This is a genomic window from Mesorhizobium sp. RCC_202 (assembly GCF_041355295.1).
Taxonomy (GTDB): Bacteria; Pseudomonadota; Alphaproteobacteria; order Rhizobiales; family Rhizobiaceae; genus Mesorhizobium.
Genome location: NZ_JBFUPO010000010.1, coordinates 55383 through 112095, shown reverse-complemented (window position 1 = coordinate 112095; position 56713 = coordinate 55383). Strand labels below are relative to the sequence as shown.

Annotated in this window: 53 protein-coding genes (2 of these 53 only partly in view); 18 read left to right on the top strand and 35 right to left on the bottom strand. The window is 63.8% G+C overall.

Translation table 11 applies throughout. From position 1 onward, the window contains the following. The 3 genes from AB6802_RS22550 to AB6802_RS22540 form a co-directional block, all read right to left on the bottom strand. Nucleotides 1–192, bottom strand: the 5' portion of a protein-coding gene (locus tag AB6802_RS22550; RefSeq protein ID WP_371012388.1) for an EVE domain-containing protein. Its footprint begins 249 nt before the window's first position; 192 of the gene's 441 nt are visible here — the first part of the coding sequence; its start codon is at nt 190–192; its stop codon lies off the left edge, out of view. 11 nt (nt 193–203) lie between these two features. Then, nucleotides 204–575: a VOC family protein gene (locus AB6802_RS22545; RefSeq protein ID WP_371012387.1), complete on the bottom strand. Its 372-nt coding sequence runs from the start codon at nt 573–575 to the stop codon at nt 204–206. A 70-nt stretch (nt 576–645) separates the two neighbouring features. Next, nucleotides 646–1356 carry a helix-turn-helix transcriptional regulator gene (locus AB6802_RS22540; protein WP_371012386.1) on the bottom strand — a complete coding sequence of 237 codons (711 nt, stop codon included), beginning with the start codon at nt 1354–1356 and terminating at the stop codon, nt 646–648. A 328-nt stretch (nt 1357–1684) separates the two neighbouring features. Here AB6802_RS22540 and AB6802_RS22535 point away from each other — a divergent pair, with 328 nt between their 5' ends. From AB6802_RS22535 to AB6802_RS22505, 7 genes are all read left to right on the top strand, one after another. Further along, nucleotides 1685–2170: a DUF1772 domain-containing protein gene (locus AB6802_RS22535; RefSeq protein WP_371012385.1), complete on the top strand. Its 486-nt coding sequence runs from the start codon at nt 1685–1687 to the stop codon at nt 2168–2170. A 72-nt stretch (nt 2171–2242) separates the two neighbouring features. After that, nucleotides 2243–3334 (top strand): RsmD family RNA methyltransferase, encoded by a 1092-nt coding sequence (locus AB6802_RS22530; RefSeq protein WP_371012384.1) that lies wholly within the window; start codon nt 2243–2245, stop codon nt 3332–3334. Then, nucleotides 3321–4178, top strand: a complete 858-nt coding sequence (locus AB6802_RS22525) for a TrmH family RNA methyltransferase (protein ID WP_371012383.1) — start codon at nt 3321–3323, stop codon at nt 4176–4178. Before AB6802_RS22530 ends, AB6802_RS22525 begins: the two co-directional genes overlap by 14 nt. A 10-nt stretch (nt 4179–4188) precedes the next feature. Further along, nucleotides 4189–4671 (top strand): signal peptidase II, encoded by a 483-nt coding sequence (gene lspA / locus AB6802_RS22520; protein ID WP_371012382.1) that lies wholly within the window; start codon nt 4189–4191, stop codon nt 4669–4671. A gap of 56 nt (nt 4672–4727) precedes the next feature. After that, a complete protein-coding gene (locus tag AB6802_RS22515) occupies nt 4728–5717 on the top strand; it encodes an MDR family oxidoreductase (protein ID WP_371012381.1) in 990 nt (329 codons plus the stop codon). A gap of 89 nt (nt 5718–5806) precedes the next feature. Continuing rightward, nucleotides 5807–8086: an ATP-binding protein gene (locus tag AB6802_RS22510; RefSeq protein WP_371012380.1), complete on the top strand. Its 2280-nt coding sequence runs from the start codon at nt 5807–5809 to the stop codon at nt 8084–8086. A gap of 286 nt (nt 8087–8372) precedes the next feature. Beyond that, nucleotides 8373–9248 (top strand): GNAT family N-acetyltransferase, encoded by an 876-nt coding sequence (locus AB6802_RS22505; RefSeq protein WP_371012556.1) that lies wholly within the window; start codon nt 8373–8375, stop codon nt 9246–9248. A gap of 113 nt (nt 9249–9361) precedes the next feature. Here AB6802_RS22505 and AB6802_RS22500 read toward each other — a convergent pair whose 3' ends face one another. Then, on the bottom strand, nt 9362–9994 hold the full coding sequence (locus tag AB6802_RS22500) for a trimeric intracellular cation channel family protein (protein ID WP_371012379.1): 633 nt from the start codon (nt 9992–9994) through the stop codon (nt 9362–9364). A 235-nt stretch (nt 9995–10229) separates the two neighbouring features. Beyond that, entirely contained in the window at nt 10230–10862 is a 633-nt protein-coding gene (grpE, locus tag AB6802_RS22495; protein ID WP_371012378.1) for a nucleotide exchange factor GrpE, read from the bottom strand. 219 nt (nt 10863–11081) lie between these two features. Between grpE and AB6802_RS22490 the strand changes: the two genes are divergently transcribed. Then, nucleotides 11082–11273, top strand: coding sequence for a hypothetical protein (locus AB6802_RS22490; protein WP_371012377.1), 192 nt, complete (start codon nt 11082–11084; stop codon nt 11271–11273). 60 nt (nt 11274–11333) lie between these two features. Here AB6802_RS22490 and AB6802_RS22485 read toward each other — a convergent pair whose 3' ends face one another. From AB6802_RS22485 to cysG, 7 genes are all read right to left on the bottom strand, one after another. Then, nucleotides 11334–11954: a DJ-1/PfpI family protein gene (locus tag AB6802_RS22485; RefSeq protein WP_371012376.1), complete on the bottom strand. Its 621-nt coding sequence runs from the start codon at nt 11952–11954 to the stop codon at nt 11334–11336. Between the two features lie 192 nt (nt 11955–12146). Further along, complete coding sequence (locus AB6802_RS22480) at nt 12147–13760, bottom strand: GMC family oxidoreductase (RefSeq protein ID WP_371012375.1); 1614 nt, start codon at nt 13758–13760, stop codon at nt 12147–12149. 173 nt (nt 13761–13933) lie between these two features. Then, on the bottom strand, nt 13934–14473 hold the full coding sequence (locus tag AB6802_RS22475; RefSeq protein WP_371012374.1) for a DUF934 domain-containing protein: 540 nt from the start codon (nt 14471–14473) through the stop codon (nt 13934–13936). 168 nt (nt 14474–14641) lie between these two features. Further along, nucleotides 14642–15406 carry a phosphoadenylyl-sulfate reductase gene (locus tag AB6802_RS22470; RefSeq protein ID WP_371012373.1) on the bottom strand — a complete coding sequence of 255 codons (765 nt, stop codon included), beginning with the start codon at nt 15404–15406 and terminating at the stop codon, nt 14642–14644. Beyond that, a complete protein-coding gene (locus AB6802_RS22465; protein ID WP_371012372.1) occupies nt 15381–17051 on the bottom strand; it encodes a nitrite/sulfite reductase in 1671 nt (556 codons plus the stop codon). Before AB6802_RS22465 ends, AB6802_RS22470 begins: the two co-directional genes overlap by 26 nt. A 42-nt stretch (nt 17052–17093) precedes the next feature. Continuing rightward, nucleotides 17094–17399: a DUF2849 domain-containing protein gene (locus AB6802_RS22460; RefSeq protein ID WP_371012371.1), complete on the bottom strand. Its 306-nt coding sequence runs from the start codon at nt 17397–17399 to the stop codon at nt 17094–17096. Next, on the bottom strand, nt 17396–18844 hold the full coding sequence (gene cysG / locus AB6802_RS22455) for a siroheme synthase CysG (RefSeq protein WP_371012370.1): 1449 nt from the start codon (nt 18842–18844) through the stop codon (nt 17396–17398). The genes AB6802_RS22460 and cysG overlap by 4 nt, the downstream gene beginning before the upstream one ends. Nucleotides 18845–19201: 357 nt before the next feature. Between cysG and AB6802_RS22450 the strand changes: the two genes are divergently transcribed. Further along, on the top strand, nt 19202–19642 hold the full coding sequence (locus AB6802_RS22450) for a host attachment protein (RefSeq protein WP_371012369.1): 441 nt from the start codon (nt 19202–19204) through the stop codon (nt 19640–19642). Between the two features lie 221 nt (nt 19643–19863). Beyond that, complete coding sequence (locus AB6802_RS22445) at nt 19864–21663, top strand: cation:proton antiporter (RefSeq protein WP_371012368.1); 1800 nt, start codon at nt 19864–19866, stop codon at nt 21661–21663. A 6-nt stretch (nt 21664–21669) separates the two neighbouring features. On the opposite strand, the gene AB6802_RS22440 is transcribed toward AB6802_RS22445, so the two are convergent. Then, complete coding sequence (locus AB6802_RS22440; protein WP_371012367.1) at nt 21670–22476, bottom strand: helix-turn-helix domain-containing protein; 807 nt, start codon at nt 22474–22476, stop codon at nt 21670–21672. A 115-nt stretch (nt 22477–22591) separates the two neighbouring features. Here AB6802_RS22440 and AB6802_RS22435 point away from each other — a divergent pair, with 115 nt between their 5' ends. Beyond that, complete coding sequence (locus AB6802_RS22435) at nt 22592–23512, top strand: zinc-binding dehydrogenase (RefSeq protein WP_371012366.1); 921 nt, start codon at nt 22592–22594, stop codon at nt 23510–23512. Between the two features lie 9 nt (nt 23513–23521). Here the strand turns inward: AB6802_RS22435 and AB6802_RS22430 are convergent, their stop codons facing one another. The 7 genes from AB6802_RS22430 to AB6802_RS22400 form a co-directional block, all read right to left on the bottom strand. Then, nucleotides 23522–24271, bottom strand: coding sequence for an SDR family NAD(P)-dependent oxidoreductase (locus AB6802_RS22430; protein WP_371012365.1), 750 nt, complete (start codon nt 24269–24271; stop codon nt 23522–23524). 85 nt (nt 24272–24356) lie between these two features. After that, nucleotides 24357–26663 (bottom strand): transglycosylase domain-containing protein, encoded by a 2307-nt coding sequence (locus AB6802_RS22425; protein ID WP_371012364.1) that lies wholly within the window; start codon nt 26661–26663, stop codon nt 24357–24359. 281 nt (nt 26664–26944) lie between these two features. Further along, nucleotides 26945–27091: a hypothetical protein gene (locus AB6802_RS22420; RefSeq protein WP_371012363.1), complete on the bottom strand. Its 147-nt coding sequence runs from the start codon at nt 27089–27091 to the stop codon at nt 26945–26947. 61 nt (nt 27092–27152) lie between these two features. Beyond that, entirely contained in the window at nt 27153–27407 is a 255-nt protein-coding gene (locus AB6802_RS22415; RefSeq protein ID WP_371012362.1) for a GlsB/YeaQ/YmgE family stress response membrane protein, read from the bottom strand. Nucleotides 27408–27502: 95 nt separating this feature from the next. After that, nucleotides 27503–27706: a hypothetical protein gene (locus AB6802_RS22410; RefSeq protein WP_371012361.1), complete on the bottom strand. Its 204-nt coding sequence runs from the start codon at nt 27704–27706 to the stop codon at nt 27503–27505. 57 nt (nt 27707–27763) lie between these two features. After that, nucleotides 27764–28387 carry a ribonuclease D gene (locus AB6802_RS22405; protein WP_371012360.1) on the bottom strand — a complete coding sequence of 208 codons (624 nt, stop codon included), beginning with the start codon at nt 28385–28387 and terminating at the stop codon, nt 27764–27766. 93 nt (nt 28388–28480) lie between these two features. Then, nucleotides 28481–29866 carry a M20/M25/M40 family metallo-hydrolase gene (locus tag AB6802_RS22400; protein ID WP_371012359.1) on the bottom strand — a complete coding sequence of 462 codons (1386 nt, stop codon included), beginning with the start codon at nt 29864–29866 and terminating at the stop codon, nt 28481–28483. 413 nt (nt 29867–30279) lie between these two features. Between AB6802_RS22400 and polA the strand changes: the two genes are divergently transcribed. Then, on the top strand, nt 30280–33240 hold the full coding sequence (polA, locus tag AB6802_RS22395) for a DNA polymerase I (protein WP_371012358.1): 2961 nt from the start codon (nt 30280–30282) through the stop codon (nt 33238–33240). A gap of 222 nt (nt 33241–33462) precedes the next feature. Here the strand turns inward: polA and AB6802_RS22390 are convergent, their stop codons facing one another. From AB6802_RS22390 to AB6802_RS22355, 8 genes are all read right to left on the bottom strand, one after another. Next, nucleotides 33463–33867 (bottom strand): Fur family transcriptional regulator, encoded by a 405-nt coding sequence (locus AB6802_RS22390; protein WP_371012357.1) that lies wholly within the window; start codon nt 33865–33867, stop codon nt 33463–33465. 154 nt (nt 33868–34021) lie between these two features. After that, nucleotides 34022–35068, bottom strand: a complete 1047-nt coding sequence (gene mgrA / locus AB6802_RS22385; RefSeq protein WP_371012356.1) for an L-glyceraldehyde 3-phosphate reductase — start codon at nt 35066–35068, stop codon at nt 34022–34024. A gap of 142 nt (nt 35069–35210) precedes the next feature. Further along, on the bottom strand, nt 35211–36353 hold the full coding sequence (locus AB6802_RS22380; RefSeq protein WP_371012355.1) for a Gfo/Idh/MocA family protein: 1143 nt from the start codon (nt 36351–36353) through the stop codon (nt 35211–35213). Nucleotides 36354–36358: 5 nt separating this feature from the next. Then, entirely contained in the window at nt 36359–37111 is a 753-nt protein-coding gene (locus AB6802_RS22375) for a sugar phosphate isomerase/epimerase family protein (RefSeq protein WP_371012354.1), read from the bottom strand. A 35-nt stretch (nt 37112–37146) separates the two neighbouring features. Then, complete coding sequence (locus tag AB6802_RS22370; protein WP_371012353.1) at nt 37147–38256, bottom strand: ABC transporter ATP-binding protein; 1110 nt, start codon at nt 38254–38256, stop codon at nt 37147–37149. After that, nucleotides 38256–39188 (bottom strand): carbohydrate ABC transporter permease, encoded by a 933-nt coding sequence (locus AB6802_RS22365; protein WP_371012352.1) that lies wholly within the window; start codon nt 39186–39188, stop codon nt 38256–38258. Before AB6802_RS22365 ends, AB6802_RS22370 begins: the two co-directional genes overlap by 1 nt. Beyond that, on the bottom strand, nt 39181–40074 hold the full coding sequence (locus AB6802_RS22360) for a carbohydrate ABC transporter permease (protein ID WP_371012351.1): 894 nt from the start codon (nt 40072–40074) through the stop codon (nt 39181–39183). Before AB6802_RS22360 ends, AB6802_RS22365 begins: the two co-directional genes overlap by 8 nt. Before the next feature lie 79 nt (nt 40075–40153). Then, a complete protein-coding gene (locus AB6802_RS22355) occupies nt 40154–41392 on the bottom strand; it encodes an ABC transporter substrate-binding protein (protein ID WP_371012350.1) in 1239 nt (412 codons plus the stop codon). A gap of 383 nt (nt 41393–41775) precedes the next feature. Here AB6802_RS22355 and AB6802_RS22350 point away from each other — a divergent pair, with 383 nt between their 5' ends. After that, nucleotides 41776–42819 carry a LacI family transcriptional regulator gene (locus AB6802_RS22350; RefSeq protein ID WP_371012349.1) on the top strand — a complete coding sequence of 348 codons (1044 nt, stop codon included), beginning with the start codon at nt 41776–41778 and terminating at the stop codon, nt 42817–42819. Between the two features lie 94 nt (nt 42820–42913). Here AB6802_RS22350 and gndA read toward each other — a convergent pair whose 3' ends face one another. The 6 genes from gndA to AB6802_RS22320 form a co-directional block, all read right to left on the bottom strand. After that, the gene (gndA, locus tag AB6802_RS22345) at nt 42914–44341 is read right to left on the bottom strand and encodes an NADP-dependent phosphogluconate dehydrogenase (protein ID WP_371012348.1); all 1428 of its coding nucleotides are present in this window, start codon (nt 44339–44341) and stop codon (nt 42914–42916) included. Between the two features lie 124 nt (nt 44342–44465). After that, a complete protein-coding gene (locus AB6802_RS22340; protein WP_371012347.1) occupies nt 44466–46100 on the bottom strand; it encodes a copper resistance CopC/CopD family protein in 1635 nt (544 codons plus the stop codon). Between the two features lie 51 nt (nt 46101–46151). Further along, entirely contained in the window at nt 46152–46673 is a 522-nt protein-coding gene (locus AB6802_RS22335; protein ID WP_371012346.1) for a YcnI family protein, read from the bottom strand. A 33-nt stretch (nt 46674–46706) separates the two neighbouring features. Next, nucleotides 46707–47252 carry a copper chaperone PCu(A)C gene (locus tag AB6802_RS22330; RefSeq protein WP_371012345.1) on the bottom strand — a complete coding sequence of 182 codons (546 nt, stop codon included), beginning with the start codon at nt 47250–47252 and terminating at the stop codon, nt 46707–46709. 88 nt (nt 47253–47340) lie between these two features. Continuing rightward, nucleotides 47341–47688, bottom strand: a complete 348-nt coding sequence (locus AB6802_RS22325) for a DUF2946 family protein (protein WP_371012344.1) — start codon at nt 47686–47688, stop codon at nt 47341–47343. A 282-nt stretch (nt 47689–47970) separates the two neighbouring features. After that, nucleotides 47971–48873 carry an FCD domain-containing protein gene (locus tag AB6802_RS22320; protein WP_371012343.1) on the bottom strand — a complete coding sequence of 301 codons (903 nt, stop codon included), beginning with the start codon at nt 48871–48873 and terminating at the stop codon, nt 47971–47973. 262 nt (nt 48874–49135) lie between these two features. On the opposite strand from AB6802_RS22320, the gene AB6802_RS22315 reads away from it, so the two are divergent. The 5 genes from AB6802_RS22315 (at nt 49136) to AB6802_RS22295 (ending at nt 55831) form a co-directional block, all read left to right on the top strand. After that, nucleotides 49136–50641 carry a UxaA family hydrolase gene (locus tag AB6802_RS22315; protein ID WP_371012342.1) on the top strand — a complete coding sequence of 502 codons (1506 nt, stop codon included), beginning with the start codon at nt 49136–49138 and terminating at the stop codon, nt 50639–50641. 330 nt (nt 50642–50971) lie between these two features. Beyond that, entirely contained in the window at nt 50972–51967 is a 996-nt protein-coding gene (locus AB6802_RS22310; RefSeq protein WP_371012341.1) for an ABC transporter substrate-binding protein, read from the top strand. A gap of 259 nt (nt 51968–52226) precedes the next feature. Next, entirely contained in the window at nt 52227–53780 is a 1554-nt protein-coding gene (locus AB6802_RS22305) for a sugar ABC transporter ATP-binding protein (protein ID WP_371012339.1), read from the top strand. After that, nucleotides 53777–54742: an ABC transporter permease gene (locus AB6802_RS22300; RefSeq protein ID WP_371012338.1), complete on the top strand. Its 966-nt coding sequence runs from the start codon at nt 53777–53779 to the stop codon at nt 54740–54742. Before AB6802_RS22305 ends, AB6802_RS22300 begins: the two co-directional genes overlap by 4 nt. Before the next feature lie 72 nt (nt 54743–54814). Continuing rightward, nucleotides 54815–55831 (top strand): zinc-binding alcohol dehydrogenase family protein, encoded by a 1017-nt coding sequence (locus AB6802_RS22295; protein ID WP_371012337.1) that lies wholly within the window; start codon nt 54815–54817, stop codon nt 55829–55831. 14 nt (nt 55832–55845) lie between these two features. On the opposite strand, the gene AB6802_RS22290 is transcribed toward AB6802_RS22295, so the two are convergent. Beyond that, nucleotides 55846–56713: the 3' portion of a hypothetical protein gene (locus tag AB6802_RS22290; RefSeq protein ID WP_371012336.1), read on the bottom strand. The gene runs 113 nt beyond the window's last position; the window shows 868 of its 981 coding nt (coding positions 114–981); its start codon lies beyond the right edge, outside the window — the gene reads right to left on this strand; it ends in the stop codon at nt 55846–55848.

Here is a 56713-nt window from a genome sequence, read left to right as displayed (position 1 = left end):
GCCGATTGCGGTAAATGACTGCAGCCCGTCCTTCTCGCCGAGCACGGTGCTCGGCGAATAATAGATGATGCCGTCGCCCGGCTTGATGCGGCGCAAGGGTGCTGCCTTGCCGTGATTGACCTGCATGAAGCCGGCTGCGCGACCGCGGCGGACATGCTCGGCCGACGCAACCGCAATCCAGTGCTTAGCCATGACCGCTCTCCTCAATTGTCGTTCGGCCAATATACCCGCAGCCGATGATTGTCGGGATCGAGCGCGACGAAGGTGCGGCCGAAATCCAGATCGGTCGGTGTTTGGAGGATCTTAAGGCCGCGCCGCTGCCAATCCACATGCGTGGCGTCGACCGCGGCCGCGTTCTCGACCGCGAGCACCAGTTCGCCCCCGCCGCCGGCCGCCGCTGCCGCCGGCTCCACCGTATGGCGCGACCAGAGTCCGAGTTTGAAGCCTTTGTCGAGCACGAACAGGACGAAGGTCGGTGCGGATTCGACTGGATCACGTCCCAGCAGCGCGGCATAGAAAGCGCCGCTCTTTTGCGGGCTGTCGACATAGAGGATGACGAAATTGGGCGTGGTCATATCCGATCTCCTTGGTGTTTGAACCTTGGCGACCATATGCGGGCCTGCTGTCAGATTCTGGCAGCAGCGATCAGCCCGGAGCGCCTTTCGCGATAGTCCGGCCAGGCGCGTCGAATGTCGCCCGCCATTCTTTCAGCATCGCCTGGCGTCGGCGCGGGTAGCGGATGTCGGTGGCCGTGAGCTCGGACATGCGATCGGCGCGGAAATGCCGGAAATCCTGGCGCATCTCGCACCACGCCACCATCACCCGCGCCTTGTCGAAAAAGCTGAGCGCGAACGGCCAGACCAGGCGCTCGGAGGCCGCGCCCTCGGCATCACGATAGAGAAAGCCAAGCTTGCGCTCGTCGCGGATGGCCTGCCTGACGACGCCGAGATCGACAGCTTCGACGCTCTCCGAGCGCGGTCCGACGAGCAATGTCGTGGCGTCGAGATCCTCACGCAGATCGTCCGGCAGCACCGCCGCGATCTTGGCCAATGCATCCGTCGCGGCGGCAGCCAGCCGTCTATCCGGCTGCTTGGCCACCCAGCGCGAGCCGAGCACGATCGCCTCGATCTCCTCGTCGGTGAACATAAGTGGCGGCAGCATGAAGCCGGGCTTCAGCACATAGCCCAGCCCCGCCTCGCCCTCGATCGGCGCACCTTGCCCCTGCAGCGTCGCGATGTCGCGATAGAGCGTGCGGATCGAGACGCCCATCTCGTCGGCAAGCGTGCGTCCGCTCACCGGCCGGCGATGGCGGCGCAGGATCTGGATCAGGTCGAGCAGGCGTTCAGAGCGGGACATGTGCGGCCACGATAGAACCGCAAGAGCGCGGCCGGAAGCTGCGCCCGAGCGTTTTATCCCCATGCATTTCGCAGCAGGGCTTCGCGTTCCGACCGGTTACGCGAGCCGGCGATCGGGGCGATACCTCCTGCCTCGACCGCCGCGGAGCCCTTGTGGGGGACAAAGCCGCCGCCCTTCCGGCGCACCCGATTGTGCGACACATCCACGACGAGCTGCGCCTCGCAACGCAATGCGCTCAAGAATGGCGCTGCCGTAAAGCAACCGGCCCGAAGAAACAAGACCAGCCGCCTCACCGGGAACGTCCAGCGACCGTCCCCGTTGTCTCGCAATGGAGATGCGCGGATTCCTGTTGTTGTGGTCGGTGCTGGCCGCCACGGTCGCGGCGCTTAGCCTTGGACCATCATTCGCCCATGTTTTGGAATCGCTGCCCAGGCTGACGAAATGGTCACCCGCGCTGTGGCGCGAGGTTACGGTCTTTAACGCGCAGTTCCAACTCTTTGCCGTAATCGGAGCACCGCTCGATATCGCGGCGATCCTCTGTCCGGCGCTGCTGGCCTGGATGCTGCGTGGAGAATCCTCCGCTTTCTGGTTGGTGCTCGCCGCCACCTTGCTCTACGCGGTTTCGCCGGCGCTCTGGTTGGGGCTCGTCAAACCGGCCAACGACATTCTTGCAACCTGGGCGCCCGGACCGATCCCGGATAATTTCGATGCGATCCGGCTGCGTTGGGAAACCGGCCATATGGCGGTGACGGCGGCGAAGGCGCTTGGCTTCATCTCGCTTTGTCTGGGCCTGCTTACGGTTCGACATAGCTAAGATAGCGCTGTTTGTTGCGCCGACGCCTTGAGGTGTGGCAGAAGCGGGCCGAACCGCCGGAGATGATCCTTCTTGAAATCATTTCGCGACAAACGCCGCGACAATCGTCCCGCCAGGACGGAGCAGTCACGCCCGCACGAGGCGTTGGCGACGGCTCGGCCGCAGGCAAAGCCTGCCGAACGGCATGAACCGAAATCTGCCGACCGGCACGAGGCAAAGCCCACCGCGCGCGTGCTTGCGCGCCGCGAGGGCCTGCTGCCGGCGGAGCGGCTGCCGGTGATCCTCGAAGTGGCGCCCAACGCCGACTATGCGCTGCTCGACAGCGGCGCCGGCGAGAAGCTCGAGCAATACGGCCCCTATCGCATCGTGCGGCCCGAGGGCCAGGCGATCTGGCAGCGGGCGCTTTCCGCCAAGGAGTGGGAACGCGCCGACGCCATCTTCACCGGAGATACCGACGAGGAAGGCATCGGCCGCTGGCGCTTCCCCAGGACGCCGCTCGGCGAGACCTGGCCGATGAAGCATGACGGCATCGACTATCTCGGACGCTTCACCTCGTTTCGCCATGTCGGCGTCTTTCCCGAGCAGGCTTCGCATTGGGACCATATGGCGGCCCTGATCGCGGCGGCGAAACGCCCGATCAAGGTGCTCAACCTCTTCGGTTACACCGGCGTTGCCTCGCTGGTGGCAGCGCGCGCGGGCGCGGAGGTTACCCATGTCGATGCCTCGAAGAAAGCCATCGGCTGGGCGCGCGAGAACCAGGAGATGGCCGGTCTTGCCGACAAGCCGATCCGCTGGATCGTCGACGACGCGGTGAAATTCGCCGAGCGCGAGGAGCGCCGCGGCAGCCGCTACGACATCGTGCTGTTCGACCCGCCCGCCTATGGCCGCGGCCCCAAGGGCGAAGTCTGGCAGTTGTTCGAGGACCTGCCCGGTCTGACCGATCTCTGCCGTTCGATCCTGACGCCGAAGCCGCTGGCCGTCGTTCTCACCGCCTATTCGATCCGCGCTTCCTTCTTCGCCATCCATGCCTTGATGCGCGATACCTTCGCCGGCATGGGCGGCACGATTGAATCCGGCGAACTGATCATTCGCGAGAAGTCGGCCGGCCGCGCGCTGTCGACCTCGCTGTTCTCGCGCTGGGTGGCTTCTAATGAACGCATATGACGGCGCCCGCCCGGTCGGGCAGGTCAAGGAAGTCACCAGCCTTGCCAATCCGCTGGTCAAGGACATCAAGGCGCTGGCGCTGAAGAAATTCCGCGACCAGCAGAACGCCTTCATGGCCGAGGGCCTGAAGCTGGTCATCGACGCGCTCGACCTCGGCTGGGCGATCAGGACCCTCGTCTTCGCCAAGGCCGGGCGCGGCAATGCGGCTGTCGAAAAGGTCGCCGCGCGAACTGTCGCTGCCGGCGGCATGGTTCTGGAAGTCTCGGAAAAGGTGCTGGCGGCCATCACGCGCCGCGAGAACCCGCAAATGGTGGTTGGCGTCTTTGCCCAGCAGACCCTCGCGATGAAGGATATCCGCGCCAGGGATGGCGATGTCTGGGTAGCTCTCGACCGCGTGCGCGACCCCGGCAATCTCGGCACGGTCATCCGCACCATCGATGCCGTCGGCGCCAAGGGCGTCATCCTGGTCGGCGACACCACCGATCCGTTCTCGCTGGAAACCGTACGCGCAACCATGGGCTCGATCTTTGCCGTGCCGGTCGCCAAGGCGACCGAGCAGGCCTTCCTTGCCTGGCGCCGCGATTTCTCCGGCCTTGTCGCCGGAACCCATCTCAAAGGCGCGGTCGACTACAGGTCGGTCGATTTCTCCCGTGGTCCGGTGCTGCTCCTGATGGGCAACGAGCAGCAAGGCCTGCCGGAAACCCTCGCCGAAAGCTGCGACCGGCTGCTGAGGATCCCGCAGGCAGGCCGCGCCGACTCGCTCAACCTGGCGGTCGCCACCGGCGTGATGCTGTTCGAGATCCGGCGCGGCGCCCTGAAGCTCGACCCCGCCGATTTGCGATAGGACTGCTTAAGTGAAATCCTGGTCTCCCTATGTCCTGCTGATCGTCGTCGCCATCGCGCTCGACCAGTGGATCAAGCAGCTGGTCGAGAACGGTCTCGCCTTTCAGGAAAAGGTCGACGTGCTGCCGTTCCTGGCACTGTTTCGCACCTACAACACCGGCATCGCCTTCTCGATGTTCGCCTCTCTCGGCGACACCGGGCTGGTGGTGATCGCCGTGCTGGTCGTCGCCTTCGTGCTCTATCTCGCCACACGCACGCCGGTCGGCCATTTCGTTGCCCGCACCGGCTTTGCGCTGATCATCGGCGGCGCGCTCGGCAACCTGATCGACCGCGCTGTCTACGGCCACGTCATCGATTACGTCCTGTTCCACACGCCCGTCTGGTCCTTCGCCGTGTTCAACCTCGCCGACGCCTTCATTTCGGTAGGGGCGGCGCTGATTGTCTTCGACGAACTGATCGGCTGGCGGCGCGAGCCGAAACCTTCGCAAGATTGACCGCGCGGGCCTGTCGCCGCACAGTCCAACGACCCACGGAAGCCGAGGAGAAGAAAGTGTCCGATACGTTCAAGGCCATCCTCGTTTCGCGCGACGCCGACAAGAAGCAATCCGTCGATGTCGTCGACCTCACCGAAGCCGATCTGATGGAAGGCGACGTCACCGTCGCCGTCGAGGCGACGACCGTGAACTACAAGGACGGGCTCGCCATCACCGGCAAGGCGCCGGTGGTGCGCCGCTGGCCGCTGGTGCCCGGGGTCGATTTCGCCGGCACCGTGATCTCTTCCTCACACGCCGATTGGCGCAAGGGTGACAAGGTGATCCTCAATGGCTGGGGCGTGGGTGAAACACATTACGGCGCCTATGCCGGGCGCGCCCGGGTCAGGGGCGACTGGCTGGTGCCGCTGCCAGACGGCATGAGCGCGCATGACGCGATGGCAATCGGCACCGCGGGCTACACCGCAATGCTCTCGGTCATGGCGCTGGAGCGCCACGGCATCGTGCCTGAACGTGGCCCGGTGGTGGTGACGGGCGCCGCCGGCGGCGTCGGTTCGGTCGCCGTCTCGATCCTCTCCAGCCTTGGCTATCATGTCATCGCTTCGACCGGCCGCAACGCCGAAAGCCCCTACCTGATCGACCTCGGCGCCGCCGAGGTGATCTCGCGCGAAGAGCTCAGCCAGCCGGCCAAGCCACTCGCCAAGGAGCGCTGGGCGGGCGGCGTCGATTCCGTCGGCAGCCACACGCTCGCCAACATAGTGTCGATGACCTCCTATGGCGGCGCGATCGCCGCCTGCGGCCTGGCCGGCGGCATGGACCTGCCGTCGAGCGTTGCCCCCTTCATCCTGCGCGGTGTCTCGCTGCTCGGCATCGATTCCGTCAACGCGCCGAAGCCGGTTCGCCTGGAAGCATGGCGTCGCATCGGCACCGATCTCGACCTCAAGAAGCTGTCCACCCTGTCGCGCACGATCGGTTTCGACGGCATCGTCGATGCCGCGCGCGACATCGTCGAAGGCAGGATCAGGGGCCGTGTCGTGGTCGATATGTAGCGCGGCGTTCCAGCCGGAATCCGCCCGATCGCTAAAATTCGAACGTTCCGCCCCAGTCTTCCATAATCTCTGTCTGACATGGTCCGCGCATGGTCGCGGATTCCGGCATCACAAAGGACAGCAAGGCCGCAGGCGCTGACGGGCCGAGCCCCGATGCGCCGAAGCGGCGGCGGCTTGTGGCGCCGCCGCTGGCCCCCGAATTGCCGATTGCCAGCCACGAAGGCCTGCCGTTCCTGACGATTGTCGCCATTGCCGTGCTGGCGGGGCTGGCTCATCTCACCGGCGCGCCGCTCATCGTCACCGTCGGTCTTGCCGCGACGAGCCTTGCCGGTCTTGCCATGTATCTGCGCGACCGCCGCGACGAGCGCCGCACCACGGCGTTGCTCGCGCAGACGGCCGCCCGCAGCCGCGCCGAGATCGAGACGCTCGCCGACCGCATGTGGGAGATGCAGGAGAGCGAGGAGCGCTTTCGCGGCCTGATCGACGCGCTCGGCGACCTCGTCGTCCATCGCGACCGGGACGGCCATATCGTCTACGCCAACAGGGTCTTTGCCTCGCTTGTCGACATCGACCCAGGCGATCTGGCCGGCAAGACGCTCTCCGAGCTTGGCATCGATGTCGGCATCGTTCCCGACGCCGCCTTTTCCGATCATGAATGCCTCAGTTCCACCGATGTCGCCATCCGCACGCCGAACGGCCCGCGCTGGTTTTCCTGGATCGAATTGTCGGTGCGCGACAAGGACACGGGCGCCGTCTCGCACCGGGCGATCGCCCGCGACATCACCGCGCGCAAGCGCGCCGAATCCTCGCTGATCACCGCGCGCGAACGGGCAGAATATGCAAGCCAGGCCAAATCGCGCTTCCTTGCCACCGTCAGCCACGAGATCCGCACGCCGATGAACGGCATCATGGGCATGGCCAAGCTGCTTGCCGACACCGACCTGTCGCCGGAGCAGCGCACCTATGTCGGCGCGGTCTCCACCTCGGCCAGCGCATTGCTCGCCCTCATCGAGGATCTGCTCGATTATTCCAAGATCGAGGCCGGCCGCTTCGAACCCGAGCCGCAGCCGACTTCGCTGCGCGAGATCGCCGACAACATCATCGAGCTCCTGGCTTCAAAGGCCTACGCCAAGAACATCGGCCTCGGCTGCCATGTCGAACCCGACGTGCCGCAGATGATCACCGCCGACCCCGGCCGCGTGCGCCAGGTGCTGCTCAACCTGATCGGCAATGCGGTCAAATTCACCGACGCCGGCGGTGTGCTGCTCACTGTGGCGCGCGCCCGCACCGAGACCACCGACCACATCTGCTTCACCGTCGCCGACAGCGGACCGGGGCTGCGCGAAGCGGACATGGAGCGTATCTTCGAGGAATTCGAGCAGTCCGACGGCACCTCGACCAGGGCGCATGGCGGCGCGGGTCTGGGTCTTGCCATTTCGAAGCGTCTGGTGACCGCCATGGGCGGCACGATCTCGGTTTCGAGCCGCCTCGGCCAAGGCTCGGAGTTCGTCCTCGAGATCCCGGCGACCCAGGCAACCGAACCGCCGCAGCACCGCCATAACATCCTTGCCGACCGGCGCGCCGTGATCGTCTCGAAAAACGCGATCGAGGCCGACGCCATCGCGCGCACGATCCGTGCCCATGGCGGCAGCGTCGAGATCGCCGCGACGCCCAGCCAGGCGGCGCCGTTCGCGGCAGGCTGCAACGTGCTCTTGATCGACGCCACGCTGGAGAACGCCGACGGGCGCATGCTCGGGCGTTTGCGCGAGGGCGGCTTTGCCGATTGTGAGGCCATCACGCTGATCGCTCCGACCGACCGTGGCATGCTCGGTGAATTCCGCGCCAATGGCTACGCCACCTTCCTGGCCAGGCCGGTGCGCGGCGAAACGCTGCTGCGCGTGTTGTTGACCAGCCATGCCCCGGCACTTGCCAAGCCGCAGCCGCAGCCGCGCGGCGGTTCCTCCGTGCGTCGGCGCGACCACGGCCTGTCGGTGCTGATCGCCGAGGACAATGACATCAATGCCATGCTCGCGCGCGCCACCCTTCTCAAGGCGGGCCATCGCGTCAGGATCGTCGGCAACGGCAAGGCGGCCGTCGACGCCGTTACCGAAGCAGGGGTCAAGCACCGCTTTGACGTAGTGCTGATGGACCTGCATATGCCGGTCATGGATGGGCTCGACGCGATCGCCGCCATCCGTCGCCACGAGGAAGCGATGGCCGTGTCGCCGGTCCCGATCATGGTGCTCTCGGCCGACAGTCAGGAAAAAACCCGCCACGCGGTGCTCGCCCACGGCGCCAGCGGCTTCGTCACCAAGCCGCTCGATCCGGATGCGCTCGTCCAGGCCGTCGAGGGCCAGGTCGCGGCCTAGTTTACAGTCGCGAAACTGGAATCGATTTTCGGATACATCCTGCCCGACCAAACGGAGCGGCCGTCCGGGTTTCAGCCGGACGCGGCGGTAACGAAATTTTTAACCGCCGAATGCCTTGGATTGCCTGGGTTTTCCAACCGTAAGGTAGCCGGTTGAGGGTAATTGCCAGCCGGCGAAGTATTGCCCGTCCTCTCGTATCACGGTACTGTCACAATCCTGTTGCACCTACACCGTATCCCCGTGCCAAGAGGGATGGCTCGAAGGAGAATCACTCGTGCATACAGTCATGCCGGAATGTGACACTCGGCCAAATGCTGGCGGCGCCCTGCTCGCCGCCCGTACCGCCGATGCTGTCGCAAGCGGTGCACCGCTGGGGCGTATCGGCAACCTCGAAGTGCGGCTTGCCCGTAACGAGGCCGAAATCGCCGCCGCCCAGGAAGTGCGCTACCGGGTATTTTATGACGAGCTCGGCGCGAGGAAAGACCTGTTCCAGGCCCAGGACCGGCGCGATGCCGACCGTTTCGATCCGCTTTGCGATCATCTTCTGGTGTTGGATACCACCCTGCCCGGCCCCGAGCATCGCCGCATCGTCGGCACTTATCGGCTGCTGCGGCAGGAGATCGCCACGGCGGCCGGCGGCTTCTATTCCGAGGGCGAGTTCGAACTGACCAAGCTGATCGCGCGCCACCCTGGCCAGCGTTTCCTTGAGCTCGGCCGCTCCTGCGTTCTCAAGGAATACCGCTCCAAGCGCACCATCGAGGCGCTCTGGCAAGGCATCTGGGCCTACATCAACCATTACAGCATCGGCGTCATGACCGGCTGCGCGTCCTTCCACGGCATCGTGCCGGCCGCCCATGCCGAGGCTTTGACCTATCTCGCGCATCACTGCCGCACCGATTCCGCCTGGGATGTCCGGGCCGTTGCCAGCCGCTATTGCTCGATGGACCTGATGCCGATCGAGGCGGTGAACGCCAAGGCGGCGATCGCCGCGATGCCGCCGCTGGTCAAGGGTTATCTGCGCGTCGGCGCCCGCATCGGCGATGGCTGCGTCATCGATCATGAATTCTCGACCGTCGACGTCTTTGTCGTCATGCCGGTCAAGGAGATCGGCGCCCGCTACGTCAACTATTATGGCGGCGAAGGGCAGCGCTTCGCGGCTTAGCGAATAGCGAATAGCGAATAGCGAATAGCGAATAGCGAATAGCGAATAGAAGAAAGTGGCGGGATTTGTTCCCTGCAATCCTATTCGCTACTCGCTATTCGCTATTCGCTCCTTCACGGAATATCCTCCGGCCGTCGCCCCGGCCGACTCCGATACGCCGGAAACGACCAGCCGAATTTGAGCGCGCCGCCGCGCACCAGGAAGGCGGCCGCGAAGCCTAGCAAGCTCGAAAGCAGCGCCGGCAGGCCGGTTAGATCGCCAAGCGTAAAGATGGTGGCGCCGGCGAGCGCCGCCGTGACGTAGATTTCGGGCCGCAGCAGCACGGACGGCTCGCCCGCGAGCAGGTCGCGCAAGATGCCGCCGAAGGTCGCCGTCAGCACGCCCATGACGACCGACACGACGGGTGAGCCGGTGATCGCCAACCCCTTGGCCGCGCCCATCACCGAGAAGGCGGCAAGCCCGACGGCATCGAGCCACAGCAGCAGCTTGTAGCGGGACTCGAAGCGGTGCGCGCTGAAGAAGACCAGCACCGCCACCACGGCGCAGATCAGCACATAGCCGCTGTTGGCGACCCAGAATACCGGCAGGTTGAGGATGACGTCGCGCAACGTTCCGCCGCCGATGCCGGTGACGCTGGCCAGGAACAGGAAGCCGATAATGTCGAGCTCTTTGCGCGAAGCGGCAAGCGCGCCCGTCGCCGCGAAGACGGCGACGCCGGCATAGTCGAGGAGGTCGATGGGGTTCATGAGTGAGCGAGTAGTGAGTGAGTGAGTAGTGAGTGAGTGAGTAGCGAATAGAGAGTAGGGAGTAGGGAGTAGGGAGTAGGGAGTAGGGAGTAGGGAGTAGGGAGTAGGGAGTAGGAACTAGCACGAAGCCGCGGATAAGTATCTGTCACTACTCCCTATTCGCTATTCGCTATTCGCTATTCGCTGTTCCCTATTCCCTACTCGCTATTCGCTACTCCCTATTCGCTACTCACTCTCACGCATCCTTCTCGGCCTGCTCGTTCACAGGTCCCGGCTCGACAGGCGCCTCGGCGGCCGCCTTCGGCCCGCCCTTGGCGACGCCGACCATGGCCGGACGCAGCACCCGCTCGCCGATCGAATAACCGGGCTGCACCACCTGGACGACGGTGCCGGCCGGAACGTCCGGGTTGGGCACTTCGTACATCGCCTGGTGGAAGTTCGGATCGAACTTCTCGCCTTCCGGCGCCAGCTTCTTGACGCCGTGGCGCTCCAGTGCCGAAAGCATGGCGCGCTCGGTGAGATCGACGCCCTCGATCAGCGCCTTGAAGCCGGCATCGCCCGCGGCCTTCGCCTCGGCCGGTATGGCATCCAGCGCGCGGCGCAGATTGTCCGACACCGACAGCATGTCGCGGGCGAAATTCGCCACCGCGTAGCTGCGCGCGTCATGCACGTCGCGCGCGGTGCGACGGCGCAGATTTTCCATTTCCGCGGCAGTGCGCAGCGCGCGGTCCTTCAGTTCCTCGTTTTCCTTCAGCAGCCGCACAAGCGCTTCATAGTCGCCGTCGACGCCGCCTTCCGCACGTTCGCCGGAAGCCTGGGTGGCTTCGATTTCCTCGGGCGCGCGTTCGTCTTTTGTCTGGTCGCTCATCGCCGTTTCCCATCATTCGCATTGGTCTGGATTTGCGCCCGATATCGAGGTTTGGGGGCCAAAAATCAAGAGCTAAGCGCCGACTGGCCAATATCGCCGATCGTTCCAAATTAATTCAAATTTTACCGTATCGGCCAGCTTTGCTTGCTCTTGAGGCAAGATGCGGGAACCATTGCCATGCTGCAAGAGTTTCGAAGTCGACATAGGATTTTTGGGACGATGAACGGCAACAACGATAACAGGCGCGCTGATCTTGCCGCCGATATCAGGCGGCAAATGGGCACCGAGGCGACGAAGCGCTTCTTGCGCACGATACCCGAATTCCGTCTGCAGAAAGAAACACCCAGGCAACTCAAGGATTTGCTCGACCGCCTCGACAAGGTCCAGGCGGGCGGCGGACGGCGTCAATAGCAGTCCGGCCGCTTTTTACTTGCAGTCAGGCGGTTGACCTGAAGCTGCCGGCTGAACCAATTATGCGGCTTGCCGCTCGTCACGCATCAACGTTTCACCGTGACGGATTTCCGTGCCGAGCACTTTCAGGCATTCCCGCATGAAAGCGGCAAGGCCGGGCCAACCCTTGGCTGAAACCAGATTGCCGTCGACATGCGCGCCGGTTGGCGAAACGTCGATATAGATGCCGCCGGCAAGCGTCACTTCCGGTTCGCAATAGTGCAACGCCGCGACCTCGCGGCCGCGCACCACGCCGTCGACGGCGATCAGGATCTGCACGCCATGGCAGATGGTGAAGATCGGCTTTCCTGCCTCATGGAAATGCCTGACCAGCGCCTGCACGCGCTTGTCGATGCGAATGTATTCCGGACCGCGCCCGCCGGCCGCGTAGACCGCGTCGTAATCGGCCGGGTTCACCTCGGCAAAGGTCTTGTTGAGGATGTAGTCGTGGCCGAGCTTTTCCGTATAGGTCTGGTGGCCCTCGAAATCGTGCAGCGAGGTCTTCAGCACATCGCCGGCTTTCTTGTCCGGGCAAACCACGTGAACGGTGTGGCCAACCGCGTGCATGGCCTGTTCAAAGACGAAAATCTCGTATTCTTCACTGAACTCGCCAACGAGCATCAATATTTTCTTGCCTGCCATGCCTTCCTCCCTTGCCGGTTATTTATTTCGAGACGTGAAATAATAGGCCTATCCTAAGGGCAAGCCGCAGAAAGAGGAAGAGGAAATCGGCAAGGTGGTCTGACCAGAAAAATTCTAATTGGCGAGATAACCCGCCACGCCGGTGAGATAGTCCCAGAATGAAATTTTCTGGTCCGACCACAAGGGCGAAAATCAACCCGCGGCTCGGATCATGTCCGCCGCCTTTTCGGCGATCATGATCGTCGGTGCGTTGGTGTTGCCGCCGATCAATTTCGGCATGACCGAGGCATCGACGACGCGCAGCCTTTCGAGCCCCCGTACCTTGAGCTGTGGATCGACGACGGCCATGTTGTCGACGCCCATCTTGCAGGTGCCAACGGGGTGATAGATCGTGTCGGCGCGCGCCTTGATATGCGCCATCAATTCGGCATCGCTGGAAGCCCCCGCCGTGTAGATTTCCTTCTGGCGGTATTTTGCCAGCGCCGGCGCCTCCAATATGGCGCGCATCATCCTGACGCCCTTGAGCAGGAGGTCGCCGTCGCGCTCGTCGGAGAGGAAGCGCGGGTCGATGCGCGGCGGCGCCAGTGGGTCGGCGCTCGACAGCCCGACCTCGCCGCGCGAATGCGGCCTCAGCACGCAGACATGGCATGAAAAGCCGTAGCCCATATGCAGCTTGCGGCCGTGATCGTCGACGATGGCGATGCAGAAGTGGAGCTGCAAATCGGGCCGCTCGGTCGCCGGATCGGATTTGAGGAAGGCGCCGCCTTCGGCATAGGGCGTGGCGATCATGCCGGAGCCGTCCTTGCGCCAGCGCAGCATATGCCGGATCAGCGCCGGCAGGCCGCGCAGGCCGATGCCAACCAGGTCGGTCTCCCTCGACTTCCAGGCCAGGATGAAATCGAGATGGTCCTGCAGGTTCTTGCCGACGCCGGGCAGTTCGTGGATGACCGGTATGCCATGCGCCGCAAGCTCGGAAGCCGGGCCGATGCCGGACAGCAGCAGCAGCTGCGGCGAGCCAAAAGCGCCGCCGCACAAGATCACCTCGCGCCCGGCCTCCGCCACGGCTTCGCCTTTGCCCTTGCCCTTGCGGTAGCGCAGACCGGTGGCGCGCTTGCCGTCGAACACCAGCCCGGTGGCATGCGCGCCGGTGATGACGGTCAGGTTCGGTCGGTCGATCGCCGGATGCAAATAGGCGGCGGCCGCGGAGCAGCGTTCGCCATTGCGGCGCTCGCCCCAGAACTGTGTCACCTGATAGAGCCCCGCCCCTTCCTGCTCCGGCCCGTTGAAATCGTCGTTGCGCCTGATCTGATTTTCGCCGCAGGCCTCGACGAAAGCCCGGGAGATGGCGCGCGGCTCCTGCTGCTCGCCGACCCTCAGCGGTCCCTCGCCGCCATGCAGCGCATCGGTGCCGCGCTGGTTGCCTTCGGCGCGTCGGAAATAGGGCAGCACCTCGTCCCACGACCAGCCATCGCAGCCGAGCTCGGCCCATTCGTCATAGTCGCGGCGGTGGCCGCGCGTGTAGAGCATGGCATTGATGACGCTCGAGCCGCCGAGAGCCTTGCCGCGTGGCTGGTAGCCTTTGCGGCCGTTAAGCCCTGCTTGCGGCACGGTCTCGAAAGCCCAATTGTTGATCTTCGGCCGACCGGGCAGGAGCGCGATGATGCCCGCCGGCGCGCGGATCAGGAGATCCCGGCCGTTGCCGCCGGCTTCGATCAGGCAGACCGTCTTCGATGGGTCCTCGGACAGCCTTGCGGCAAGCGTCGAGCCGGCGGAGCCGCCGCCGGCGATCACGTAGTCGTAGCGCATGCTCTCCTCCCGGCGGATGTTTCCGTCCGTTCCGCCGAGAGAATGCCCGCTGATGAGGCTTGTAAAGATGCCGCTGCGTCAGTCAGAGCATGATGCCGAAAAGTGGGGATCGGTTTTCGGAGAAGATCATGCTCCGACAAAGGACTGGATAAGGATGACGGTTCAACCGAACGTCATTCTGGTCCAGCGCGCTTACGCCGCCAGGAATATTTCGGTCCCTTCGGTTCTGCTTCGACCGCAGGCTGGTAGTATACCGGCAGACCGCCTGTGTGGCCCTCTTCCAGCCGCTTCAACAGCACTGGATGGGAAACCTCGAACTCGTCGAAGCCGAGCCGCAGCATATGCGGCAGCTGGTCGACCAGCACCTGGCCGGTGGCGCGCACCGGGCCCTTGAAATGATGGCGGGCGCGCAGCAATTCGCCCTTGGAGAAGGAGCGGCCATCATTGAATGCCGGAAAGGCCAGCGCGACCAGCGACAGCTGGTCGAGCAGGCCGACGATCTTGTCGAGCTCGTCGCCCGGCTGCAGCAGCACGCCGAGACGCTCGCGCGCCGACTTGCGGACCTCCTCATCGAGCCCGAGAAAAGCCTGCAGCGGCAGGATGAAACGGCCGTTGCCGGCCAGCGCCTCGGCGCCTTCGGCATGGGTCCACTCGTCCTCGCGAAAACCGTTCGGGGTCCAGAGGCGGGTTCCCGCTGTCGTCGATCCAGTCATCAAAATTCCTAAGGTCTAAAATCCAAGGGTAATGTCGAGAGTCAGGTCAGGCCGAGCCCAGAATGGTGGCTTCCGAGAACCGGAGCGGAGCGTACTTGAAGTACGTGAGCACCGGAAGCGCCGGAAGCTGCCGTTCGCAGGCCGGCCTCACCCGACTAACGGCATAGCCTAAAGTGAAGCGTCGGTCAGCGACTTCTCGAGGCCGGAGAGGTGGATGCCGCACTCGGTCTTGGCGTGACCGGCCCAGCGGCCGCTGCGTGCATCCTCGCCCGGCTGCACCGGCTGCGTGCAGGGAAAACAGCCGATCGAGAGATAGCCATAGGCGACCAATGGGTTTTCACGCAGCGCATGGGCGCGCATGTAATCCGCCTGGTCCGATGTGGTCCAGTGCGCCAGCGGATTGATGCGGATGCGCGAGCCGACCGCTTCGAAGACCGGAAGTGCGGCGCGCGTCGAGGCCTGAAAGCGCTTGCGGCCGGTGAACCAGGCGCGGAACGGCTCGACGCCGCGCGCCAGCGGCTCGACCTTGCGCACATCGCAGCAGGCGTCCGTGTTGGTCTCGTGCAATTTGCCGGTCGGATCGATCCGTTCGAGCGCCGCTTCGTCCGGCTTGATCACCCTTATGTCGGTCAGGCCGAAATCGGCGGCCAGCGCGTCGCGATAGCCGAGCGTCTCGTCGAAATGCTTGCCGGTATCGAGGAAGATCACCGGCAGCGAGCGGTCGATTTCCGAAATCATGTGCAGCAGCACCGCCGAATCCGCGCCGAACGACGACACGGCGGCAATCTCGCCACGGAACAGGTCACGCGCCGCGCGTTCGATGATCTCGATCGGCTTCAGATGGCCGTGCAACGCGTCGAGCCCCGCCGCCTCAGCGGCGACGCCGGCTTCGACGCCGCCGGTACGGTCAAGCGGCCTTGGTTTCGCCAGCATAGAGCGCCTCCTTGAACGGCGCGGGACCGACACGGCGGTAGGCGTCGATAAAACGTTCATTGGGGTTGAGCCGAAGGCCGAGATAGGTGTCGACGATCTGCTCGATGGCGTCGGTGATCTCTTCCGAAGAGAAGCCGCGGCCGATGATCTCGCCGACCGAGGTGTTCTCGTCGGCCGAGCCGCCAAGCGTCACCTGGTAGAGCTCGGAGCCTTTCTTCTCGACGCCGAGAATGCCGATATGGCCGACATGGTGATGGCCGCAGGCATTGATGCAGCCGGAGATCTTCAGCTTCAGTTCACCGATTTCGCGCTGGCGCTCGAGCGATGCGAAGCGTTGCGATATTTCCTGCGCGATCGGGATCGAGCGGGCCGTGGCCAGCGCGCAATAGTCGAGGCCGGGGCACGCAATGATGTCGCTGATCAAGTTGGAATTGGCTGTCGCGAGACCAATGTCGACCAGCGCGTCATAGACCGCCTTGAGGTCGGCGCGCGCCACATGCGGCAGGATCAGGTTCTGCTCATGGCTGACCCGCAACTCGTCGAAGGCGTATTTCTCGGCAATGTCGGCCACCGCTTCCATCTGGCTGTCGGAAGCATCACCCGGCACCTCGCCTATGCCCTTGAGCGAGATCGTCACCGCCGCATAGTCGGGATGGCGATGCGTCACCACGTTCTGGTCGAGCCATTCGGAGAAGCCCTTGGAATCGAGGCGCGCCAGCTTGACCGCCTGGTCGCCTTCCGGCCGATCCGGCACCGCCGGCGGCGCGAAATAGGCGTTGATGGCCTGGATATCGGCTTCCGGCAGCTTGAGCTCCGCATCCTTCAGTTCCTGCCATTCGGCCTCGATCTGGCGCGTGATCTCCTCGACGCCGGTCTCATGGACGAGGATCTTGATGCGCGCCTTGTACTTGTTGTCGCGGCGGCCATAGAGGTTGTAAACGCGCAGGATCGCCGTGCAGTAGGACAAAAGATCGGCTTCCGGAAGGAAGTCACGTATCTTCTTCGCCACCATCGGCGTGCGGCCCTGGCCGCCGCCGACATAGACGGCAAAGCCCAGTTCGCCCGCCGCGTTCTTCTTCACATGCAGGCCGATGTCGTGTGTCTGGATGGCGGCGCGGTCGCGCTCGGCGCCGGTCACCGCGATCTTGAATTTTCTGGGCAGGAACGAGAACTCCGGATGCACCGACGACCATTGGCGCAGGATTTCCGCGTAGGGGCGCGGATCGGCGACCTCGTCGGCGGCCGCACCCGCGAAATGATCGGCGGTGACGTTGCGGATGCAATTGCCGCTGGTCTGGATGGCGTGCATCTCGACGCTGGCAAGGTCGGCGAGGATCGCCGGGATGTCGGACAGCGCCGGCCAATTGAACTGGATGTTCTGGCGCGTGGTGAAGTGGCCGTAGCCCTTGTCGTATTTGCGCGCGATGTGGCCGAGCATGCGCAACTGCTTGCCGTTCAGCGTGCCGTAGGGCACGGCGATGCGCAGCATATAGGCATGCAGCTGCAAATAGACGCCGTTCATCAGCCTGAGCGGCCGGAACTGGTCCTCGGTGATCTCGCCGGACAGCCGGCGCTGCACCTGGTCGGTGAACTCGGCGACCCGGGCCTGAACGAAATCGTGGTCGAACTCGTCGTAACGGTACATGCTTCGTCTTTCAGGGCGCGTCCGCCCGCTTTGTCTTCAATTCTATGCGGCCCGGATCGCTTCCAGGCCCGCCTGCTTGCCGAGATCGGTGCGGATGGTCGGGCCAGCGGCGCGGATTTTTTCACGCAACCGCACCGGCTCGACCAAACCGTCGACCACATCGGCGTCGATCAGATTGACGTCGACCACCTCATTGTTGGCCAAAGCCGCGGCGCCTAGCGCTTCCAGCCGGTCCTCCGCCGCCTTGTCATGGGCGAGATCGGCATGGCCGACGGTCTCCGCCCAGCCGCCATCGGCGTACCAGACGGCAATGCCGTCGGAGAGCCTGTTTGCGGTCAGAACCTTCATGGACGGACTCCTTCGGCGACGGCTGGAACCGCGCCCTCATGCTTATGTGCCGCGAGCGGCTCGGATCGTTCAAAGTTGGCGCCGGCGACCGCATCGCCGATGATGGTCATCACCGGACCGGTGAGATCGGCGCGCGCTTCCAGCGATGGCAAATCAGCGAGCGTGCCGTGAAAACGCCGGCGGCAATCGAGGCTGGCATTCTCGACGACGGCGACCGCCGTATCCGGTGAAAGCCCCGCCTCGATCAGCCGGCCCGCAACTTCCGCCGCGACGGAGCGGCCCATATAGACGGCGACGGTGGCGCCGGAGATGGCGAGCTTCGCCCAGTCGGGCAGCGAATTGCCCTTGAGGTCGTGGCCGGTGGTGAACACCATCGAGGACGAAACGCCGCGCAGCGTCAGCGGCAGTTCGAAATCGGCGGCCGCCGCAAAGGCAGCAGTGACGCCCGGCACCACCTCATAGGCGATACCTGCGTCGCGCAGCGCCGCCATTTCCTCACCGGCACGGCCGAACACCAGCGGGTCGCCCGACTTCAGCCTCACCACGCGCTTGCCGTCGCGGCCGAGCTCGACAAGCAGCGCGTTGATCTCTTCCTGGCTCTTGGAATGGCAGCCCTTGCGTTTGCCGACCGGCAGGCGCTCGGCATCGCGGCGGCCCATGGCGACGATCGCCTCCGGCACCAGCGCGTCATAGACGATCGCGTCGGCTTCCATCAGCAGGCGATGCGCGCGCAGCGTCAACAAATCCTCAGCACCCGGGCCGGCGCCGACCAGCGCGATGTGACCTTGCGCCGGGGCGTTCGAGACGAGAAGATCGAGCGCCGCATCATGCGCCTTGGCGATCTCGCCGTTCTCGATGGCTTTCGCCGGAGCGCCGGCGAAGAAATTACTCCAGAACTGACGACGCCGATTGCCCTTCGGCAAGCGCTCGGCGGTGGTGCGGAACGAAGCGGCCAGTGCGGCCAGGCGGCCGAGCGACGGCGACAGCATGCGGTCGATACGAACGCGCAGCATCTGCGCCAGCACCGGTCCGGCGCCTTCGGTGCCAATGGCAATCACTACCGGAGCCCGGTTGACCAGGGCCGGGGTGAAGAAGTCGCAAAGCTCGGGCCGGTCGACGGCATTGACCGGAATGCCCAGCCGGCGCGCATCGTCGACTACCCGCCGATCGAGCGCTTCATTGCCGCTGGCGGCAAACGCCAGCACCGCGCCTTCGAGATGCGCTGCCTCATATGCGGCGTCGACATGTTCGGCGCTTGCCACGGCGATGAATTTCAGAAGTTCGGGCTCGGCGTCATCGGCGATGATGCGCAGCGTGGCGCTCGACTGCGCGAGCAGCCGCGCCTTGGCCAGCGCCTCCTCGCCGTTGCCGATGATGGCCACAGCTTCGCCGTCGACCCGCATGAAGACGGGAAAAGCGTTGAGTTTGGCGTTGGCTGGCGACATGGCGATGAGCAATACTGGAACAGTTTGGCAGTTTTACGCGGATCGGCCTAAAACCAGAAGGCAAGCACTCGCGCATCCCTTGCCGGCAGGCAATCGCTTTTCCGCGACCGCGAAAGGCCGGAGAAAAATATTCTAACATCGAGCGATGAGAGTCGGGCAAGGGGATTTGTGCGCCTTGATCCATCACAACTTTTAGCGCTTCGCAGGGAATGCCGCAAAACAGTTTTTTCTAAATTCTACTAAGTTAGTAGATTAAAGAGGCGAGCCGGAACAATCCTCTCCCGCGGCACGTTGGGCTAACGTTCCGTCTTGCCGATCGCGTCCGATCGGCGACCACGCAAGCAAGGAGAAAGCGCCATGAGCATCAAGCTGAAACACGGTCTTTGGGTCATCGTGGCCGACGGCGAAAAGGCACTCTTCCTCCGCAACCAGGGCGACAACAAATTTCCGAACCTGGAAGTGGTGCAGGAGATGGCGCAAGACAATCCCGCCACGCGCGAGCAGGGCACCGACAAGCCCGGCCGCTACAACAATCAAGGGCCGCGCAGCGCCATTGAAGAAACCGACTGGCACCGGCTGAACAAGGGGCGCTTTGCCGTCGACATTGCCGATCGGCTTTATAAGCTTGCGCACCGCGGTGAGTTCGACGCGGTGGTGCTGATTGCGCCCCCGCAGGTGCTCGGCGAAATGCGCCAGAAGCTGCACAAGGTGGTCGGCGACAAAGTGCAGGCGGAGATCCCGAAAACGCTGACCAACCACAGCATTTCCGACATCGAGACCCTGCTGCAGGCCGCATAAAACGGCGGAAAGAAAGCCGCTTCGGGCCCGTATTTCGGCTCGAAGCTGGCCCTTTGGCGGCACAACGCGGATTTTCCGGCGCGAGCGGCGCCTCAGCGCCGATTTCTGCGCGGTGGTGGTTGCATCCCCGCCGCTCTCCCCACCATATTGGAAACAGGCGGCACCCCCTCGGGTTGCCGCCTGTCCGACATCATGAATTCTTGAAAGGCGCTCCATAGACAATGCCGCATGACACGCCCCTTATCGCCACCATCGTCGCCGGTCTGGGGCTGGCTTTCATCTTCGGGGCTTTAGCCAACCGTTTCCGCATTCCGCCGCTGGTCGGCTATCTGGTCGCCGGCGTCCTCGTCGGTCCCAACACGCCGGGTTTTGTCGCCGATGCCGGCCTCGCCAACGAGCTGGCTGAAATCGGCGTCATCCTGCTGATGTTCGGCGTCGGCCTGCATTTTTCGCTGAAGGATCTCCTGTCGGTGCGTGCCATCGCGGTGCCTGGCGCGATCGTGCAGATCGGCTTTGCCACCCTGCTTGGCGTTGGCCTTTCGTGGCTGCTCGGCTGGTCGCTCGGCGCCGGCCTCGTCTTCGGCCTGGCGCTGTCGGTTGCCTCGACCGTGGTGCTGCTGCGCGCGCTGCAGGAGCGGCGGCTGATCGAGACCGAGCGCGGCCGCATCGCCGTCGGCTGGCTGATCGTCGAGGATCTGGCCATGGTGCTGGCGCTGGTGCTGCTGCCGGCGCTTGCCGGCGTGCTCGGCGGCCAGCCGCAGGTCGAGGACCATGCCAGCCTGCTGTCGCTGCCGGCCAGCTACGGCATATGGGGCGTCGTCGGCCTTACATTGGCCAAGGTCGCCGCCTTCGTCGTCGTCATGCTGGTGGTCGGCCGCAGGGTGATCCCGTGGATCCTGCATTATGTCGCCCATACCGGATCACGCGAGCTGTTCCGGCTCGCGGTCCTCGCCATCGCGCTCGGCGTCGCCTTCGGCGCGGCAAAACTGTTCGGCGTCTCGCTGGCGCTTGGCGCCTTCTTTGCCGGCATGATCATGAGCGAGTCCGAGCTCAGTCACCGCGCGGCCGAAGAATCGCTGCCGCTGCGCGATGCCTTCTCGGTGCTGTTCTTCGTCTCCGTCGGCATGCTGTTCGATCCGTTCAGCCTGGTCAGCAATGGCTGGCCGATCCTGGCCACTTTGGCCATCATCGTCATCGGCAAGTCGATCGCGGCTTTCATCATCGTCATTGTCTTCCGCTACCCGATCGCGACGGCGCTGATGATCTCGGCCAGCCTTGCCCAGATCGGCGAATTCTCCTTCATCCTGGCCGAGCTCGGCGTCGGCCTGAAACTGCTGCCCGAACAAGGCCGCGACCTGATCCTTGCCGGCGCCATCCTCTCGATCCTGCTCAACCCGCTGATGTTCCTGGCGATCGACTGGATGAAGCCATGGCTGGAGAAGCGAGCCGGCAAGGCGCCGCCGGCCGAAGCGAAAAGACCGATCGGCCCGGCGACCGAGCCCGGCCAGGTCGTCTCGGTGGCGGCATCGTCAAAGAGAGACGACGGCCCGCCGCCGAAAACCGCGCTGACCGGCCATTCCATCCTGATCGGCTACGGCCGAGTCGGCAGTCTTGTCGGCGCCGCGCTGAAAGACGCCGCCCTACCCTTCCTGGTCATCGAGGACGCCGACAAGACGCTGGCCAAGCTCAAGGCCGACGGCGTCGAAACCGTGGCCGGCAACGCCGCCAATGCGGATGTCTTCGCGGCCGCCAATCCCGAAGGCGCCAGGCGGCTCATCCTCGCCATCCCCAACGCCTTCGAGGCGGGGCAGGTCGTGCTTCGAGCCCGCGCCGCCAATCCTGGCATCAGCGTCATTGCCCGTGCCCATTCCGATGCCGAGGTCGAGCATCTGAAAGGCCTCGGCGCCGACACCGTGATCATGGGCGAACGCGAAATTGCGCGCGGCATCGTCGAGGTCGTGACCGGCAAAGCCGCCATCGCAGTCGAGCCGGCGATGGAGATCAGGCCGCAGCCCGCTTGAGGCGTATCAGCCCGCGAATGCGGACCCGCCGTTTTGCGCCATGTCGCTGAGATATTTCGCCGGCGGCTTGCCCAGCGCCTTCTTGAACATGGTGATGAAGGCGGTGACGGATTCGTAGCCGAGATCGCCCGAGACCTGCTGCACGCTGGCGCCCGAGGCCAGCTCGCGTAGAGCGACGATCAGGTGCAGCTGCTGGCGCCAGCGCCCGAAGCTCAGTCCCGTTTCCTTCACTACCAGCCGCGCCAGGCTGCTTTCGCTGAGCGCCACGCGGTTTGCCCATTCCGCCAACGTGCTGCGGTCGGCGGGATCCTCGGCCAGCGTCTCGGCAATCCGCCGCAGGCGCGGCTCCGCCGAGATCGGCAGATGCAATTGCTGGACAGGCATCAGCGGCAATTCGGCGAGCAGGATCTTGCCCAGGAAAGCGCATCTTGCGTCATCCGGCGCGCAGTCGGACAGTTCGATGATCAGCTCGCGCAACAGCGGCGAGATCGAGAGCGTGCAGCATCGCCCCGGCAATTCGGCCGCCCCTGGCTCGATATAGACAAAGAAGATCCGCGCATTGGCGGTCGCAATGTTGCTGTGCTGCATGGCGCTTGGCACCCACACGCCGCAATGCGGCGGCACCATCCACAAGCCGCTTGGAACGCGGCAGGTGACGCCGCCGCCGAGCGCGAAGACGAGTTGCCCCTTGCGGTGCCAATGCTCGCGCACCTCAGCCCTGGTCTCGGTAACGTCGACGCGCACGGCAATCGCCGGCGCGCGCACGTCGTCGACATCGAAATCCAGCCAAGGCCACTGGAGCGGCTGTCTCATGCTTGACTGCCTTTAGCGATCATTTGGCTTTATATCTAAATTTTTCGAGCCTCAAAGTCGATAGGCTGGGGCCGTTATCGTCGCAGTCGATCGCGATCCAACCGCTAGGTGACCCATGCTCGCTCTCACCATCTCTTCCGATAGTCCCAACCGTTTGACGTTCTCAGAGGTCGACGAGCCAAACTTCGATGCGAATGAAGCATTGATCGCAATTCATGCAACATCGTTGAATCGTGGCGAGCTGCGACTGCTCGGCATACGTCCCGATGGCTGGATACCCGGTCAGGATATCGTCGGGGTCGTTGAACGCGCGGCAGCCGACGGCTCTGGCCCTCCCGCCGGCAGCCGGGTCGTGGCATTGGTCGATCAGGCCGGCTGGGCCGAACGTGTCGCGGTTTCAACGGACCGGTTGGCCATCGTGCCGGACGATGTCAGCTTCGCTTCGGCTGCCACGTTGCCGGTCGCCGGCACGACGGCGCTCAGGACCTTGCGTCATGGCGGCGATCTGGCCGGCCAGCAGGTGCTGATCACCGGCGCCAGCGGCGCGGTCGGACGCTTTCAGATCCAGATCGCGCGTGAGCTAGGTGCTTCGGTGACCGCGATCGCCGCCGCCCGGCATGCCGACGATCTTCACCGCCTTGGCGCCGAGCAGGTCGTCGAGTCGATCGAGCACGCCGAGGGCCCGTTTTCGCTGATAACGGAATCGGTCGGCGGTGAAAGCCTCACGCATGCGATCGAGCGCGTCGCGCCGGGCGGCACCATCGTCATGTTCGGCTCGAGCAGCGGCGAGCCGACACCCGTCTCTTTCCGCCAGTTCGTTCCGGGTCACGAAGGGGCGAGGCTGCAGACCTTCGCCTACTACACGTCCGGCGCCGGCATCGGCGCCGACATCGCCTGGCTGCTTGGCTTGGTCGCAGCTGGCAGGCTGGAAACCCGCATAGCCTTAACGGTGCCGTGGACAAACATGGCCCAAGCCCTGGATGCGCTGAGGCAACGCAACTTCAGCGGCAAGGCTGTTCTCACCCTGACCGAATGAATCAGCCGCTCACACGTGCTGGCCGCCATTGATGTGGATTTCCGAGCCGGTGACGTAGGAAGCCTGGCCGGAGCACAAAAAGAAGATGATGTCGGCGACTTCCGCGGTGGCGCCGAGCCGCCGCAGCGGGATCGTCTCGACGATCTTGTCGGTGCCTGGCGACAGGATCGCCGTGTCGATCTCGCCCGGCGCGATGGCGTTGACGCGGATGCCGTGCGGACCGAAATCATGCGCCATCTCGCGCGTCAGCGAACCGAGTGCGGCCTTCGAGGTTGCATAGGCGGTGCCGGCGAAAGGATGCACCCTGGTGCCGGCGATCGAAGTGACGTTGACAATCGAGCCTTTGGCCGCGGCTAACTCTTTGAACAGGCCCCGCGCCAGCATGATCGGCGCGAAGAAATTGACCTGGAAGACGTCGCGCCAGACATGCATCGGCGTCTCGATCGAGTCCATGCGGCTGCCGGTCTTCAGCTTGGGCGAGATGCCGGCATTGTTGACCAGCGCATTGAGCTGGCCGCCATGCGCTTCCAGCCGATGACGGATCTCCGAGACGGCGATGCCGACATCTTCCTGGTCGGCAAGATCGACCTTGATGTGGTCCTCCGGGCCGGCCGGCCACGGGCAATCCTCGGCAAAGGCCTGGCGCGAACAGGTAATGACGCGCCAGCCTTCGCGCGAAAAGCGCTTCACCGTCGCATGGCCGATGCCGCGGCTGGCGCCGGTGAGCACGATGGTTTTTCTGCTGTCGGTCTCGGCCATGTCGCGGTCTCCGGCCGGACATGTAGCCGAAGGCGGCGTTCATGGCGATAGGGCGAGTTGCCGCCGCACCATCGCGATGATGGTTTCAGCCGCCGCCAAGGATGTCGAGGATCGAGGTATTCCGCTTCTTGGTCGGGCCACCGACTTCGCCGGGCGGCACCGGATGCCTGATCGAGGCGGTCGCTCCGCTGTCGCTCGGCATGTCGAAGCCGCTGGCATCTACGGTCTCGGCCGGCTGCGCCTGCCGCGCCGGCGCCTGCCGTGCCGGCGGCTGTCGAGGCTGGGCCTGGGCGGCAGCTGCCGGTTGAGCGGCAGGCTGCGATTGGCCGACTGTTGCCTGCGGCACAGGCGACGGCTGCGAGGCGTCCGCCGACGGGATCTCGTCGGGCACGACCGTGTCGGACGGCGTCGATCTCCAGGTGCCGGGCAATGGGCGCACCGGCACGCCCTCATGCGCGGCCACCATGAATTCGTGCCAGGCCTGCGCCGGCAATGCGCCGCCGGTAACCTTCTTCATCGCGGTGCCGTCATCATTGCCGAACCAGACGCCCGTAGTGAGGTTGGCGGTGTAACCGACGAACCAGGCGTCGCGTGAATTCTGGCTGGTGCCGGTCTTGCCGGCCGCGGGCCAATTGAAGGCCGCCTTCTTCGCCGAGCCGAACTCGACCGTGCCCATCATCATCGAGTTCATCATGCCGACGATGTCGGCCTTGATGACACGCGGCGCGCTGCCGCCATTGTTCTCGTAAAGCACCTTGCCGCCGGTGGTGGTGATGCGCTGGATGAAGTGGATGTCCGGCTTGTAGCCGCCATTGGCGAACGGCACATAGGCCGACGTGAGTTCCAGCGGCGTCACTTCCGAAGTGCCGAGCGCGATCGAGGTGTTGGTCTGCAGGTCCGACTGGATGCCCATGCGATGGGCTGCCTCGACCACGGCGTCAGGCCCAACTTCCATGGTGAGCTGCGCCGCCACCGAATTCAGCGACTTGGCGAGCGCTGTCGCCAGCGTGACCTTGCCGTAATACTTGCCGCCGTAATTGTCGGGCGTCCACTTGCCGATCTTGATCGGCGCGTCGTTGCGAATGCTGTCGGGCGTGCGTCCGGCTTCCAGTGCCGCCATATAGACGAACGGCTTGAAGGCCGAGCCAGGCTGGCGGCGCGCTTCGGAGGCGCGGTCGAACTGGCTGGTCGAATAATCGTAGCCGCCGACCATGGCGCGCACCGCGCCGGAATCGTCGATCGAGACCAGCGCGCCTTGGCTGACGTTGAGCTTCTTGCCGCTGTCGTCGATCAGCCGGCGGATCGACTGCTCGGCAAGCTTCTGCAGGTTCAGGTCGACGGTGGTGTTGATGACGATGTCGCCGCGCACGTCGCCGATGAGGTCGGGAAGCTCGTCCATGACCGTGTCGGCGACGTAGTTTTCCGAGCCGGTCCAGTAGGACGGCGCGCGCGTCGCCGGCGCGCTCAGCGCCACCTTGTATTCCTTGTCGCCGATCTTGCCTTCCTCGCGCATGGCGGCAAGCACCAGCTGCGCCCGTTGCTCGGCGGCCTTCGGGTCGCGTGCCGGCGAAAGCTTCGACGGCGCCTTGAGCAGTCCCGCCAGGAGTGCCGCCTCGGACAGCGTCACGTCACGCGCGCTCTTGCCGAAATAGCGCCGCGAAGCCGCTTCCACGCCATAGGCGCCCGAGCCGAAATAGACCCGGTTGAGGTACATTTCGAGGATCTGGTCCTTGGTGTGCTTGTGCTCGAGCCAGAGCGCCAAGAGCACTTCCTGCACCTTGCGCTCCAGCGTGCGGTCCGGCGTCAGGAACAGGTTCTTCGCCAGCTGCTGCGTCAGCGTCGAGCCGCCCTGCGAAAAATGGCGGCCGAGCAGATTGGTGACCATGGCGCGCGACAGGCCGATCGGGTCGATGCCGAAATGCGAATAGAAGCGGCGGTCCTCGATGGCGACGACGGCTTCGGGGATATAGGGCGACATTTCGTGCAGGCCGACGGCCTCGCCGCCCGACGCGCCGCGATTGGCGATCAGCCCGCCATCGACCGAGACGATCTTGATGTTGGGCGCGCGGTCGGGGATCGACCATGTGGTCGCCGCCGGCATCTTGGCGCCGTAATAAACGATGATGCCGGCCACTGCGATGCCGCCCCAGATGCAGAGCACGAAGCACCAATAGACCAGGCGGGTGGCGATGCCGAGCAGGCCGCGCCGGCTTTCGCTCCGGCCACGGCCACGGCCACGCGATTTCGCCTTGGCGGATTTGCCTTTCCGAGCGGATTTACGGCTGGCCGGCACGACGCGATCCTCCTCGCTGACCGAAAAGCCATCGGAGGATTTCGCGCGCGGCGAGCCCTCGAAGCTTGGTTCGATGCGACTGTCTCTGCGGTTCGCCATGCGCTCTTGCTGCTGCCCCGGTGCCGATGGCGTTCGGTTGCAGACTAGATGCGGCGGTTTAAAGGCGCGTTAAGGCAGGGTTTGTGCAGCCTTTTGAAAACTCTTACGATTTTCTGAATCGGCTATCTTGTCGGCATCGCTTTGTATCGAAGCCATACTGCGCGTGCAGACCACGAAAAGGCTACGCAAGCCTTGGATTTCCGGGCGAAATCCCTGCGCGGCAATATCGTCTGGCGAAGCCAGTCGAGCCCCTTCAAGGCGCCGGCTGCCGGTCACCTAGCTCAGTTCTGCTGGATCGAAATGCCCTTGTCGTCGATCTTGAGCTCGACGCCTTTCGGCTTGCTCTGCTCGCGGTAGACGTAAACGCCGAGCGCGATGACCGCGACCACGAGCACGCCGATGACCAGATAAAGCATGTTCTGTTTCACGGCGCGCTCCTTTGGCCCAATCCCAGGAAATGGAATTGCTTTAAAATGGTGAGTTCGAGCGTCACGCTCGCTTCAGGACCTTGACCAGCACCAAGAGGATGACGGCGCCGATCGTGGCGTTGATGATAGAGGCGAGGATGCCGCCACCGATGGCGAAGCCGAATTTTGGAAAAAGCCAGCCGGCGATGAAAGCGCCGATGATGCCGACGACGATGTTGCCGATGAGGCCGAAGCCGAAACCCGAGACGATCAGGCCGGCGAGCCAGCCGGCGATGGCGCCGATGATGATGAAGACGAGAAGACTTTCGATACCCATGCGCGGTTCCTCCAGGCAAAGGACGAGAGCGGAGCACGGCTCCGAATCGCCTTCGCGATCAACGACTTCAGGCTATGCGAAAGCCAATACCCGCGCTACTCGTCATCGCCATCGTCGGTCGCCGGCCGCCAGCTGCTCGCATCGACCTTCTTTTGCGTGTCGCTGTCGGTGTAGACCCACCAGCCGCCATCGCGAAATTGGCCGACCGATTCGTTGACGACGCCGTCGCCGTCCTTCCATAGGATCGTAACCTTCGAGCCATCCTTAGGCGCGCTCGCTATCGGTTTGCGCTCTGCCATATCATTCCCTCCCCCATCATCGGCCGGCGGAAACGTCCCGCGCGGCCCCGGGTTCCGTCAGCTATGCGCGAAGATGTCTTCCTCCGCCCAGCCCATCAGGTCGAGCTTGGCGCGCGTCGGCAGGAAACGGAAGCAGGCGTCCGCTTCCTTGGTGCGGCTCTCGCGCGCCAGCCGAGCGGCAAGCACGTCGCGCAGCCGGTGCAAATAGAGCACGTCGGAGGCGGCATATTCCAGCTGCTCCGGCGACAGCGTGTCGGCCGCCCAGTCCGAGGATTGCTGCGCCTTCGACAAGCCGATGCCGAGCAGTTCGTTGCAAAGATCCTTGAGACCATGACGGTCGGTGTAGGTGCGCGTCAGCCGCGAAGCGATCTTGGTGCAGAACACCGGCTCCGCCATCACGCCGAAGGCGTTGTAGAGCACGGCGATATCGAAGCGGCCATAGTGGAACAGCTTGGTAATAGTGCGATTCTTCAGCAGGCTGACGAGGTTCGGCGCCTTCTTCTGGCCGGGCGCGATCTGGATGACGTCGGCGCTGCCGTCGCCGGGCGAGATCTGCACCACACAGAGCCGGTCGCGATGCGGGTTCAGCCCCAGCGTTTCCGTGTCGATGGCCACCGCACCGACATTGTAGTGGGACAGATCGGGCAGATCGTTTTTATGAAAACGGATATCGGCGGTCATTCTCTTCTCCGGGTCGCGGCCTAACCGTCCTCGCCGCGATCCGGAGAAAAATCAACAGAAAGTTGAATCTCACGCCTTGCGTGAGACGTCGCCTCAGCGGGTCAGCGCATCGAGAATACGCGCCCAGGAGCGCTGCCCTTTGTGGAAGGAGGTCAGCTCATACTTCTCGTTGGGCGAGTGGATGCGGTCGTCGTCGAGGCCGAAGCCGACCAGCAGCGATTCCATGCCGAGATAGGTCTGGAAATCGCCGACCACCGGTATCGAGCCACCGCTGCCCGTCGTCACCGCGGTTTTCGGCCATTCATCCGACAGCGCATTCTTGGCCTTGGCCAGGAATGGCGAGTCGTAGGAAAGCTGGATTGCCGGCGAGCCGCCATGCGGGTGGAACTCGACCGAGCAATCGCCGGGAATGCGCGCGCGCACGAAAGCCTGGAACGCGGCGCGGATCTTCTTGGGATCCTGCTTGTGGACGAGGCGGAACGAGACTTTCGCTGACGCTTCGGCCGCGATCACCGTCTTGAAGCCCTTGCCGGTATAACCGCCGATGATGCCGTTGAATTCGGCTGTCGGCCGCGCCCAGGTCAATTCCAGCACCGAGCGTCCCTTTTCGCCAGATGGGATCGAGAGACCAACAGGTTCAAGAAACGTCTCGGCCGTTTCGCCAAGCCCCTCCCAGGATTTTAACACCTGCGATGGCGTCTCTTCGACGCCGTCATAGAAGCCCGGAATGGTGACATGACCGTTCTCGTCATGGATGTCGGCCAGGATTTTCGCCAGGATGCGGATCGGATTGGCGGCGGCACCGCCATAGAGGCCCGAATGCAGGTCGCGGTCTGCCGCCTTCACCGTGATCTCCTCGCCAACCATGCCGCGCAAGCTGACGCAGATCGACGGCGTCTCACGGTTCCACATGCCGGTATCGCAGACCAGCGCGAAATCGGCCTTGAGCTCGGCGGCATTCGCCTCGAGGAACGGTTTCAACGATGGCGAACCGGATTCCTCCTCGCCCTCGAACAGGATGGTGATGCGGCACGGCAAACTGCCATGCACCTGCTTCCAGGCGCGACACGCCTCGACAAAGGTCATCAACTGCCCCTTGTCGTCGGCAGAGCCGCGCCCGGTGATCACCTTGCGGCCAGGTTCGATCTCCTTGATCGACGGCGCGAACGGATCGGTCTCCCAGAGCTCGATCGGATCGACCGGCTGCACATCGTAGTGGCCGTAGAACAGCACATGCGGCGAGCCTGCCGGCCCTTCATGATGCGCCACCACCATCGGATGTCCGGGCGTGTCGCGCACGCTGGCGTCGAAGCCGATCAATTTGAGCTCGGCGACCAGCCACTCGGCGCCCTTGCGGCACTCGGCGGCAAAGGCCGGATCGGTCGAGATCGACTTGATGCTAAGCAGGCCGAACAGCCGCTCCAGGCTCTGGTCGAGATTCTGGTCGAGACGGTCGAGAACGGGGGAAATACGGGACATTCAGGGGCCTTTCGCGTTTTGCGCCCGACCCTAAAGGCCCGGGCAGGAAACGAAAAGCCGCGATCGTTGGACCAAGCCGGAAACAAGGCAAAAAAAAGACCGCCGTGGTGGAGGGGGAACCACGGCGGTCTCTACTCGAAACGTTGCGGCAGCCCGGAGAGGGGGGATAGGCTGCCGCAGTTGCCCGGTATAGGCGGGGGACGGGCCTTACTCCGGACTTCGGCGAAAACTGCCGATGACGTGTATTTGGGTCTTCGAACATGGCGATTCAAGGGCACTAAAATTACACTTTTGTAACATGGTCGTGAGCGCCGAAACCCGGCGAACCGGTTCTGTCAGGGTGTTGCCGGAGCCAGCGGTTTGTTCAGCCTTTGGCATGGACCGCGAAGCCTGGCCGCGCTATCCCTGCCGGCATGAAAAAAGGCGATCATCTCTTTCTTGTCGACGGCTCCGGCTACATTTTCCGTGCCTACCACGCGCTGCCGCCGCTGAACCGCAAATCCGACGGCCTGCCGACCAATGCGGTGCTCGGCTTCTGCAATATGGTCTGGAAATTGATGCAGGATGCCCGCAACACCAATGTAGGTCTCGTGCCGACGCATTTCGCCGTCATTTTCGATTATTCGTCGAAGACCTTCCGCAACGATCTCTACCCCGAATACAAGGCTAACCGGTCCGCGCCGCCGGAAGACCTGATCCCGCAATTCGGCCTGATCCGCCAGGCGACGGTCGCCTTCAACCTGCCTTGCATCGAGATGGAGGGTTTCGAGGCCGACGACATTATCGCGACCTATTGCCGGCTTGCCTGCGAGGTCGGCGCCGACACCACCATCATCTCGTCCGACAAGGATCTGATGCAACTCGTCGGTCCGACGGTCGGCATGTACGACCCGATGAAGGATCGCCAGATCGGCATTCCCGAGGTAATCGAGAAATGGGGCGTGCCGCCCGAAAAGATGATCGACCTGCAGGCGCTGACCGGCGACTCCGTCGACAACGTGCCGGGCGTGCCCGGTATCGGCCCGAAGACCGCCGCACAGCTCCTGGAGCAGTTCGGCGACCTCGACGGGCTGCTCGCGCGCGCTTCCGAGATCAAGCAGGACAAGCGCCGCGAAACCATCATCGCCAATGCCGACAAAGCGCGCATCTCGCGCCAGCTGGTGACGCTGAAGAACGACGTGCCGATGAAGGAAGGGCTGGACGAGCTGGTCCTGCATGACCCGGACGGCCCGAAGCTGATCGGCTTCCTGAAGACGATGGAATTCACCACGCTGACCCGCCGCGTTGCCGAAGCGACCGCGACCGAGATCGGCGATGTCCAGGCTGCCGCCGTCACCATCGAGCGCGCCGACAACGCACATGGCCCGGATGTCGGCGCCGGCGCGCCACCGGTACCAAGAGCGGCCACCTCCAACGACGCGGCGAAACCCGCCGGGTCGACAAGGGGCGAGGATGCGCCGCCGCAGGGCGACACCCCATCGCTCCTCTCGGCGCTGCGGCTGGAAAAGGCATCGGCGGGCAAGATCGACACCTCTGCCTATACCGCCATTCGCGATGCCGCTGCGCTGAAATCCTGGGTAGCCGAAGCCCGCGACGCAGGCATTCTGGCCTTCGACGCCGAGACCACTTCCTGGGACCCGATGCAGGCCGATCTGATCGGCGTTTCGATGGCGACAGCACCTGGTCGCGCCGTCTATGTGCCGCTCACCCACCAGAGCGGCAATGGTGACCTGCTAGGCGGCGGCCAGCTGCAGGACCAGATACCGGTCCGCGAGGCGTTGGCGCTGTTGAAGCCGCTGCTTGAGGACAAGTCAGTCCTCAAGATCGTCCAGGACATGAAATACGACATCGTCGTGATGAGCCGGCACGGCATCGAGGTCGGCCCGTTCGACGACACCATGCTGATCTCCTATGTGCTCGATGCCGGCACGGTCGGCCATCACGACCTGGCCGGCCTGTCCGAGAAATGGCTCGGCCATACGCCCGCAGCGAAGAAGGAGCTTGCCGGGTCGGGAAGGAGCGCCGTCGGTTTCGATCAGGTCGATATCGAACGGGCAACCCTCTATGCCGCCGGGCAGGCTGATATCACGCTCAGGGTTTGGCAGGTGCTGAAGCCGAGGCTTGCCGCCAAGGGTCTGGTTTCGGTCTATGAGCGGCTGGAGCGGCCGCTGGTGCCGGTGCTGGCCCGCATGGAGCAGCGCGGCATCTCGGTCGACCGCCAGATCCTGTCCAGGCTGTCGGGCGAGCTGGCGCAAGGCGCCGCGCGTGCCGAGGAGGATATCTACGGCATTGTCGGCGAGCGCATCAACATCGGCTCGCCAAAGCAACTCGGCGACATATTGTTCGGCAAGATGGGCCTGCCCGGCGGCTCGAAGACCAAGACCGGCCAATGGTCGACCTCGGCGCAGCTTCTGGAAGAGCTCGCGGCGGAAGGCCATGAATTGCCGCGCAAGATCGTCGATTGGCGTCAGCTGACCAAGCTGAAATCGACCTATACCGACGCGCTCCCCGGCTTCATCAACCCCAACACCAATCGCGTCCACACCTCCTACGCGCTGGCCGCGACGACGACGGGCCGCCTGTCGTCGTCGGATCCCAATTTGCAGAACATTCCGGTGCGCACGGCCGAAGGCCGCAAGATCCGGACCGCCTTTATCGCCGAAAAGGGCCACAAGCTGGTCTCGGCCGACTACAGCCAGATCGAGCTGCGCGTGCTTGCCCATGTCGCCGAGATCCCGCAGCTCAAGCAGGCTTTCGCCGACGGCGCCGACATCCATGCCATCACCGCCTCGGAGATGTTCAACGTGCCGGTCGAAGGCATGCCTTCGGAGGTGCGCCGGCGCGCCAAGGCGATCAATTTCGGCATCATCTACGGCATCTCGGCCTTTGGCCTTGCCAACCAGCTGTCGATCCCGCGCGAAGAGTCCAGCGCCTATATCAAGCGCTATTTCGAACGTTTCCCGGGTATCCGCGACTATATCGAGGAGACCAAGGCCTATGCGCGCGAGCATGGCTTCGTCGAAACCATCTTCGGCCGCCGCATCCACTATCCCGAGATAAGGTCGTCCAACCCCTCGATCCGCGCCTTCAACGAGCGCGCCTCGATCAACGCCAGGCTGCAGGGCACCGCCGCCGACATCATCCGCCGCGCCATGGTGCATATGGAAGAGGCGCTGGAGAAGGCGAAGCTGTCGGCCCGCATGCTGCTGCAAGTGCATGACGAGTTGATCTTCGAGACGGTGGACGAGGAGGTCGAGGCGACGCTCCCCGTTGTGCGCCGCGTGATGGAAAACGCGCCGATGCCGGCCGTGTCGATGTCGGTGCCGCTGCATGTCGACGCACGCGCCGCGCACAATTGGGACGAGGCGCATTGAGCGCGAGAGGCGAGAGGCGCCGCGATCCGTCGCCCCCCTCTCTGTCCTGCCGGACATCTCCCCCTCAAGGGGGGAGATCAGCCGTAATCACGGCCTTCGCTAACCTTTAACGTTGCAAGATGAGCGTCGGCGCCGAAACCGCCAATCTCCCCCCTTGAGGGGGAGATGTCCGGCAGGACAGAGAGGGGGGCTTGGCGCCAGCATCAATAGGCTAGCTGGCCCTTAAGCCGCCTCAGCCCTGCACTTCGCGCACACCCCGCGAAACTCGATCACGGCCTTCTTCGCGGCAAACCCCGTCGAGCGCACCCACTCGTCGAGCTGATGCCCGACATCATGATCCGACATCTCCGTTACCTGGCCGCAATTGTCGCAGATGGCGAAGGCGGTCATCGAATGGCTGTGGTCGTGCGGTTCGGCGCAGGCGACGAAGGAGTTGATGCTTTCCAGCCGGTGCACGAAGCCCGACTTCACCAGCGTGTCCAAAGCGCGATAGACCTGCAGCGGCGCGCGAAAACCGCGCTCGCGCAGCTGGTCGAGCAGCGTATAGGCGCTGAGCGGCCCGCTGGACGCCTCGAGCTTCTCGAGCACGCACATCTGGTTCTTGGTCAGCGTATCCCTTGCCGTCATCTTGCGGGTCCACTCATGGCGCCGTTCGCACGCGATTGCGGTGTGCGAACGGTCTCGGTTTTCATGAGATAGCGACGAACGAAGGTTTTTGCCACTGTTTCCGCGGCACTTGCTTTCGGGTGTCGCACAGCAGCATTGGTTCGCTGGCTAACCGCTACTTCCTGGGCGGCCCCTTGCGTTCGGCCGAAGCGGCCCACAGATTGATGTCGGACTCGCGTGCGTAGGTGTCGATCTCGGCGAGTTCGGCATCGCTGAAGTCGAGCGCCTTGAGCGCGCCGACGCAATCCTCGACCTGTTCCGGCCGGCTGGCGCCGATCAACGCCGTGGTCACGCGCCCCTTGCGCAGCACCCAGGCCAGCGCCATCTGCGCCAGCGTCTGGCCGCGCCGGCCGGCAATGGCGTTGAGCGCCTTGATGTTGGCGATCGACTGATCGTTGATGAAGGCCGGCCGCAGCGACTTGCTCTGGCTGGCCCGGCTGCCATCCGGAATGCCGCCGAGATATTTGTCGGTCAGCATGCCCTGGGCCAACGGCGAGAACACGATCGAGCCGATGCCAAGCCCTTCCAGCGTGTCGAGCAAGCCGTCGTCCTCGACCCAGCGATTGAGCATCGAATAGCTTGGCTGGTGGATGAGGCAAGGCGTGCCGAGCCGCTTCAGGATGTCGGCCGCTTCGCGCGTGCGCTGCGAGTTGTAGGACGAGATGCCGGCATAGAGCGCCTTGCCGGAGCGCACCGCATGGTCGAGCGCGCCCATCGTTTCCTCCAGCGGCGTCTCGGGATCGAAGCGATGCGAATAGAAGATGTCGACATAGTCGAGCCCCATGCGCTTCAGGCTCTGGTCGAGGCTGGCCAGTACATATTTGCGGCTGCCCCACTCGCCATAGGGACCGGCCCACATCTCGTAGCCGGCCTTGCTCGAAATGATCAGCTCGTCGCGATAGGCGGCAAAATCGGTGCGCAATATTTCGCCGAAAGCCGTCTCGGCCGAACCGGGAGGCGGGCCGTAATTGTTGGCGAGATCGAAATGCGTGATGCCGAGGTCGAACGCCTTGCGCACGATCGCCTGCTTGGTCTTGTGCGGCGTGTCGTTGCCGAAATTGTGCCACAGGCCGAGCGAGATCGCCGGCAGTTTGAGGCCGGAACGCCCGCAGCGATTGTAGATCATCTTTTCGTAGCGGTTTTCGGCGGCGATATAGGGCATGGGAAATCCTCGGGATCGGGCGGCGCGGGGAACGCCGCAAGGAACGATTGAATCGATGCTCGCCCTTTCCTTACCCCCTCCCCGGCGAAACGGGGAGAGGGAGAATTGAAAAATTATCGATAATCGCCGGACCGAGCAACCGCTACTTTTTCTTGGCGAGCAGGGCCTTCGCCTCCTTGATGCCAAGCGCTGCCGGCCGCTCGCAGTTGGTCTGCATGGCGACGACCTTGCCGCTTTCGCCGGCGCGCAGGATGCCGGTCATGACGTCGACGGCATGCAGCGCCAGCTCCATCGAGCAGCGATGCGGCCGCCCTTCGGTGATCGCGATCGCCATATCGGCAAGGCCCGCGGTGCGGTAATTGGCCATCATGCCATGGCCGTGCATCTCGTTCGGCACGCCGAATGGATGGGGCCACTTGGGCAGCTTCTTCACCGGCTTGGCGCCGTCGGTGAAGCGCACGTCGCCGCCGAAGAAGTTCGGATCCGGCACGAAGACGGTGCCGGCCTCGCCATAGAGCTCCATCGGCGCGTGACCGTGGGCCCAGACGTCCCAACTGGTGTTGAGCGTCACCACCGCGCCATTCGCAAATTCCAGCAGGGCATGGATGGTGGTCGGCGTGTTGACCGGGATCTTTTCGCCCGCGCGCGGCTTGGAGCTGATCGTGCGCTCCTTGGCCGGCGTCGCGGTGAACGCCGTCACCTGCTTCACCGGTCCGATCAGCTGGATCAGATTGGTGACGTAATACGGCCCGATGTCGAGCACCGGGCCGGCGCCCGGCTGGAAGAAGAAATCCGGGTTGGGATGCCAGTGCTCCATGCCGTGACCCATGACATGGCAGGTGCCGCTGGTGATCGCCCCGAGCTTGCCGCTGTCGATCAGCTCGCGCACGAGCTGATGCGCGCCGCCGAGGAAGGTGTCGGGCGCCGAGCCAATGCGCAGGCCCTTCTTCTCGGCCCGGTTTTTCAGGTCTTGCCCTTCCTTGACGGAGAGAACGAAGGGCTTCTCCGAATAGACGTGCTTGCCGGCATCAAGCACGGCTTTCGACACCTCGTAATGCACCGCCGGAATGGTCAGGTTGACGATGATGTCGATCTCATCGTCCTTGAGCAGCTCATCGACCGTCTCGGCGCGCAACTTGAACTCCTTCGCGCGCGCTTTCGCGGCCTCCATGTTGATATCCGCGCAGGCGCGCATCTTGATGCCGCGGAACAGCGGCGAGAGCGAGAAATACGCTTTCGAGATGTTGCCGCAGCCGATGACGCCGACGCCAAGCTTGTTTGTCATTTCGATTACTCCTGCCAGCTCTTGGCGGCCGCGATCGAGCGTCGCGCATAGCGCTCGATGTCGTTGGGATTGTCCTGTTCCATGATGAAATATTGCGCAGCGCTTTTGGCGCGCAATGTCTTGAACAGACCTGCCCAGTCGACGGTGCCGTGACCGACATCCGACCAGCCGTCCTCGTCCAGGCCCTCGCCTGGCTTGGCTATGTCCTTGACGTGAACCGAAGCGATGCGCTTGCCATGCTTCTCGATCCAGGGCAGCGGGTCGGCGCCGCCTCGGATCACCCAGGCGACGTCCATCTCCCAGCCGACATCGGGCGCGGCCGACAGGATATGGTCCTGCGGCAGCGAACCGTCGGCGAGCGCCTTGAACTCGAAATCGTGGTTGTGCCAGGCAAAGCCATAGCCGGCCTTCTTCGCGGTCTCGCCAACCTTGGCCAGGCGCTCGCCGAAGCCATGCCAGCCGGCGGCGTCCGATGGCCGCGCGTCGGGCATGAGGTAGGGGCAGATCAACAGCGTGACGCCGAGCGCATCGGCAATCTTGCGCACGCCGTCGAAATCCTTCTCCAGCGCGTCGATCGAGAAATGTCCGGTCGGCATCGCCAGCCCGTTCTTGTCGAGCTCGGTGCGGAAGGCCTTGGGGTCGTCATAGACGCCGCCGAAGCCTTCGACCTCAGCGTAGCCGAGCTCGCCGAGCATTTTCAGCACCTTCGTCCACGGCAGGAAATTTCGCGCACTGTAAAGTTGGAATGACCAGTTCATCTGAGTTGTCCGTTCTGCTTGGGTGGTCGGGGAGGTTAAAGCCGCTCGTCGGTCTCGGCGTCGAACACAGAGGCGCGCGCGGGGTCGAAGCCGATGCGGATCGCATCGCCGTTGCGCAGCACCTTGTCCGCTTCGACGCGAAAGGAGATGATCTGGCCGCCGAGCTTGGTCCACACCAGCGTGTCGGAGCCCATCGGATCGACGATCTCTACGCTGGTTTCGGCAGTGAAAGGCATGGTTCTGGCGGCATCGCCAAGGGCGATATGCTCGGGCCGGATGCCGAAGACGCAAGGCTTGGGCGCGCGGCCGCCATCGCCTTCGAATTGGTAACGGTCAAGCGGCACCGAGATGCCGTCCGCCTTGAACGCCGGCGCCTCGCCCGGCTCCAACTGGCCTCTGAGGAAATTCATTGCCGGGGAGCCGAGGAAGCCGGCAACGAAGCGGTTGACCGGCCGGTTGTAGATGACCTGCGGCGCATCGAGCTGCTGGATGACGCCGCCTTTCATGACGGCGATCCGGTCGGCGAGCGTCATCGCTTCGATCTGGTCGTGCGTGACGTAGATCATCGTGTTCTTCAGCCTGCGGTGCAAAAGCTTGATCTCGACCCGGAGTTCCGAGCGCAGCTTGGCGTCGAGATTGGAGAGCGGCTCGTCGAAAAGGAACACGTCGACATCGCGCACCAGCGCGCGCCCGATCGCCACGCGCTGGCGCTGGCCGCCGGAAAGCGCCATCGGCTTGCGCTGCAACAGCGGCTCGATCTGCAGGATTTCCGAGGCGCGCGCGATGCGCTTGGCGATCTCGTCCTTCGGCACGCCGGCGACGCGCAGGCCAAAGGAGAGATTCTTCTCCACCGTCATCTGCGGATAGAGCGCGTAGGACTGGAACACCATGCCGATGCCGCGGTCCTTGGGTTCTTCCCAGGTGACGTTCTTGCCCTTGATGAAGATGCGGCCCTCGGAGATGTCGAGCAGACCGGCGATGCAATTGAGCAAAGTGGACTTGCCGCAGCCGGATGGTCCCAAAAGCACGACGAACTCGCCTTCGGCGACGTCGAGATTGAGCGTCTTGAGCACCGATACCGCGCCGAAATTGAGCGACAGGTCCTGGATCGAGACGCTGGGATTGGCGATTGCTGCTGCCATCATCATCCTTTCACCGCGCCGGCAGCGATGCCGCGCACGAACAGCTTGCCGGAAATGAAATAGACGATGAGCGGGACAAGGCCGGTCAGGATCGTCGCGGCCATGTTGACGTTGTATTCCTTCACGCCTTGCACGGAGTTCACGATGTTGTTGAGCTGCACCGTCATCGGATATGTGTCGGGTCGCGTGTAGACGACGCCGAACAGAAAGTCGTTCCAGATGCCGGTCACCTGCAGGATGATGGCGACGACGAAGATCGGCAACGACATCGGCAGCATGATGCGCAGGTAGATGCCCCAGAAGCCGGCGCCGTCGACACGCGCCGCCCGGAACAGCTCTTCCGGCATCGAGGTGAAATAATTGCGGAACAAGAGCGTCAGGATCGGCATGCCGAAGATCGAATGCACGATCACCAGGCCGGTCAGCGTGCCATAGATGCCGATCTCGCGCAGGATGATGACGATCGGATAGATCATTACCTGATAAGGAATGAAGGCGCCGACGATCAGGATGATGAAGAAGGTGTCGGCGCCCTTGAAGCGCCAGTTGGCCAGGGCGTAGCCGTTTACCGAAGCGATCGCGATTGACAGGATGACGGACGGCACGGTGATGCGCACCGAATTCCAGAAGCCGCGCGAAAGTCCGTCGCAGTTGAGGCCGGTGCAGGCGGTCGCCCAGGCCTTCACCCATGGCTCGAAGGTGATCTCCATCGGTGGCGAGAAGATATTGCCGAGGCGGATTTCCGGCATGCCTTTCAGCGACGTGACGATCATCACGTAGAGCGGCAGGAGATAGTAGAGCGCGACAACGATCAGCGTGCCGTAGAGGAAGATGTTGCGCCGGGAGAAAACATGCCGCGGCTTCGGCCCGCTCGGGCCGGCGGCGCCGTTCCGGGGCGTCTGCGAGGTCGCGCTTGGGAAGGTCACGTCAGCCACGTTTGCGCCCTCCGAATTCGAGATAGGCCCATGGCACGATGACGATCACGACCGACAGCAGCATCATGGTCGAGGCGGCAAAACCCTGGCCGAGATTCTGGGCGAAGAACATGTAGTCGTAGACATACTTCGCCGGCACTTCGGAGGCGATGCCCGGCCCGCCGCTGGTCTGCGCCACGACAAGATCGTAGACCTTGACGATACCGGCGGCGATGATCACCAGCGTGGTGATGAACACCGGGCGCATCATCGGGATGACGATAAACAGATAGGTCTTCCAGGTTGGGATGCCGTCGACCCGCGCGGCCTTCCAGATATCCTCATCGATGCCGCGCAGGCCGGCCAGCATCAGGCACATGACCAGCCCGGTGCCCTGCCAGAGCGCGGCGATCGAGATGCCATAGATGACGAGGCTGGAATCGTAGAGCGGGTTGAAGCTGAAGCTCGTCCAGCCGAGGTCGCGCACCACGCGCTGTATGCCGAAATCCGGATTGAGCAGCCATTGCCAGACCAGGCCAGTGACGATGAAGGAGAGTGCGAACGGGTAGAGGAAGACGGTGCGGAAGACGTCCTCGAAGCGGATCTTCTGGTCGAGAAGCGCGGCAAGCAGGAAGCCGATGACCAGTGAGAACACCAGCGAGATCACGCCGTAGATTGCAAGGTTCTCGATCGAGACCAGCCAGCGCGATGTCGACCACAGCCGGTAGTACTGGTCGAGCCCGACAAAATTCAGCCGCGGCAATAGCTTTGAGCTGGTGAAAGAATAAAGCACCGTCCAGACCGTGCCGCCGACGAACACCACCACCGCGGTCAGGATCATCGGGATCGATGCGATCTTCGCATTGAGATTGCGAAACAGCTGGTTGGGGCGTTCGCTCTTGCTCATATCGCCTGGCTGGACAAGGAGGGCATCATGCTCCCGACCCCGGATGGGCCGGGGCCGGGAGCTGGCGGGGCGCCGGTGGTCAATCGGCAGAAGCGATGATGGCGGCGAAGCGCTTCTGCGCCTCTTCAAGCGTCATGTCCTGCTTAGCGAAGAATTCGGAGAACAGGTCCTCCTTCTGCTTCTGGCTGTCCTGCGACAGCAACTGGTCCGTCCAGGGGATGACGGCGCCCTTGGCCAGGATCGCCAGACCCTTCTTCATGCAGTCATTGGCCGCATTGAGATCGACGTCGCCGCGCACCGGCAGCGAACCTTTCTTGAGGTTGAAGGCAACCTGGGTCTTGGGATCAAGCAAGGTCTCGGCCAGCACCTCCTGCGCCTTTTCCTTTTCAGGGTCCTTGAGCAGCGGGAAGTAGAAGGCGTCGCCGCCGGTGGCGATCACTTCGTTGAGGCCGAGGCCCGGCAGACAGGTATAGTCCTTGCCGGCGGTCTTGCCGGCGACCTGGAATTCGCCTTGCGCCCAGTCGCCCATGATCTGGCCGCCGGCCTTGCCCGTGATGACCATATTGGTCGCCTGGTTCCAGTCCTGGACATTGGTGTTCTTGGCCATCTTGCGGGCATCATCCGCGGCTTTGAACACCTTGGCGATCTCAGGTCCGGCGGCGAACTTGGCGTCCTTGTCCTTGTAGACCTTGAGAAAGGCATCCGTGCCGCCGACTGCGGCAAGCAGAACGTCGAAGGCGCCGGAGGACTGCCAGGCTTGCCCGCCCACGGCGAGCGGGACGATGCCGGCCTTCTCAAGCGCCGGCGCGTCCGCGACGAATTCATTCCAGTCCTTCGGCACCGGCAGACCGGCCTTCTTGAAGGCGTCGTTCGACAGCCACAGCCACTGCCAGGAATGGATGTTGACCGGCACGCAATAGATCTTGCCGTCGATGGTGCAAGAATCGAGCAGGCTCTTCGGCCGCACGACCTCGGTCCATTTGCCCTTGGTGGCAACATCGGTGAGGTCGCGCATCAGGCCGGCCTGCACCAGCTCTTCCGCTTGGCGGCCGTGGTTGAACTGGGTGGCGCCCATCGGATCGCCGCCGGTGATGCGGCTGATCATGATCGGCCGCGCCGTGCCGCCGGACCCGGCAATCGCCCCGTCAACCCAGTGATTGCCTGTCGCGTCGAACGCCTTGGCAAGTTCCGCCACCGCCGCCGCCTCGCCGCCGGAAGTCCACCAATGGGTCACTTCAAGATCGGTCGCGGCCGCCGGCCCGGCGAAGTTGAGGGCGACAGTGGCCGCAAAAGCAGCGGTCAGGATTTTGTATCGCATTTCGGCTCCTCCCAGAATCTGAAACGTTACAGATTTTCGATACGGCAAATGGCCAGCATAGGCAACCCCTCGCCTGAAAGCTGGCTGAGATTTTTTCGAGGCGTGAATAAATTCGTTCTGCTGTACTGGCCTCACGACGACCAGATCGGTTAATTGGCACTAAAATACGCCGGAAGCCGGGATTTCCTTGTGATTCCAGTGGCTTTTGCGCACCGTCACCCGGCTCGACAGGATCATGACGCTGCCGCCAAACGCGTTACCGTTGGCAACCTGTAACGTTTCAGTATATTGAACCACGTCGCAAGCTGACGGTCGCACAAATGTCAACAAGGCACGATTGCCGACCCGGCCTGCGACTGCTATGCGCCTGACGGGCGGGACGAATGGATAGACGGCGTACGAACGAGAATGACGAGGCGACGGCCAAGGAGCGGCCGACGCTGAAGACGCTTGCCTTCATGACTGGGCTTGGCGTCACCACCGTGTCGCGCGCGCTCAAGGACGCGCCGGAGATCGGCGCCGAGACCAGGCGGCGGGTCCAGCTCGTCGCCAAGCAGATCGGCTACCGGCCGAACCGCGCCGGCGTGCGTCTGAGGACCGGCAAGACCAACGTCATCTCGCTTGTGCTGAACACCGAGCATGAGCTGATGAGCTTCGTGTCGGACATCATCTATGGCGTCACCGCGATGATCGCCGACACGCCCTACCATTTGATCGTCACGCCCTATTCGCGTTCGCAGGATCCGATGGACCCCGTACGCTACCTCGTCGAGACGGGTTCGGCTGACGGCATCATCATCTCGCGCACCCAGCCCAACGATCCCCGCGCCCGTTACCTTTTGGAGCGCGGCGTTCCCTTCGCCACGCACGGCCGCACGGACATGGGGCTGGTGCACCCGTATCATGACTTCGACAATTACGCCTTCGCCAACGAAGCCGTGCGCTATCTGGCCGCCACCGGTCGGCGACGGCTCGCTCTGCTGGCGCCGCCCATCGGGCTGACCTATCACGGCCACACCGTCAATGGATTCACCGACGCGCTGAGCGAGGTAGGCGCCAGCGAGGTGGCGTTCAACACGGTCACCATCGACCATTCGATCGAGCAGATCAGGATGCGCACCGCCCAGTTGATGCGGCGCAGCGACCGGCCGGACGGCTTTGTCAGCAGCGCCGCCGCCTCGACGCTCGCCATCGTGGCCGGCATCGAGGATGCCGGGCTGAAGCTCGGCCGCGATGTCGATGTGGTGTCGAAACAGTCGTCGGAATTGCTGCATCTGTTCCGGCGCGAACTGCTGGTCGTCAATGAGAGCTTCCGCCTGGCCGGCTCCGAGCTTGCCCGCGCGGTGCTGGGCTGGATCGGCGGCGCGGAGCCCGGCTCGCTGCAGTCGCTGAGCAAGCCGGGCGAGGTTCTGCCTTATCGGGGCTAAAGCAATTCCAGGAAAAGTGTGAGCGGTTTTCCGTCCGGAATTGCCTAAAACAAAGAGTTAGAGCGCTTCGCCGTCCGTGAAACGGTGAAACGCTCTAGTGACCCGCGCCGCTGCCCCATGGGCCGTGAAACGCCCCCTGCTCGCCGATCCGTTCGAAGCCGTGCGCGCCGAAGAAATCGCGTTGCGCCTGGATCAGGTTCGAGGTGCCGCGACCCTGCCGGTAGCTGTCGAAATAAGCGAGCGCGGAGGACAGCGCCGGCACCGGCGAGCCGGCCTCGGACGCCCGTGCCACGATGCGCCTGAGCGACGGATGCGCTTCCTTCATCATCGCGATGAAGGCCGGCGCCATCAAAAGATTGGTCGCAGCGCTGCCCGCGCCGAAAGCTTCCGCCATCGTGTCGAGCATCTGCGAGCGGATGATGCAGCCGGCGCGCCAGATCTTGGCGATGGTCGGCATCGGCAGGTTCCAGTTGAACTCCTTCGAGGCGCCGCTCATCACCGCAAAACCCTGCGCATAAGCCGCGATCTTGCCGGCGAGCAGCGCCAGCTCCAGGTCTTTCAGAAGTGCCGCCTTGTCGCCGGAGATCTTGGTCACGCCGATATTGCCATAGGCTTTTTCCGCCGCCTGGCGCTCGTCCTTGATCGATGACAGCACACGTGCCGCCACCGCCGCCTCGATCGCGGTGGCCGGAATGCCGAGCTGCTGCGCCTCGATGACCGACCATTTGCCGGTGCCCTTCTGGCCGGCGCGGTCGAGGATGATGTCGACCACCGGCTTGCCGGTCTTCGGATCGTCGGCGGCCAGAACCTTGGCGGTGATCTCGATCAGATACGAATCGAGCCGGCCCTTGTTCCAGGTTTCAAAAACGGTGCCGATTTCCTTCGGCCCCAAGCCGAGGCCGTCGCGCAGGATGCCGTAGATCTCGGCAATCATCTGCATGTCGGCATATTCGATGCCGTTGTGGATGGTCTTGACGAAATGGCCGGCGCCGTCGGTGCCGAGCCAGGCAGCGCATGGCTCGTCCTTGAACTTGGCCGAGATCGCGGTCAGCACTTTTTCGACGCGCTTCCAGCTATCTTCCCTGCCGCCGACCATGATCGACGGTCCATGCCGCGCACCCTCCTCGCCGCCCGAGACGCCCATGCCGATGAAGGTCAGGCCCGAGCCGGAGAGCTCCGAGAAGCGGCGCATCGTGTCGCGGAAATTGGCGTTGCCGGCATCGATGACGATATCGTTGTTGGACAGCACGCCGCGCAGCGACGCGATCTGCTCGTCCACCGGCGCACCCGCCAGCACCATGATGATGATCGGCCTGGGCGGCCGGATCGCCTCGGCGAGCTCCTCCAGGCTGTAGCAGGGCACGACCATGTCCTTCAGCGAGCCCGCGCTTTCCAGAAAGGCATCCGTGCGTGCCTTGGTGCGGTTGAAGACGGCGATGCGGTGGCCATGCTCGGCGATGTTGAGCGCCAGATTGGAACCCATCGTGCCAAGCCCGATCAGGCCGATTTCGGCTTTTTCCATCGTTTCTTCCCTGCTTTCGGATCTTTTGTTGAAGGCGGCATCCTAGAGAATGCCTTTCGCAGATGAATGACGGGCTGAGGCGGCGGCGTCAACCGTCTCGCCGAATTGTGTCAGGCCTGATTGCCTATTCGGCCCTGATCTCTATAGGCGCTTCGATCTTGACCAGTTCGAAGTCGGAAACGAGGATGTCGAGCCGGGCGTTCCAGCGGCCCGGAATGGGAATGACGAGGTTGTCGACGCGCCAGGTGCCGTCACCTGGCTTGGTCGCCGGCCGCTTGATCGGCTCGATGCCGGAATCCGGCTTCGACAGCACCAACGTGACCTCTTTGGCGTCGAGCGGCCCGAAATCGCCGGTCATGATCATAATCGAGGCAGCCGTCTGCCCGGCATGTCCGGGCGTGATGCTGAGATCAGCCATCGCCTTCAGCGTATGGATATGGATCGACACCGGCTGCGCGGCGGCGATCGCCAGCGCGCGTGGCGGCGGCGTGAAACGCCAGCCGGCGGCGACGCCGAAGATGGCGAGCACGATCACCACCTCGATGCGGATGGAGCGCGCCAGCCGCCGCTGCACTTCGGTGTCACCCGCTTCGGCGGGCGCGGTCAGCGTCCAGCGGTTGACGGCGGCGAGTGTGAACAGGAACAGAAGCAACGCCAGCTTCACCAGCAGCAGGCGGCCATAGGCGGTGTCGATCAGCGCCGCCGGCCGCTGCACCTGGATGATGGCCAGCACGATGCCGCTTGCGGCAAGGACAGCCACGACCGGCAGGATCGCGCGCGAGAAGCGGCGCAGGAACGCCTGCGCATCCGCCGGCTCGCGCCGCAGCGCAAGGCCGAGCGGCATCAGCGCGCCGGCCCAGAAGGCGATGGTCGTGCCGTGCAGGAAGACCAGCGGCCGCGTCAGCCATTGCGGTTCGGCGGCACTTGCATGGCCGCTTGCGGCAAGGGCGACGCCTACGCCGGCGAGCCCGGCCAGCGCGAAGAGCCTTGCAAAGGCGCGCGGCAGCTGCAGCGAAAGCAGCGCCAGGCCAAGCGCGATAAGAGCGATCAGCACGGTCCCGCCGAAGCTCGTTTCGATCGCCGTCTTCCAGACCGCGGGTTCGCTGAACCGGACGAGCGGCGCGCCCAAAGCATCCAGCCCTTGCAGGCCGAGCGACACCGGCGCCGCGACAAGGCCAAGCAAGGTCGCGGCGGTGACGGATCGCAGGCCGCAGCGCCGGTCGCCAGCAAGCCAGGCAAGCGCGAAGGCGCCGCCGGCGCCGAGGAAGAGGCCGGCGTAGAGCAGCAGCTTGCCGATCCAGATCGCGGTCCGCAGCGACCAGTCGACGGCTTGGCCGACAACAGGCGCGGCACTGGGAGCGCCGATGGAGAACAGCGCCGAGCCGCCGACCGGATGGCCGTCGACCGACACCACGCGCCAGCTCAGCACATGGGTGCCGGATTTGAGCGTTTCGGGATTGTCGATCTTGACGGTCTGGTCGTTGAGCCGGAAAGAGGTCAGCGGCAGTTGCGAACCGTCCGGCCGCACAAGGGTCAGCACCAGCGGCGAGACCGGCTCACTGAAGGTGAGCGAGAATTGTTTCGGGCTTTGCGCCAGCACCGCGCCGTCGGCCGGATCGGTGGCGACGAGCGCCGCATGCGCGAAGGCGTGGCCCGGCAGGACCAGCATGGCGACCAGCACCAAAGCAGCCAGCACGCCACCGATGAGGCGGCGTGAGCCGCCTGTGAAAGCGGTCGATGTCAGGGATGTTGCGTTCATACCGTCATCACGAGAGGGTGGTGGTGCGCCCGGAAACGCACCACCAGGAAATCATTTCTTCGGCAGCAATTTCATACCGGGCGCCGGATTTTCCAGCGCGTCCTCATCCTGGCCTGCCGCCGGGATTTCGATCCAACGCGTGGCGGCGGCATCGCCGCATTCCTGCACCACCGGGAAATAGAGCATCTGGCCCGCCGGCAGATCGGCTGCCAGCGAGGCGCGGAACACGAACTCGTCATAGAATTCGTCGGGCAAATTGCCGCCGCTCCAATCCACTTCCTTGACGCCGGAGGTCAGCGTCTCGCCATAGAGCTGGTAAGACTTCTCGTATTTGCCCTTCTTGGTCTGCAGCGTCCAGCCGGGTTTGGGCATCGGCTTGACCGAAATCACGCCTTCCGGGATCTGCACCCTGACCGCGGTGGTCGCCTTGCCCTCGCAGCCATGCGGCACGCGAAAGATTGCCTTGTAGGTCGAGCCTACCGGCGCTTCCTGCGTTTCCAGGGTGATGTGAGCCAGCGCGGCGTTCGTTCCGAGCGCCAGCAGCGCGCCCACGGCAATGAAATATGTTTTCATGAATTGTCCCTCTGATTTCCAAGCGGTCAGCGATTACTCGGCGTGATCCATGTCCATGTCGCCGGTTTCGCCCATGCCTTCGACGGCGAACTCGACCTTGACGCTGCCGGCCTTCTCGAAGGTCAGCGTCGCGGGGAATTTCTCGCCTTGCTTGGGCTGCCGCCTCAGGCCGGTGAACATCAGATGATAGGCCCCGGGCTTCAGCGCGACCTTGCCGCCGGCCGGGATTTCCAGCCCGCCAGAGACCGGCCGCATCGTCATGACGCCGTCCTTGACGCCCATCTCATGCAGTTCGGCCTTGTCGGAGATGTCGGATGAGATCGACAGCAGCCGGTCGGGCGCGCTGCCCTTGTTGACCACGGTGAAATAGCCGCCGGCGACCTTGGCTCCGGGAGGCGTTGCGCGCGACCAGGGATGCTCGATCTCGAGGTCCCCGACCTTGAATTCATGCGCGAAAACGCCGGGAACGCAAGCAAGCAGAAGAACGAGGACGAGGACGGCAAACCCGAGACGTTGGAACTCGAGCGTCGGCGCGCGGCGAACGGCGAAGGCTCGCGCCTTGGGAAGAAGATTGGACATGGTTGCTCCATGAATATGGGATCGCGCCGCAATGCGGCCGCGAACGGTCTGATCATAGGATGGACAGGACCGCGAAAGGTTCCGCGGGTCAGGCCGCCGCCGGCGGCGCGCGCGGGTTGGCCGGAGAACGGTCGCGGGCGAAATCCAGATGGCGAAAGGCCGGAAGCGGGAAGGCGACCGTCTCAACAATCCGGATGCTGGCGAGCGCGGCTGCCTGCGGTGGCGGCAGCTGCGCCGAAAACACCATGCTGCAGCCAAGCGAGCAGCAGGCCGGCATATGCTGCTGGTGCGGATCGCCGCCGGGGAGTTTTACGGCCCCGTCATGCGTGCAGATGACATTGCCGAAGGCGTCGAGTTGCGACGGCGCGCCAAAGGCGAAGGCGCCGAGCGACGACTGGAGCAACAGAAGCAGCGCCGCGACAAGCGCGGCCGGCATGCTCCATCGTCTCAGCCGTGTCTTCAACGGACAGCCTCTCCCGAAATCCGATCAACCCTAGCATGGGCGATGCGGCCGGGAAATCGGCAAAACCGCGCTGCGGCAACGCGGCGCGATGCACATTTCTGAGCGACATGCGTTAGGGCTGTTGAGATTCAGGTCAGGCCGAGCCGAGAACGGTGGTTTCCGAGAACCGGAGCGGAGCGTACTCAAAGTACGTGAGCACCGGAAGCGCAGGAAGCCGCCGTTCGCAGGCCGGCATCACCTGAATCTCAACAGACCCTAGGCAGGCTGCGCCTGCCGCCCTTCAGGGATAGAGCTCAACAGCGTCTGCCGCGCCGATTTCAGGTGCTTGCGGCAGGCGACGTCGACCTTGCTCGGATCGCGCGATTTCAGCGCCCCGATATAGGCCAGATGCTCCTGGATCGCGACTTCGTTGCGCTGGCGCTCCTGCGCCTTGTTCCACTGATAGTGGTAGTGGAAGATCATCGCGATCACATCATAGAAGTCGACGATGAAGCGGTTGTGCGAGGCGCGGTGGATCAGCCTGTGGAAGCGCTCGTCGAGCTCGGAGAATTCGTTGAAACGCGTGGCGATCTCGTCGGCGAGCTGGCGGTGCTCCTCTTCCAGCCTGTCGAGATCGGCCCAGACCGCGCTCTCCTGCGGCAGCGCGACAAACGCCGCCGCCGAGCGCAATTCGAATATCTCGCGGATCTCGGTCAGCTCGAGCGCGAAGGCGCGGGTGAACCCTTTCAGCACCCAATGGCTGTTGCGCCGCTTCTCGATCAGCCCGAAGCGCGAGAAGCGGATCAGGAATTCGCGCACGCTGGTGGTGCCGACGCCGATCTCGCGTGCCAGCTCCAGCTCGTTGATCTGCATGCCGGCCTCCGCGCCTCCGGCCAGAAGGCGGCGCATGAAGGAGCGCTCGATGATCTCGGCCAGCGAATCGGTTTCCTCCTCGGGGAAGAAATCCCCTGGGCGCGGCGCCCGCAGCACTGTCTTGTTGCGCTTGTTCCAGTCGATCAGCCCGGTCTCTTCCATGCGTGCCAGGATGCTGCGCACCGTTGTGCGGCTGACGCCGAGCAGCGCGCCGAGCTCGGGCTCCGACGGCAGGCCTTTGGATTCATCGAGCAGCCTAAGGCAGCGATTGAAGGCGTCCTTGTAGACGTTGTTGCTCTTCGACATTACCTGCCCCGTTGCCTCGTCGGCGCTTGCGGTGGCCGGCTTGAGGCGCGATGATGTTGCGTTCCTAACTCAAGCGCCTGAAAACAGGAACGGTTTTCGCCGGCTTACCGAATGGGCACCCACGCGTCCGAAGGGGACGAACGCTGCCCCGTGATGAAAAAACAATTGACGCAAAAATGTTTTTTCACGATAAAAGACATTATCCCCATATGGGCGTAAGTCAATCCGCCCGCACTCCCAGGATCACCCAGGACAGTCGCCCGTGACCATTGCCAACATCATCCTTCTCGCACCATCGGACAACGTCGCCGTCGCCAACGGCCGCATCGAGATCGGCACGGCCTTGCCAGGCGGCGCCTCGGCGGTCGCGGTGATCGAGCCGGGCCACAAGGTGGCGATCAAACCGATCGCCGCCGGCGAGGCTGTGGTGAAATACGCGCAGGCGATCGGCCGCGCCACCCAGGACATCGCGCCTGGCGAGCATGTCCATTCGCACAATCTGGTTTTCGAGGCCGGCCGTCTGCCGGTGGTGCCACCGAGCGAGGCCGAGCACGCCACCGAGGCCGACCGCAAGCGCACCTTCATGGGTTACCGCCGCGCCGACGGCCGCGCCGGCACGCGCAACTTCATCGGCATCGTCGCCAGCGTCAACTGCTCGGCCACCGTCTGCCATTCCATCGCCGACACCGCCAACCGGACCTTGCTGCCGAAATATCCCGGCATCGACGGTTTTGTGCCGATCGTCCATGGCCAGGGCTGCGGCATGAGCGCCACCGGCGACGGCATGATGGTGCTGCACCGCACGCTGGCCGGCTATGCGCGCCACCCGAACTTCGGCGGCGTGCTGATGGTGGGCCTGGGCTGCGAGGTCAACCAGCTCACCCTCTACGGCCAGAAAGGCGTCGCCGCCGGCAAGCGTCACTTCAACATCCAGGAAGCCGGCGGCTCGCGCAAATCGGTCGAGAAGGCGATGGGGGTGCTGGCCGAGATCGCCGAGGAAGTCGGCCGATTGCAGCGCGAACCGATCCCGGTCTCGGAGATCGTCGTCGGCCTGCAATGCGGCGGCTCGGACGGCATGTCCGGTATCACCGCCAATCCCGCACTTGGCGCCGCGGTCGACATCCTGGCCGATTGCGGCGGCATCGGCATTTTGTCGGAGACCACGGAAATCTATGGCGCCGAGCACCTGCTCGCCTACCGCGCCGCCTCGCCGGAAATCGCCAAGAAGCTCGATGGCTATGTGAAGTGGTGGGAGGAACATGTCGCCAAGCACGGCGCCTCGATCGACAACAACCCCTCGCCCGGCAACAAGCGCGGCGGCCTGACCACGATCCTGGAGAAGTCGCTGGGCGCCGTCGCCAAGGGCGGCCAGACGCCGCTCAATGGCGTCTTCGGCTATGCCGAGAAGGTCTCCGGCAGCGGCCTGGTGTTCATGGACACGCCTGGATACGACCCGGTCTCGGCCACCGGTCAGGTGGCGGGCGGCGCCAATGTCATCGTCTTCACCACTGGACGCGGTTCCTGCTTCGGCTGCCGGCCGACACCGTCGATCAAGGTCGCGACCAACTCGACCATGTATCACCAGATGGAAGAGGACATGGACGTCAATTGCGGCGTCATCGCTTCGGGCGGGAAGACCATCGCCGGCATGGGTCGCGAGATCTTCGAACTGATCATCGAGACCGCATCCGGCCGCAAGACCAAGAGCGAGGCGTTCGGCTATGGCGACAATGAGTTCGTGCCTTGGCATCTCGGCGCGACGCTCTGATCTGGCAGACTTCGCGGGACGCGATCGCCCTTCACGATCGTGCTATTTCGCGAAGGAATGAATATTCCATCTTGACAGAATAATGGAACCAATGTTCCATATCTGAAAGGAGGAACGGAAGCGCCGCGTGCTGCCAGGGGAGGAACCGGCAAGGCTACCCCTAGCCAAGGCCAGGCATCACACAAACGGCACCAGACGCCGCTTGCATCGACCATGACGATGCACTATCAAAATGCGGCATCTGTTTTTTATTGATAAAGTTCTGTTTGGGCCGCGCCTATCCAGACGGAGCTTCCGAACCTTCACCAGGCGACCTTAGGGAGGAACCTAATGAACTTCGTGACCAGCCTTCTCAACCGCCGTGCCTTCGTGGCTCTGGCCGCCGCTTCTATGCTTGCCGGCGTGATGCACACCGCACCCGCCTCGGCCGCCGACGTGACCATCCCGATCATCGTCAAGGACACCACGTCCTTCTACTGGCAGATCGTGCTGGCCGGCGCCCGCAAGGCCGGCAAGGATCTCGGCGTCAACGTGCCGGAGCTCGGCGCCCAGGCCGAAACCGATGTCAACGGCCAGATCTCGATCCTTGAAAACGCCGTCGCCGGCAATCCGGCGGCCGTCGTCATCTCGCCGACAGAGTTCAAGGCGCTCGGCAAGCCGATCGATGAGGCCGCGTCCAAGGTCAAGGTCATCGGCATCGACTCCGGCGCCGACTCCAAGGCCTTCACCTCCTTCCTGACCACCGACAACGTCCAGGGCGGCCGCGTTGCCGCTGACGGTCTCGCCGCCGCGATCGGCGCCGCCAATGGCGGCAAGGTCGAAGGCAAGGTTGCGCTGATCACAGCCCTTCCCGGCGCCGGCTCGCTCGAGCAGCGCGCGCAAGGCTTCAAGGAACAGCTCAAGGCCAAGTATCCGGGCCTCGAACTGGTTGCCGACAAGTACGCCGACGGTCAGGCGACCACCGGCCTTAACATCGCGACCGACCTGATCACCGCCAATCCGGACCTCAAGGGCATCTTCGCCTCGAACCTGATCATGGCGCAGGGCGTCGGCCAGGCGATCGCCGAGAACAAGCTCGGCGGCAAGGTGGCGCTGATTGGCTTCGACAGCGACGAGAAGCTGATCAAGTTCCTCAATGACGGCGTCATCTCCGGCCTCGTCGTCCAGGATCCGTACCGGATGGGCTATGACGGCATCAAGACCGCGCTCGCCGCCTCCAAGGGCGAGAAGGTCGAAGCCAATGTCGACACCGGCGCCAATCTCGTCACCAAGGACAATATGAAGGATCCGAAGATCGACGCTCTGCTCAACCCGAAGCTCAACTGAGCAACGTCGGTTGCCATGGTTTCCGGGGCTTCACCGCCCCGGAAACATCCAGGGGCGGGGCGCCTTTGAATTCCGCTGGCCTGTCTTAGCTTCCCATGAAGAAGCGCGCTTGAAGACGCATCGCTGCATGCCCGAGCAATTCCAGGAAAAGTGTCAGCGGTTTTCCGTCTGGAATTGCGGGAGAACAAAAAAGATAGAACGGATCGCCGTTTCCGTGAAACGGTGAAACGCTCTATCAGACCAATCTGGGAGGGTTGTCATGACGACGACGGCGCAGGACCTGCACCCGGCCCCCACGCTGGCGCCGGGCAGGACGATCCTCGAACTCAACGGCCTGGAAAAGCGCTATCCCGGCACGCACGCGCTGAAGCCGGTGCACCTCGCCTTCAAGGCGGGCGAAATTCACGCCATCGTCGGCGAGAACGGCGCCGGCAAATCGACGCTGATCAAGCTGTTGACCGGTGTCATGCCGCGCACCTCCGGCGAGGTGATCTGGGAAGGCAAGCCGACGGCCTTGGCCACGCCGCATGAGGCGATGGCGCTCGGCATCAATGCCGTCCACCAGGAAGTGGTGCTCTGCCGGCACCTCACCGTTGCCGCCAACATGTTCCTCGGCGAGGAGGAGTCGCGTTTCGGCATCCTGCAGCAACGCGCCATGGTCAGGGACGCGCAGAAAATCATCGACGGCCTCGGCTTCGACCTGCCGGCGCATGTCGTGCTCGGCGACCTCACCATCGGCCAGCAGCAACTGATCGCCGCTGCACGCGCCACCGTGCGCGGCACCAAATTCCTGATCTTCGACGAGCCGACCGCCTATCTCACCCGCAAGGAAGCCGACCAGCTGTTCAAGCTGATCCGCAGGCTGAAGGGCGAAGGCGTCACGATCATTTATATCAGCCACCGCATGGAAGAGGTGTTCGAGCTCGCCGACCGTGTCTCTGTGCTGCGCGACGGCACGCTTGTCGGGACCAGGAACATCAGCGAGACCAACGATGCCGAGCTGGTCAAGATGATGATCAACCGCTCGATCGAGCAGATCTACCACAAGGAGCATTTCACCCCCGGCGCCACTATCGTCGAGGCGCGGAATCTCTCCGGAAAGGGCTTCGAGAACGTTTCGCTGACTGTCCGCGCCGGCGAGATCGTCGGCCTCTACGGCCTGATCGGCGCCGGCCGCAGCGAGTTCGTCACAACGCTCTATGGCCGCCACAAGAAATCGGCCGGCCAGATCCTGTGGCAAGGCAAGCCGGTCCAGGTCAACTCCGAACATGACGCGATCAAGCTCGGCATGGCGCTGGCGCCCGAAAGCCGCCGCGACCAGGGCCTGTGTCTCAACCTGTCGGTCGGCATGAATCTCAACCTGCCGATCTACAAGCGCATTTCCAGCAACATGCTGATCTCGGGCGCCAAGGAGAAGACCGAGGCCGATCGCCAGATCGCCGATCTCAGGATCAAGACGCCGACGCGCAGCGCGCTCGCCTCCAGCCTGTCGGGCGGCAACCAGCAGAAGATCGTCATCGGCAAATGGCTGGCGCATGGCGCCAAACTGTTCATCTTCGACGAGCCGACGGTGGGCGTCGATGTCGGCACCAAGGCCGAAATCTACCGCCTGTTTTCGACGCTTTTGTCCAAAGGCGCCGGCATCATCCTGATCTCGTCCTATCTGCCCGAGGTCTACGAGCTCGCCGATACGCTGCATGTGTTCCGCCGCGGCAAGCTGGTGGCGACACACGGTTTCCGCACCGCCGATCACGAGGAAATTCTCACACAGGCGCTTGCCGAGAAACAAGAAAAGCTGGGAGGAAAGACATGAGCACCGAGGCGATAGCGGCCGAAAAACCCAAGCGCAATTACAACGCCCTGTTCGGGTTGACGCTGCTGGCGCTGCTGGTGTTGCTCTGGATCATCCTGTCGCTGGCGACATCGAGCTTCGCCTCGGCCAACAACATCTCGAACCTTCTGCGTCAGGGTTCGATGATCGCGATCCTCGCGGTTGGCCAGACCTTCGTCATCATCACCGGCGGCATCGATCTGTCCGTCGGTGCCGTGGTGGGTTTTGCCACCGTCATTGCCGCGATGCTGATCAATGCCGGCATACCGGTTTTCCTCGCCATCCTGATCACGCTGCTGGTCGGCGTCGCCATCGGCATGTTCCACGGCTTCGGCATCGTCAAGATGGGCCTGCCGCCGTTCATCATCACGCTGGCAACGCTGACCTCGCTGCGCGGCATCGGCCTTTTGATGACCAACGGCAATTCGATCTCCATCAACAACGATGCCTTCCAGGAGTTCTCGCGCAATTCCTTCCTCGGCATCCCCAATTTGTTCTGGATGGTGATCCTGGTCGGCATTCCGGCCTACATCTTCCTGCATCACAGCCGCTGGGGCCGCTACCTTTTTTCGGTCGGCTCCAACGCCGAAGCCTCGCGCCTGTCCGGCGTCAATGTCCAGCGCACCATCTACATGGCCTATACGCTGTCGGGTCTGTGCGCGGCCTTCGTCGGCGTGCTCCTGGCCTCGCGCATCGGTATCGGCAACCCGACCCAGGCCGAGGGCTGGGAATTGCAGGCGATCGCGTCCTCGGTGATCGGCGGCACTTCGCTGTTCGGTGCGGTCGGCTCGGTGCACGGTCCCCTGCTCGGCGCCTTCATTCTCGCCACCATCAACAACGGCGCCAACCTGCTCAACGTCAACGCTTTCTGGCAGCGCGTCATCACCGGCCTGTTGATCATCGTCATCGTCTACTTCGACGGCCTGCGCCGCCGCGGCAAATGAATCCTCCCTGAAAACTCCCGCGCCGGCCTCGCACGCTCGAGGTCGGCGCTCTTTTTGCTTTGGATATGCGAAATGAAAGCCGTCATCTGCCGCTCGCCTGGCGAACTTGTCCTCGAAGATCGCGCCGCGCCCGGCACGCCGCCGCCCGGCTGGGCTCGCGTTGCCGTCAGCCATGTCGGCATCTGCGGCACCGACTATCATATCTTCGAAGGCAAGCACCCCTTTCTGGCCTATCCGCGCATCATGGGCCACGAGGTCTCGGGCGCGGTGGCCGAGAGGGGCGACGGCGTCGATCTCGCCATCGGCGAGCCGGTGATCATCAATCCCTATCTCGCCTGCGGCAAATGCATCGCCTGCCGGCACGGCAAGCCGAATTGCTGCATGAAGATCGAAGTGCTGGGCGTGCATCGCGACGGCGCCATGTGCGAGGAAATCCTGGTGCCGGCGCAGAACCTCTATCCGACGAACGGCCTGTCGCTGGCCGATGCCGCGGCGGTGGAATTCCTGGCGATCGGCGCGCATGCCGTGCGCAGATCGCAGGGCGCGCCCGGCGCGCGCACGCTGGTCATCGGCGCCGGACCGATCGGCCTCGGTGCGGCGATCTTCGCGCGCATTGCCGGGCTTGATGTCAGCCTGCTCGACATGAGCACCGAGCGGCTCGCTTTTGCCGACAAGGAGTTGGGCTTTGCCGCGCTCGACGGCTCGAAAACATCGGCGGCGGACCTGGTCCGGCAAGCAACCGATGGCGAAGGCTTCGATGTCGTCTTCGACGCCACCGGCAACACCGCGTCGGTGCAGTCGGCCTTCGCCCATGTCGCGCATGGCGGCACGCTGGTGCTGGTCAGCGTCGTCAAGGACGACATTGCGTTCTCCGACCCCGAATTCCACAAGCGCGAGATGACGCTGGTCGGCAGCCGCAACGCGCTGAAGGCCGATTTCGACCACGTCGCCGCCTCGATCCGCAACGGCGGCGTGCCGCTCGGCAAACTCGTCACCCACCGCACGACGCTTGCCGGCACCCCGCGCGATCTCGCCAGATGGGCACATGAGAAGTCCGGCCTCATCAAAGCGGTGATCGAGATCGGGTGATATGGTCCGGGGTTCTACTGGCCGCCTTCCGTGGTAAGCGGTATGGGCTTGGTAGGCGTGAGCAGAAACGCGTGCTTCTGCCCCGATGGATTGTCGCCCCACCCGACGATTTGACCAGCACCATTGATGTCGCGCGCCTCCTGGAGGGTCCAGCCGCGACCGCTCCCGTCCAGCATCTCGTTGAGATCGTAAATGTGCTTCCCGATCCACAAAGCGGCGTGCGTGGATGTATTCTTGAGCGCGGCGTTTCCGACCACGAGCCCCGCGTCGTTGATTCCGAGCGCCATGCTGAATTGGCCACCGAGCGTGCCGAGATCGGAGATTTTCATGTCGGCCCACACGGTGGCGTGGGTCCCCGCCTGGGAGGCGAGCACGCAATAGCCGACGACCATACCGAGATTGTTGATGGCCATGGCGTAGCTGTAATTGCCACTGAGCGCGCCGAGATCGGTGGGCTGCGTTCCCTTCCACAGCACCGCGTGGGTCTTGGAATTGCCTGATGTCTCCGAATAGCCGACCACCCAACCGCTATCGTTGAGACCCATCGCGGAACTGCTATCCCCGCCCAGCGTCCCGAGATCTTTCGCGATGCCGCCACTCCACAGCGCGGCATGTTCGAGGGACGTTTCAGAAAACGTCGAATTCCCAGCCACCTGACCTTTGGCATTGACCCCGATGGCGATGCTGTGGTCTCCGGCGACGGTGCCGAGGTCGGTCGGCGTCGTCCCCGTCCACAGCGTCGCATGGATGTCGGACGTAGCGGCGGCAGGGGAAAAGCCGGCCACCTGTCCCGCATCGTTGATGCCCTGGGGACAGCCGGACGCTCCGCCCTCGGCTCCGAGGTCGGCCACGACCTTCCCGGTCCACGTCGCCGTATGGACC

Bases quoted from the DNA above. Each gene is read 5' to 3' on its own strand.
- AB6802_RS22545 (WP_371012387.1), bottom strand. From the start codon at position 575: ATGACCACGCCCAATTTCGTCATCCTCTATGTCGACAGCCCGCAAAAG.
- AB6802_RS22540 (WP_371012386.1), bottom strand. From the start codon at position 1,356: ATGTCCCGCTCTGAACGCCTGCTCGACCTGATCCAGATCCTGCGCCGC.
- AB6802_RS22535 (WP_371012385.1), top strand. From the start codon at position 1,685: ATGGAGATGCGCGGATTCCTGTTGTTGTGGTCGGTGCTGGCCGCCACG.
- AB6802_RS22525 (WP_371012383.1), top strand. From the start codon at position 3,321: ATGAACGCATATGACGGCGCCCGCCCGGTCGGGCAGGTCAAGGAAGTC.
- AB6802_RS22510 (WP_371012380.1), top strand. From the start codon at position 5,807: ATGGTCGCGGATTCCGGCATCACAAAGGACAGCAAGGCCGCAGGCGCT.
- AB6802_RS22505 (WP_371012556.1), top strand. From the start codon at position 8,373: ATGCCGGAATGTGACACTCGGCCAAATGCTGGCGGCGCCCTGCTCGCC.
- AB6802_RS22500 (WP_371012379.1), bottom strand. From the start codon at position 9,994: ATGAACCCCATCGACCTCCTCGACTATGCCGGCGTCGCCGTCTTCGCG.
- grpE (WP_371012378.1), bottom strand. From the start codon at position 10,862: ATGAGCGACCAGACAAAAGACGAACGCGCGCCCGAGGAAATCGAAGCC.
- AB6802_RS22490 (WP_371012377.1), top strand. From the start codon at position 11,082: ATGAACGGCAACAACGATAACAGGCGCGCTGATCTTGCCGCCGATATC.
- AB6802_RS22485 (WP_371012376.1), bottom strand. From the start codon at position 11,954: ATGGCAGGCAAGAAAATATTGATGCTCGTTGGCGAGTTCAGTGAAGAA.
- AB6802_RS22480 (WP_371012375.1), bottom strand. From the start codon at position 13,760: ATGCGCTACGACTACGTGATCGCCGGCGGCGGCTCCGCCGGCTCGACG.
- AB6802_RS22475 (WP_371012374.1), bottom strand. From the start codon at position 14,473: ATGACTGGATCGACGACAGCGGGAACCCGCCTCTGGACCCCGAACGGT.
- AB6802_RS22470 (WP_371012373.1), bottom strand. From the start codon at position 15,406: ATGCTGGCGAAACCAAGGCCGCTTGACCGTACCGGCGGCGTCGAAGCC.
- AB6802_RS22465 (WP_371012372.1), bottom strand. From the start codon at position 17,051: ATGTACCGTTACGACGAGTTCGACCACGATTTCGTTCAGGCCCGGGTC.
- AB6802_RS22460 (WP_371012371.1), bottom strand. From the start codon at position 17,399: ATGAAGGTTCTGACCGCAAACAGGCTCTCCGACGGCATTGCCGTCTGG.
- cysG (WP_371012370.1), bottom strand. From the start codon at position 18,844: ATGTCGCCAGCCAACGCCAAACTCAACGCTTTTCCCGTCTTCATGCGG.
- AB6802_RS22450 (WP_371012369.1), top strand. From the start codon at position 19,202: ATGAGCATCAAGCTGAAACACGGTCTTTGGGTCATCGTGGCCGACGGC.
- AB6802_RS22445 (WP_371012368.1), top strand. From the start codon at position 19,864: ATGCCGCATGACACGCCCCTTATCGCCACCATCGTCGCCGGTCTGGGG.
- AB6802_RS22440 (WP_371012367.1), bottom strand. From the start codon at position 22,476: ATGAGACAGCCGCTCCAGTGGCCTTGGCTGGATTTCGATGTCGACGAC.
- AB6802_RS22435 (WP_371012366.1), top strand. From the start codon at position 22,592: ATGCTCGCTCTCACCATCTCTTCCGATAGTCCCAACCGTTTGACGTTC.
- AB6802_RS22430 (WP_371012365.1), bottom strand. From the start codon at position 24,271: ATGGCCGAGACCGACAGCAGAAAAACCATCGTGCTCACCGGCGCCAGC.
- AB6802_RS22425 (WP_371012364.1), bottom strand. From the start codon at position 26,663: ATGGCGAACCGCAGAGACAGTCGCATCGAACCAAGCTTCGAGGGCTCG.
- AB6802_RS22415 (WP_371012362.1), bottom strand. From the start codon at position 27,407: ATGGGTATCGAAAGTCTTCTCGTCTTCATCATCATCGGCGCCATCGCC.
- AB6802_RS22410 (WP_371012361.1), bottom strand. From the start codon at position 27,706: ATGGCAGAGCGCAAACCGATAGCGAGCGCGCCTAAGGATGGCTCGAAG.
- AB6802_RS22405 (WP_371012360.1), bottom strand. From the start codon at position 28,387: ATGACCGCCGATATCCGTTTTCATAAAAACGATCTGCCCGATCTGTCC.
- AB6802_RS22400 (WP_371012359.1), bottom strand. From the start codon at position 29,866: ATGTCCCGTATTTCCCCCGTTCTCGACCGTCTCGACCAGAATCTCGAC.
- polA (WP_371012358.1), top strand. From the start codon at position 30,280: ATGAAAAAAGGCGATCATCTCTTTCTTGTCGACGGCTCCGGCTACATT.
- AB6802_RS22390 (WP_371012357.1), bottom strand. From the start codon at position 33,867: ATGACGGCAAGGGATACGCTGACCAAGAACCAGATGTGCGTGCTCGAG.
- mgrA (WP_371012356.1), bottom strand. From the start codon at position 35,068: ATGCCCTATATCGCCGCCGAAAACCGCTACGAAAAGATGATCTACAAT.
- AB6802_RS22380 (WP_371012355.1), bottom strand. From the start codon at position 36,353: ATGACAAACAAGCTTGGCGTCGGCGTCATCGGCTGCGGCAACATCTCG.
- AB6802_RS22375 (WP_371012354.1), bottom strand. From the start codon at position 37,111: ATGAACTGGTCATTCCAACTTTACAGTGCGCGAAATTTCCTGCCGTGG.
- AB6802_RS22370 (WP_371012353.1), bottom strand. From the start codon at position 38,256: ATGATGGCAGCAGCAATCGCCAATCCCAGCGTCTCGATCCAGGACCTG.
- AB6802_RS22360 (WP_371012351.1), bottom strand. From the start codon at position 40,074: ATGAGCAAGAGCGAACGCCCCAACCAGCTGTTTCGCAATCTCAATGCG.
- AB6802_RS22355 (WP_371012350.1), bottom strand. From the start codon at position 41,392: ATGCGATACAAAATCCTGACCGCTGCTTTTGCGGCCACTGTCGCCCTC.
- AB6802_RS22350 (WP_371012349.1), top strand. From the start codon at position 41,776: ATGGATAGACGGCGTACGAACGAGAATGACGAGGCGACGGCCAAGGAG.
- gndA (WP_371012348.1), bottom strand. From the start codon at position 44,341: ATGGAAAAAGCCGAAATCGGCCTGATCGGGCTTGGCACGATGGGTTCC.
- AB6802_RS22340 (WP_371012347.1), bottom strand. From the start codon at position 46,100: ATGAACGCAACATCCCTGACATCGACCGCTTTCACAGGCGGCTCACGC.
- AB6802_RS22335 (WP_371012346.1), bottom strand. From the start codon at position 46,673: ATGAAAACATATTTCATTGCCGTGGGCGCGCTGCTGGCGCTCGGAACG.
- AB6802_RS22330 (WP_371012345.1), bottom strand. From the start codon at position 47,252: ATGTCCAATCTTCTTCCCAAGGCGCGAGCCTTCGCCGTTCGCCGCGCG.
- AB6802_RS22325 (WP_371012344.1), bottom strand. From the start codon at position 47,688: ATGCCGGCCGCGCTTGTCGCGGCGCTGCTTCTGTTGCTCCAGTCGTCG.
- AB6802_RS22320 (WP_371012343.1), bottom strand. From the start codon at position 48,873: ATGTCGAAGAGCAACAACGTCTACAAGGACGCCTTCAATCGCTGCCTT.
- AB6802_RS22310 (WP_371012341.1), top strand. From the start codon at position 50,972: ATGAACTTCGTGACCAGCCTTCTCAACCGCCGTGCCTTCGTGGCTCTG.
- AB6802_RS22305 (WP_371012339.1), top strand. From the start codon at position 52,227: ATGACGACGACGGCGCAGGACCTGCACCCGGCCCCCACGCTGGCGCCG.
- AB6802_RS22300 (WP_371012338.1), top strand. From the start codon at position 53,777: ATGAGCACCGAGGCGATAGCGGCCGAAAAACCCAAGCGCAATTACAAC.
- AB6802_RS22295 (WP_371012337.1), top strand. From the start codon at position 54,815: ATGAAAGCCGTCATCTGCCGCTCGCCTGGCGAACTTGTCCTCGAAGAT.